The organism is Pseudomonas rhizozeae (assembly GCF_031583775.1).
Classification (GTDB): Bacteria; Pseudomonadota; Gammaproteobacteria; order Pseudomonadales; family Pseudomonadaceae; genus Aquipseudomonas.
The window spans coordinates 57,672-104,056 of sequence record NZ_JAVLSB010000036.1; the positions used below are offsets into that span (position 1 = coordinate 57,672).

44 protein-coding genes, 1 tRNA gene and 1 pseudogene (1 of these 46 only partly in view) are annotated in these 46,385 nt (G+C 56.6%); 19 read left to right on the forward strand and 27 right to left on the reverse strand.

All coding sequences use genetic code 11. From position 1 onward, the window contains the following. A protein-coding gene (locus RG836_RS11400; protein ID WP_310845497.1) for an EAL domain-containing protein crosses the window boundary here: on the forward strand, positions 1-3,363 show its 3' portion. It extends 381 nt beyond the left edge of the window; the window shows 3,363 of its 3,744 coding nt (coding positions 382-3,744); the start codon falls outside the window, past its left edge; the stop codon is at positions 3,361-3,363. A 15-nt stretch (positions 3,364-3,378) separates the two neighbouring features. After that, positions 3,379-3,455: transfer RNA gene (locus RG836_RS11405), tRNA-Ile, on the forward strand. 119 nt (positions 3,456-3,574) lie between these two features. On the opposite strand, the gene RG836_RS11410 is transcribed toward RG836_RS11405, so the two are convergent. Next, on the reverse strand, positions 3,575-4,633 hold the full coding sequence (locus RG836_RS11410) for a hypothetical protein (protein ID WP_310845498.1): 1,059 nt from the start codon (positions 4,631-4,633) through the stop codon (positions 3,575-3,577). Positions 4,634-4,891: 258 nt separating this feature from the next. Here RG836_RS11410 and RG836_RS27310 point away from each other — a divergent pair, with 258 nt between their 5' ends. The 3 genes from RG836_RS27310 to RG836_RS11415 all read left to right on the forward strand — a co-directional run bounded on the left by RG836_RS27310 (position 4,892) and on the right by RG836_RS11415 (position 7,334). After that, positions 4,892-5,095 carry a helix-turn-helix transcriptional regulator gene (locus tag RG836_RS27310; RefSeq protein WP_409078075.1) on the forward strand — a complete coding sequence of 68 codons (204 nt, stop codon included), beginning with the start codon at positions 4,892-4,894 and terminating at the stop codon, positions 5,093-5,095. A gap of 177 nt (positions 5,096-5,272) precedes the next feature. After that, complete coding sequence (locus RG836_RS27315) at positions 5,273-5,485, forward strand: helix-turn-helix transcriptional regulator (RefSeq protein ID WP_409078076.1); 213 nt, start codon at positions 5,273-5,275, stop codon at positions 5,483-5,485. Positions 5,486-5,495: 10 nt separating this feature from the next. Continuing rightward, positions 5,496-7,334: a replication endonuclease gene (locus RG836_RS11415; protein ID WP_310845500.1), complete on the forward strand. Its 1,839-nt coding sequence runs from the start codon at positions 5,496-5,498 to the stop codon at positions 7,332-7,334. 245 nt (positions 7,335-7,579) lie between these two features. On the opposite strand, the gene RG836_RS11420 is transcribed toward RG836_RS11415, so the two are convergent. The 8 genes from RG836_RS11420 to RG836_RS11455 form a co-directional block, all read right to left on the reverse strand. Beyond that, complete coding sequence (locus tag RG836_RS11420) at positions 7,580-8,125, reverse strand: hypothetical protein (RefSeq protein ID WP_310845502.1); 546 nt, start codon at positions 8,123-8,125, stop codon at positions 7,580-7,582. 163 nt (positions 8,126-8,288) lie between these two features. After that, a complete protein-coding gene (locus RG836_RS11425) occupies positions 8,289-8,495 on the reverse strand; it encodes a hypothetical protein (protein WP_310845504.1) in 207 nt (68 codons plus the stop codon). A 410-nt stretch (positions 8,496-8,905) separates the two neighbouring features. Then, on the reverse strand, positions 8,906-10,213 hold the full coding sequence (locus RG836_RS11430) for a hypothetical protein (RefSeq protein ID WP_310845505.1): 1,308 nt from the start codon (positions 10,211-10,213) through the stop codon (positions 8,906-8,908). A 267-nt stretch (positions 10,214-10,480) separates the two neighbouring features. Further along, the gene (locus RG836_RS11435; protein WP_310845506.1) at positions 10,481-11,032 is read right to left on the reverse strand and encodes an arsinothricin resistance N-acetyltransferase ArsN1 family B; all 552 of its coding nucleotides are present in this window, start codon (positions 11,030-11,032) and stop codon (positions 10,481-10,483) included. Between the two features lie 19 nt (positions 11,033-11,051). After that, a complete protein-coding gene (arsH, locus tag RG836_RS11440; protein WP_310845508.1) occupies positions 11,052-11,786 on the reverse strand; it encodes an arsenical resistance protein ArsH in 735 nt (244 codons plus the stop codon). Next, entirely contained in the window at positions 11,786-12,256 is a 471-nt protein-coding gene (locus RG836_RS11445) for an arsenate reductase ArsC (RefSeq protein WP_310845509.1), read from the reverse strand. The genes arsH and RG836_RS11445 overlap by 1 nt, the downstream gene beginning before the upstream one ends. Before the next feature lie 9 nt (positions 12,257-12,265). After that, on the reverse strand, positions 12,266-13,555 hold the full coding sequence (locus tag RG836_RS11450; RefSeq protein ID WP_310845511.1) for an arsenic transporter: 1,290 nt from the start codon (positions 13,553-13,555) through the stop codon (positions 12,266-12,268). 22 nt (positions 13,556-13,577) lie between these two features. Beyond that, entirely contained in the window at positions 13,578-13,928 is a 351-nt protein-coding gene (locus tag RG836_RS11455; RefSeq protein WP_310845513.1) for a metalloregulator ArsR/SmtB family transcription factor, read from the reverse strand. 583 nt (positions 13,929-14,511) lie between these two features. On the opposite strand from RG836_RS11455, the gene RG836_RS11460 reads away from it, so the two are divergent. Then, entirely contained in the window at positions 14,512-14,832 is a 321-nt protein-coding gene (locus RG836_RS11460; protein ID WP_310845514.1) for a hypothetical protein, read from the forward strand. A gap of 30 nt (positions 14,833-14,862) precedes the next feature. On the opposite strand, the gene RG836_RS11465 is transcribed toward RG836_RS11460, so the two are convergent. Both RG836_RS11465 and RG836_RS11470 read right to left on the reverse strand, forming a co-directional pair. After that, positions 14,863-15,774: a hypothetical protein gene (locus RG836_RS11465; RefSeq protein ID WP_310845515.1), complete on the reverse strand. Its 912-nt coding sequence runs from the start codon at positions 15,772-15,774 to the stop codon at positions 14,863-14,865. After that, complete coding sequence (locus tag RG836_RS11470; RefSeq protein WP_310845517.1) at positions 15,761-16,432, reverse strand: hypothetical protein; 672 nt, start codon at positions 16,430-16,432, stop codon at positions 15,761-15,763. The genes RG836_RS11465 and RG836_RS11470 overlap by 14 nt, the downstream gene beginning before the upstream one ends. A 244-nt stretch (positions 16,433-16,676) precedes the next feature. Here RG836_RS11470 and RG836_RS11475 point away from each other — a divergent pair, with 244 nt between their 5' ends. Further along, positions 16,677-16,922 (forward strand): helix-turn-helix domain-containing protein, encoded by a 246-nt coding sequence (locus RG836_RS11475; protein ID WP_310845553.1) that lies wholly within the window; start codon positions 16,677-16,679, stop codon positions 16,920-16,922. A 7-nt stretch (positions 16,923-16,929) separates the two neighbouring features. On the opposite strand, the gene RG836_RS11480 is transcribed toward RG836_RS11475, so the two are convergent. The 4 genes from RG836_RS11480 to RG836_RS11495 all read right to left on the reverse strand — a co-directional run bounded on the left by RG836_RS11480 (position 16,930) and on the right by RG836_RS11495 (position 20,136). Beyond that, the gene (locus RG836_RS11480; RefSeq protein WP_310845518.1) at positions 16,930-17,940 is read right to left on the reverse strand and encodes a hypothetical protein; all 1,011 of its coding nucleotides are present in this window, start codon (positions 17,938-17,940) and stop codon (positions 16,930-16,932) included. Then, a complete protein-coding gene (locus tag RG836_RS11485) occupies positions 17,930-19,312 on the reverse strand; it encodes a tyrosine-type recombinase/integrase (RefSeq protein WP_310845519.1) in 1,383 nt (460 codons plus the stop codon). Before RG836_RS11485 ends, RG836_RS11480 begins: the two co-directional genes overlap by 11 nt. A 253-nt stretch (positions 19,313-19,565) precedes the next feature. Further along, a complete protein-coding gene (locus RG836_RS11490; RefSeq protein WP_310845521.1) occupies positions 19,566-19,880 on the reverse strand; it encodes a type II toxin-antitoxin system YafQ family toxin in 315 nt (104 codons plus the stop codon). Further along, positions 19,846-20,136 carry a type II toxin-antitoxin system RelB/DinJ family antitoxin gene (locus RG836_RS11495; RefSeq protein WP_310845522.1) on the reverse strand — a complete coding sequence of 97 codons (291 nt, stop codon included), beginning with the start codon at positions 20,134-20,136 and terminating at the stop codon, positions 19,846-19,848. The genes RG836_RS11490 and RG836_RS11495 overlap by 35 nt, the downstream gene beginning before the upstream one ends. 542 nt (positions 20,137-20,678) lie before the next feature. Between RG836_RS11495 and RG836_RS11500 the strand changes: the two genes are divergently transcribed. The 11 genes from RG836_RS11500 (at position 20,679) to RG836_RS11550 (ending at position 32,312) form a co-directional block, all read left to right on the forward strand. Further along, positions 20,679-20,981, forward strand: coding sequence for a DUF3077 domain-containing protein (locus tag RG836_RS11500; protein ID WP_310845524.1), 303 nt, complete (start codon positions 20,679-20,681; stop codon positions 20,979-20,981). Between the two features lie 258 nt (positions 20,982-21,239). Continuing rightward, the gene (locus RG836_RS11505) at positions 21,240-21,701 is read left to right on the forward strand and encodes an Lrp/AsnC family transcriptional regulator (protein ID WP_310845526.1); all 462 of its coding nucleotides are present in this window, start codon (positions 21,240-21,242) and stop codon (positions 21,699-21,701) included. A gap of 335 nt (positions 21,702-22,036) precedes the next feature. After that, positions 22,037-23,719, forward strand: a complete 1,683-nt coding sequence (locus RG836_RS11510; protein WP_310845527.1) for a flavin monoamine oxidase family protein — start codon at positions 22,037-22,039, stop codon at positions 23,717-23,719. Between the two features lie 13 nt (positions 23,720-23,732). Further along, entirely contained in the window at positions 23,733-24,527 is a 795-nt protein-coding gene (locus tag RG836_RS11515; protein ID WP_310845528.1) for a carbon-nitrogen hydrolase family protein, read from the forward strand. Positions 24,528-24,574: 47 nt separating this feature from the next. Continuing rightward, complete coding sequence (pqqF, locus tag RG836_RS11520; protein ID WP_310845529.1) at positions 24,575-26,998, forward strand: pyrroloquinoline quinone biosynthesis protein PqqF; 2,424 nt, start codon at positions 24,575-24,577, stop codon at positions 26,996-26,998. A gap of 157 nt (positions 26,999-27,155) precedes the next feature. Further along, on the forward strand, positions 27,156-27,230 hold the full coding sequence (gene pqqA / locus RG836_RS11525; protein ID WP_009045898.1) for a pyrroloquinoline quinone precursor peptide PqqA: 75 nt from the start codon (positions 27,156-27,158) through the stop codon (positions 27,228-27,230). A 72-nt stretch (positions 27,231-27,302) separates the two neighbouring features. Further along, entirely contained in the window at positions 27,303-28,214 is a 912-nt protein-coding gene (gene pqqB / locus RG836_RS11530; RefSeq protein ID WP_310845531.1) for a pyrroloquinoline quinone biosynthesis protein PqqB, read from the forward strand. Positions 28,215-28,348: 134 nt separating this feature from the next. Beyond that, entirely contained in the window at positions 28,349-29,101 is a 753-nt protein-coding gene (pqqC, locus tag RG836_RS11535) for a pyrroloquinoline-quinone synthase PqqC (protein WP_310845532.1), read from the forward strand. Continuing rightward, positions 29,098-29,373, forward strand: a complete 276-nt coding sequence (pqqD, locus tag RG836_RS11540; RefSeq protein WP_310845533.1) for a pyrroloquinoline quinone biosynthesis peptide chaperone PqqD — start codon at positions 29,098-29,100, stop codon at positions 29,371-29,373. Before pqqC ends, pqqD begins: the two co-directional genes overlap by 4 nt. Continuing rightward, the gene (gene pqqE / locus RG836_RS11545; RefSeq protein WP_310845534.1) at positions 29,345-30,514 is read left to right on the forward strand and encodes a pyrroloquinoline quinone biosynthesis protein PqqE; all 1,170 of its coding nucleotides are present in this window, start codon (positions 29,345-29,347) and stop codon (positions 30,512-30,514) included. The genes pqqD and pqqE overlap by 29 nt, the downstream gene beginning before the upstream one ends. Next, positions 30,480-32,312, forward strand: coding sequence for a S9 family peptidase (locus RG836_RS11550; protein WP_310845535.1), 1,833 nt, complete (start codon positions 30,480-30,482; stop codon positions 32,310-32,312). Before pqqE ends, RG836_RS11550 begins: the two co-directional genes overlap by 35 nt. A gap of 26 nt (positions 32,313-32,338) precedes the next feature. Here the strand turns inward: RG836_RS11550 and RG836_RS11555 are convergent, their stop codons facing one another. The 6 genes and pseudogenes from RG836_RS11555 to RG836_RS11580 form a co-directional block, all read right to left on the reverse strand. After that, a complete protein-coding gene (locus tag RG836_RS11555; protein WP_011063854.1) occupies positions 32,339-32,497 on the reverse strand; it encodes a YqaE/Pmp3 family membrane protein in 159 nt (52 codons plus the stop codon). 83 nt (positions 32,498-32,580) lie between these two features. Next, positions 32,581-32,658: pseudogene (locus tag RG836_RS11560) on the reverse strand (helix-turn-helix domain-containing protein); the annotation flags it as partial. Between the two features lie 229 nt (positions 32,659-32,887). Beyond that, positions 32,888-34,666 (reverse strand): acyl-CoA dehydrogenase C-terminal domain-containing protein, encoded by a 1,779-nt coding sequence (locus RG836_RS11565; protein WP_310845536.1) that lies wholly within the window; start codon positions 34,664-34,666, stop codon positions 32,888-32,890. Between the two features lie 186 nt (positions 34,667-34,852). Beyond that, positions 34,853-36,649, reverse strand: coding sequence for an acyl-CoA dehydrogenase C-terminal domain-containing protein (locus tag RG836_RS11570; RefSeq protein ID WP_310845538.1), 1,797 nt, complete (start codon positions 36,647-36,649; stop codon positions 34,853-34,855). 90 nt (positions 36,650-36,739) lie between these two features. Further along, positions 36,740-38,032 carry a GGDEF domain-containing protein gene (locus RG836_RS11575; RefSeq protein WP_310845539.1) on the reverse strand — a complete coding sequence of 431 codons (1,293 nt, stop codon included), beginning with the start codon at positions 38,030-38,032 and terminating at the stop codon, positions 36,740-36,742. A gap of 227 nt (positions 38,033-38,259) precedes the next feature. Next, a complete protein-coding gene (locus tag RG836_RS11580; protein ID WP_310845540.1) occupies positions 38,260-40,065 on the reverse strand; it encodes a phenylacyl-CoA dehydrogenase in 1,806 nt (601 codons plus the stop codon). Between the two features lie 346 nt (positions 40,066-40,411). On the opposite strand from RG836_RS11580, the gene RG836_RS11585 reads away from it, so the two are divergent. Next, complete coding sequence (locus RG836_RS11585; RefSeq protein WP_310845542.1) at positions 40,412-41,683, forward strand: NHL repeat-containing protein; 1,272 nt, start codon at positions 40,412-40,414, stop codon at positions 41,681-41,683. Between the two features lie 56 nt (positions 41,684-41,739). On the opposite strand, the gene RG836_RS11590 is transcribed toward RG836_RS11585, so the two are convergent. The 6 genes from RG836_RS11590 to bioB form a co-directional block, all read right to left on the reverse strand. Continuing rightward, on the reverse strand, positions 41,740-42,036 hold the full coding sequence (locus RG836_RS11590; protein WP_310845543.1) for a pyrroloquinoline quinone biosynthesis protein PqqE: 297 nt from the start codon (positions 42,034-42,036) through the stop codon (positions 41,740-41,742). A 110-nt stretch (positions 42,037-42,146) separates the two neighbouring features. Continuing rightward, positions 42,147-42,827, reverse strand: a complete 681-nt coding sequence (bioD, locus tag RG836_RS11595) for a dethiobiotin synthase (RefSeq protein ID WP_310845544.1) — start codon at positions 42,825-42,827, stop codon at positions 42,147-42,149. Next, positions 42,824-43,636, reverse strand: coding sequence for a malonyl-ACP O-methyltransferase BioC (gene bioC / locus RG836_RS11600; RefSeq protein ID WP_310845545.1), 813 nt, complete (start codon positions 43,634-43,636; stop codon positions 42,824-42,826). The genes bioD and bioC overlap by 4 nt, the downstream gene beginning before the upstream one ends. Beyond that, positions 43,629-44,360: an alpha/beta fold hydrolase gene (locus RG836_RS11605; protein ID WP_310845546.1), complete on the reverse strand. Its 732-nt coding sequence runs from the start codon at positions 44,358-44,360 to the stop codon at positions 43,629-43,631. Before RG836_RS11605 ends, bioC begins: the two co-directional genes overlap by 8 nt. Then, positions 44,353-45,528: an 8-amino-7-oxononanoate synthase gene (bioF, locus tag RG836_RS11610; protein WP_310845548.1), complete on the reverse strand. Its 1,176-nt coding sequence runs from the start codon at positions 45,526-45,528 to the stop codon at positions 44,353-44,355. Before bioF ends, RG836_RS11605 begins: the two co-directional genes overlap by 8 nt. A gap of 148 nt (positions 45,529-45,676) precedes the next feature. Further along, positions 45,677-46,385 (reverse strand): biotin synthase BioB (bioB, locus tag RG836_RS11615; RefSeq protein ID WP_310845549.1); only part of this gene is annotated, 709 nt, incomplete at its 5' end.

A 46,385-nucleotide genomic window follows, 5' to 3' on the forward strand; every position in this document is an offset into this window, starting at 1 on the left:
GCGCATGTCGGCGGGACCCAGCCGCGCAAGCTGCAGGACCTGTACGGCTTGAAAATCGCCGTCGTGGAAAACTACGCGCCCCATGAACTGCTGCGCACCCATCACCCGGATCTGAACCTGGTGCCGATGCCCAACGTCAGCTCGGCGCTGCAGGGGTTGGCCACTGACGAAGTCGACGCAGTGGTCGGCGACCTCGCTTCCAGTGTCTGGAGCCTGCGCCAACTCAAACTTGAAGGCTTGTACGTCAGCGGTGAGACGCCCTATCGCTATCAACTGGCCATGGCCGTCCCACGGGACAACAAAATACTGGTGGGGATTCTCGACAAGGTCCTGGCCGACATGACGCCGGCCGAGATCAGTGAAATCCAGAGTAAATGGGTCGGCAACGTGCTGGACCACCGCACCTTCTGGTCGGATCTGCTGGTCTACGGCCTGCCCGGGCTGTTGCTGCTGGTGACGGTGCTGGCCGTGGTGATTCGCATCAACCGTCGCTTGAGTTCGGAAATCACCCGCCGGGTCGACCTGGAACAAGAACTGCGCAGCAGCGAATATCATTACCGTGGCCTGGTCGAGAGTCTGTCGGCCATCGCCTGGGAAGCGCGGATCAGCGACTTCACCTACAGCTACGTGTCGCCCCACGCCGAGGAACTGCTCGGCTATCCGCTGTCCCACTGGCTGATTCCAGGGTTCTGGCGCAACATCATCCACCCCGCCGACCTGACCCGCGCGCAGAACTTCTGCGATCACGAAGTGCTCGCCGGGCGCGACCACAGCCTCGATTACCGCGTCATCACTGCCGATGGCCGCTGCCTGTGGGTGCGCGACATCGTCAGCCTGATCGAACACGGGCATGATCCGATCATGCGTGGCTTGATGATCGACATCAGCGACGCCAAACGCACCGAGGAAGCCTTGCGCTTGTCGGAGCAAAAGTTCGCCTCGGTGTTCCAGCAATGCCCGGACATCCTGGTTATCGCGCGGCTGTCCGACGGCTGCTTGCTGGAAGTAAACGAAGCGTTCGAAGAACAGATCGGCCTGCGCGCCGAAGAAGTCATCGGCCTCACCGCCTCCTCGCTGAACATCTGGGGCATTCCTGGAGTCGGCCCGGGGCTATTGCAGCGTTTGCAGGCCGGGAGCATTCGCAACCTCGAGATGCCGTTCCGCCGCAGCAACGGCCAGTTGTTCACTGGTTTGATCTCCGCCGAACCTTTCGAACTCGACACTATGCCGGCGTTGGTCGTGGTGGTGCGCGACATCAGCCAGCTCAAGGAAACCCAGCAACAACTGCAAACCTCCGAAGAGAAGTTTGCCAAGGCCTTCCATGCCTCTCCGGACGGTTTGCTGCTGACCCGTCAACGGGATGGCTTGCTGATTGAAGTCAACGAGGGCTTCAGCCGCATCACCGGTTTCAACAGCGCCATGTCGCTGGATCGCTCAACCCTCGACCTCGGTATCTGGGTCGATCTCAACGAACGCAATCAACTGCTCGAGATGCTCAACCGCGACGGCTTCGTGCGTGATTTCAGTTGCCACATCCGCCGCAATGATGGACAGATCCGCCTCTGCGAAATGTCCAGCCGACCGCTGCCGATTGGCGACGAAGACTGCATGCTCACCATCGCCCGCGACATCACCGAACGGCATATGATGCAGGAGAAACTGCAACAGGCCGCAACGGTATTCGAGAGCACCGCCGAAGGCGTGTTGATCACTGATACCCGCCAGCACATCAGCGCCGTCAACCGCGCGTTCAGCGAAATCACCGGCTACAGCGAAACCGAAGCCTTGGGCCATACGCCGCGCCTGTTGGCTTCTGGCTTGCACGACAGCGCCTTCTACGCGGCGATGTGGCACCAACTGACCGCCGAAGGTCACTGGCAGGGCGAGATTTCCAATCGGCGCAAAAATGGCGAGCTTTACCCGAGCTGGCTGACCATCAGCGCCGTGCGCAACCGGGAAAAACTGGTTACGCACTTCGTCGCGGTGTTCGCTGACATTTCCAGCCTTAAGCACGCCCAGGCCAAACTCGATTACCAGGCCCACCACGACCCGCTCACCGGTTTGCCGAACCGCACGCTGTTCGAGAGCCGTTTGCAGGCCGCGCTGACCGCCCAGCACGAGCATGGCGGCCAAGGCGCGGTGCTGTTCCTCGACCTCGACCGCTTCAAGCACATCAACGACAGCCTCGGCCATCCGGTCGGCGACTTGTTGCTCAAGGGCATCGCCGTGCGTTTGAAAGAACAGCTGCGGGACATCGACACCGTGGCGCGCCTGGGCGGTGACGAGTTCATCATTCTGCTGCCCGGCCTGCAGCAGCCCAGCGACGCTGACCATATCGCCAGCAAACTGCTGAACTGCTTCGGCGCGCCATTCCAGGCCGGCGAACATGAGTTTTTTATCAGCGCCAGTATCGGCACTAGCCTGTACCCACGGGACGGCAACGACGTCGCCACCCTGGTGAAAAACGCCGACGCCGCGATGTACCGCTCCAAAGCCAAGGGCCGCAACCGGGTCGAGAGCTACACCCGCGACCTCACCGCCCAGGCCAGCGAACGTGTGGCGCTGGAACACGAACTGCGCCGGGCCATCGAGCGCAACGAACTGACGCTCTATTACCAACCGAAAATCAGCCTCGATGACCATCGCCTGGTGGGCGCCGAAGCCCTGATCCGCTGGCGCCACCCGACCTTCGGCGACGTGCCGCCCGAGCACTTCATTCCGCTGGCCGAAGAAAACGGCATGATCCTGCAAATCGGCGACTGGGTACTGGAGCAGGCCTGCCGCCAGATGTACGAATGGGGCCTGGTCTACGACAGCCTCGGCCCGCTCTCGGTCAACCTCGCCGGTGCCCAACTGCGCCAGCCCAACCTGCTCGGGCGCATCGAGCAACTGCTGACCGACAACCATTTGCCGCCGGGCTTCCTGCAACTGGAGATCACCGAAAACTTCATCATGAGCCAGGCCGAAGAAGCCCTGGCGGTGCTGCATCAACTCAAACGCCTGGGCGTGCAACTGGCCATCGACGACTTCGGCACCGGTTACTCGTCGCTCAGCTACCTCAAGCGCCTGCCGCTGGACATCCTCAAGATCGACCAGTCCTTCGTCCGCGGTCTGCCCGACGACCCCCACGACGCCGCCATTGTCCGCGCGATCATCGCCCTGGGCCGCAGCATGCAATTCACCGTCATCGCCGAGGGCGTGGAAACCCAGGCACAGCAGCAATTCCTCACCGCCGAAGGGTGCGAACAAATCCAGGGCTACATCGTCAGCCTGCCCCTGCCCGCCGACGAATTCGCCGCAACCTTCCTTCGCATCGCCGTTTCAGACTTTTCGGATAGCACAGCCGAGAAACCGTCGCTATAATCCGCGACCTACTGAGGGCCTATAGCTCAGTTGGTTAGAGCAGAGGACTCATAATCCTTTGGTCCACGGTTCAAATCCGTGTGGGCCCACCATATAAACCAAGCAATTCAGCCTTACCGGCTGTTGACACACAAAAAAACGGCACGCATTGCGTGCCGTTTTGCGTGCCACTTTCCAAACGCTGCATAACCTCACCTGGCCTCCGTACGCGCTAGACCTCATCTTCATCGCTACCGCCACTTGCCCTTACCGTAAGCTCATATTCTCGCATCTGGTAGGCCGCCTCCTCGCATCCGTTACACAGAGAACCAAATTTATTCTGGTCCTGATCAAGGAACGAATCACATTCTGAGCATTTCGCCGGATGACATTCGTACGTGCAGAGATGGCAGATGCCCTCAGATAGATCGAAAGTCGGATGCCAGCAATGCTCACATTCGATAATTACCTCTGCTTCATCGAAAGGGTTTTCCTTTAAATACCTTAGCTCTTCGGCCAACACCTCAGTGAAGGAATCGGTCTGCCCACAAGCCATGCAAGAGCAGCGAAATTCTGAATCGTCGAAGCGGAGCGACGATGCGGCGTCCTCCCTATACGGCTCCAGCAGCGCAGAGCCACAAGCGCGGCATAAGCACGTTTGAAAAAGCTCCATAGTGTGGTCCAGGACACCAAGAGCACTCCACCGGGATCGTGAGTCCGCCAAGTTCCTAGAGTAGAAATCATGATTTTGAAGCATCACATCCCAAGTCGCACCTAGAAGCTCATATGGGTTTTCCCTGATTTCAGTGGTGATGAAATCTCTTAGAAGCGGAAACAGGGCCACGAGGAATCTTTTTATTTCCTCGATGGGATGCTGAGCATGTAGATGCTCCAGGTCATTACGGCATCGTTGAAGCTCATTAAGTACGCCCCAATCGGTAACGACATTCAGATCTTTGAAAAGCTTCTGTATGTCCTTTACGTCGACGGTCCGCGATTCCTGCTGGAGCACAACATCAACGCCTCCGTCCTGACGAATACGCGCCTCAAACCCCTTGGTTTTGTAGATCAGCTTAGCGGCGTTCTCGGGTGACCCTGCCATCACTGCAATTTTGTACTTGAACAGCAGCAGCACCCCTGCAAAAAGGTTGCGGGCAGCGGAGACTACCCGAATCGACCTATCAGCAGATTCAATGCTCAGCTTGTAATCCTCGACGCCTAGACATATCGAATCCAGAGCGTTTTGCAAAAGCTTCGCGCTATCTAGCGCACTTTGATTCTTCCCAGCCATTACGCCCGCCTCTCACCCTGCACCACTCGATTTAGACAGCTTACGACTTTGTGTGCGACTCAGTAATCTGGATACGCCGCGATTGAAACGATCGTTTGAAAATAATAGTATTTATTTCATTTATCGCAACAGTACACAGGCCGTAGAAAACCTAGAAGAGGAAACTGAAACCGTCAAGAAAGCGGGTATTTATACGGTTGAACACCCCCATAAACACTGAGTATCCTTGACATACCAACTCACAACAAGGAACACAGCATGAACGAAAGCCTACTCACTTTACCGATGGTCGCGACTAAGGTTTGCCTGTCGAGAAAGTCCATTTATGACAGAATTCGCAACAATGAATTTCCCTGCCCTAGGAAACTAGGAAGAGCGAGTCGATGGGTCGAGAGCGAAATCAACGACTGGATTCGCAAGCTACCTATGGGCGGGCCTAGCCACCTGGCTGACACCATCTGATATGTGACTCAGTTCCCATGCCCCAAGCTTCCTTAATTCAGACAGGCAGGACTCGGGAATTGAATCACTCGTAGCAACACACTTTTCTCTTGGACTCACCCAGCAACAGCGCACTAAGCAGCGCTATCTCGATGAAGAAAGAAAGCTGAAACACAAATAATAATAAGAGCATACAAAATGTCCGACTATCTTTTAGATTTTGCAACACTATCAAAAAAAATCCGTCTATCTCGTTACACGATTTACATATTAATCAGTGATGATACGTTTCCTAAAGCACGGAAAATAGGGAAAGCAAGTCGCTGGATTAATTCAGAGATCGAAGAGTGGATGATAAGTCTACCTACGTCTTCGGTTGACGTGCCAAATTGTCCAAAAATAGAAAAGTGATTTTTGGTCGATGCTTTCCAACCAGCCTAAACCTTCAGCAGTCACAGATAACGTCATAACGTTATTTGATCCGTGCAACAAAAGAATGTTGCGCCGCTTGACTGCTGACCAGGTTAGCGGGCTGACGAAACATTTTATCTTCGAAATCCAAGCTAAGATAAAGCATATCCAACAGGATTGCCTTCCAGAATATCGCCAGTTATTTTCCGGTGATTTCAACCCCCAACTTCCGCTCGATTTCGAAAAGAAATTGAGGTTAATCGAGTGTGGAACCCACCCCTGCAAGCCAATAGATGAAATATTAAAAAAGGAAGCGGCTCGATATGATCAGGAACTGCGAATTTTATGCGAGATTGAACTCTCAATTTACCCGTACCTACGCGCCCCAGTTCAGAAGTGCGATCACATTATACAAATTAGCTATCTGACAGATTTTAGCTTTGTAAAGCGTAGATTCACAAAATGTGTGCACAACGCACGGCTAGAACATGAGGCAAAAACAAGATCGATCGGTGGCAAAACCGACATAGATTATTGCTCAAATGAAACTGTGACATTTATCCGTCGCAGAGACGAAAAAAACGCGGAATTCTTAAAGCGGAGAAGTGTTCTTGTTAAGGAAACCGGCCAGCTCATTAATTTATACGACCTGCATTTAAAGCAAGCAGAACGGAAATTCAATGAAAGCTACTTTATTATAAAGAATCTTGAAGCTATCGCGATTGAACGGGGCCTCATGCCCTACATGCTAACGCTCACTGCACCTGCCAATTACCATCCAAACCCAATGAACGGAAGGTCTAGTTTCGATCAGACGAGCAGCCTCGATAGTCAAAAATACTTAACTCGCACGTGGGCAAAGCTTCGGGCCTTATTAAATAAACGCGGAACGCCGTTCTCACTTGAAAAATGTTTCGGTGTGCGAACAGCAGAGCTTCATAAGGATGGATGCGTCCATTGGCACATCCTGATGTTCATAGATCCCACCACTCTAGACAGTTTTCAAAAGTGTCTAGACTTCTATTTCACATCACGACAGGCCGACGTCAAAGAAATCGATGGGGTGGCGGCTGCAACCTATGTACTGAAATATATAGGAAAGACAGTCGATGCCACTAAACTCGACCGCACCGACCTCTACGACGAGCAGGCTGATAAAATCAGGAAAGAGCAGGACCTATCAACCATAGCCGACGTTGAGCGAGTTCGCGCCGGTATTCGAGCTATGGGGATACGGCAAATGCAATATTACGGAATAGAAGGATCTCTAACGCTATTTCGAGCAATAAATAAAATAACTGACCCGACAGCAAATCTTCCCGCGAGTGTGCGCGCAGTCTTATCAGAGTGCCGCATGCATGATAGATCGGGCGGAAATACAAAAATCACGAACTTTCTAGCCTTTAAAAACTTCCTCTGCAATCACTTGGCGGATCTTGAATTGGTTCGCGAAGAAATTATAAATAAGCATGGAGCATCGACAAAACGAGTTATCGGGGTTCGCTTTCTTGAGAGCATGACCGATATATTGACCAACGATAAATATGAGGTCGTCACGAATATTGAAGACACCATTAAGCCCGTCGAAGCCAAGGCATCATTACATGATCAGCTAGATGAAAAACTAAAAGCAAAAACTGAAGTTACAGTTATTTCTATTTACCCAAGAAAAGCGGACCGCACTAACCTTAACAATTTTGCTCGCCCAACAGCGTCAGAGTTACTAAAACAAGCCAGATTTTTAAATCCTGATCGCTACACGGCCCCTTACTTAGCATGCAACGCACCACCTGAATGCACAAATCCGTTAACATACGCTAAAATCTGTAAGCTGCTGTCAATGCCATAAACATAGTCAATGTCATAAACACTAAAATCTGATTTGTGTATGCTTAGACGTGAACGATGTCAATGACATTGACATACCGACCTTCGGCCAAATGGCCCCAGGGGATGAGTGTAAATAGGTGGGTGTTTATAGTATTGACACTTCAAAGTACAAGAGTGCCTAAGTTCAACAGCGGGGATTCACCCCGCACCCCGACGCTGTTCGCTATCCCGCGACAAGAAGCCGTCACGCAATAGCAACCAGCCCTAATCAAGGACCCTTTCAATGTCAACTCCACGAATAACCGCGAAGGCATATTCTGGAGTGTTGCCATGCGCAATGTGGCAACGCTCAATGAAGTTTTGACATTCGATATAAAGCTCGCGTATCGAGCGTGAGACCCGTTGCTTGGCCCTATGAAAATCACTCAGGTTGTACTTCTGAGTATGTCCGACTCTGATACCGAGGCCAGCCATGAAGATCTCAACACTCCCAAAAGCATCGAACGTGAAGCTCCAAGCGTTTCTCAGGGTGATTTGATGATCCAGCTTTGGCCGTGTTAGCAAAAGCAGAGGCCTGACCTTATGGCACTCCCCGAAACAAATGCTCAGGTTGCGTTGGTATTCACTTTCCAGCTCTGCATAGTTACGAAGCACTGAAGCTTTCAGAGCATTCTCTTGAAAAGTCAGCGCTTCATTACTTACAGAAGAAAAATAGTCAAAAATCGGAAAGAAATGGCTATGCAACGCCAACATCTCTGAAGTTGCGTCGAACGCACACTGGTTGTAATTCGAGTACTTATCAGATTGCATTTTTTCGCCGCATTTAATTGAGGGGCGAACAATGAACTAACCAACCAAACTATAATAGTTGTATATTTCTATCTGCATGCTAAAACGTGATAGCTTAGAGCTATGTCAATCATATAATCCACCTACACTTTTTGTCATATCATGCTAATAGGATGACAACATTCTAGTTCTGCGCCCCATTTTCTGTCACCCCATCTATAAACAACCGTTTAGCAGCTATAACGCTGGCACTCGCATTACTGTTCAAAGCCGAGCGCAGTTCTAATAGTCGCAAATGTACTCCTCGCACTCCAAAAGCATCAATCAACTCCAGATAGAGCAGTTCTTGCCTATCGAAATCCTCCTCAACGTGTGCCAGATATTTGCTCATACTCTTTACTCAAGAAAATATATTCAACTTACATTATATACATGAAACTTAGCTGAATCGAGACCAGACCGGAATCACTGTCCGTATTTGCGTCGTCAAGAAGAGATAGCGTGCTAACTCGCTTTTGTGATCTAGTGACGGTGTGTCTAATCCTATGTGCATGCGTGAAGCGAAATGATTGATCGGTACGCGGGGTGGCACCCCCTAATAAAAGAAATCAAAACCCTAAGTGAAAGGTTTGGGGTACAGATCTATACCCAGCCAAAAGCGGGGTATTTACGCGCTTCTGCGCCAGTTTCAGCCCCACCGGAACTTCTGCGGCTTCTAGACAGGATAGAGGAGCAAAGCTCAGTTACATGCCAATTCTGTGGGAAAAGTGGAGCTGCCGAGCGCAGCTTCCAAGAATGGATTTATACCGTTTGCCCAAGCTCGACATTGGCAAACCGGGTTGATGGTGCCGTAGGAACGTCCTGCACTTTATGAGATTCCTCCAGCTTGGAAAGCTGCCTCAATATCTGGTCTGCCCTAGCTCTTTCGCCATCTCGCTCCCATGCTATATCTGAGAGCTGCTTATCGAAGCCGGCATACTGACGGTCGCGCTCTTTCAATTCCTTCATCTCGGCCCGTAGATGATTTCGCTCGCGCTCGGTGATTTTTAACTGCTGCACGACGTTATCGAGCTTGCGCTCCAAGGTCTTGTATTTTGCGCCGACTGATCGGCCTGCGGCCTTAATCCTGGCCAACAAACCCTTGGTTTCGGCCTGTTCAACCGTCAGCTTTTCGACCTCTTTTTTTAGGGCATCTCGCTCGCGCACTGAGGCCGCAAGGAAGCCGCTCACTTTGGACCAAATCGAGGACTTTTCAAATTCCTTAGTGCCGCGCTCAAGCCCTTCGCGGATCGCCTCAGCATGCGCTGTATCTGCCGCCTTCAGAGCCTTTTCATTGATAGCCCTGGCCTCGGCCAAAGCTTCAGCCTTGAGCGCCGTCACGTCAACTTGAGCGCTCTTTAGGTGATCCTGAGCGTGGTCCATTATCGCATTGGCCTGCTCCATTTTCGCCCCTACCGCTTCGGCCTGGAGCTGTTCCAGCTTCCATTCCTCCCGGGTCAGCCTGCGACGAGCAGGGCCAATTCTGGTCATCCCGTTGGGTGCCCCAACTGCATCGTAATAACTGTCCTGGAAAGAACGCATTGCGGCAATGTAGGCCTTATTCCGCTCGCCTTTCTTGACTCCCTTGCCTAGCTCGCTGGCCGCTCGCCTGCCATCGTGGATCGCATCGAAGCTCTCGCCAGGGCGAGGCACGATATAGAAATGGCAATGGGGGTGCGACTCATCCTTGTGTTCCAGCACCGCCTGCAACCGGTCGCCGTAGCGCCCCTGGAGCCAGTCGAGGGCGTCGCCCTTGATCTTCTCCCATGCGGCTGGATCGGTGCCGCCCGGCGCAGAGAAAACGCCTCCAAGCAGGCACAGGGCGTCCTTGCGGACCTTTCTGCCAAGCGCGTCAGTGGTGCCTGCCGCCCATGCTTCGCATGTGGCTTCAAGCTCCTCGATGGGCTTACCAAAGAGCAATGTAGGGACTTGGGGTTCATCAATGTGGGGAATTGCGTCGGGCTCTCGATTCGCCTCAGCAATAATCGACCGTACTGAATGACCGCCTGTTTTGCCGGTCTTGGGTGTCGATCTACTGAATGAGTCGACGTGCATGAACTGAAATGCCATGGTGATTTTCTCACTCTTTTTATTGGTTTTATGGCTTCCATTCTACAGCAAAAAACAAGGCAAAATCTGAGCCAAAGCATAAGCATAGTGACCGACTATGCTTATTACGACTTCGTCTCCATAAGCGCGGCTCCTCCCGAGGGGTAAAGCAGATCACAAGCATGGATTATATTCATATCCCACACATCCACAGCGCCAGATCAAGAGAAGAATCAGCGCGCATAATTGATCCTTTTGTAACTTAGGTTCGCCAAGAGCTGCTCTGGCCTAAATCTGCGGACTGATCTCACTGAACAGCACGGGCGGTTTTGGCGGATGCTTGCCATCCAGTGCAATTCTCCAATACCCAACGTCACGCCACGCGCCATGCTTGAATCCCACTTCTGGATACGTACCGATGTGAGCGAAGCCAAGGGCTTCGTGCAGCCCTACGCTGCCATCGTTGGGCAGGGCAATCCCGGCATAGGCTGCGTGAAACCCTTGCCCTTTCAAGGTAGGCAGCAACACGTCATACAGCGCCCGACCGACACCACTACGGTGCGCTTCTGGCGATATGTACACGGTAACGTCGACCGACCAGCGATAGGCCTCACGAGCCCGGTGCTGACTGGCATATGCATAGCCGATGACCTGGCCTTCTCGCTCCGCTACCAGATACGGGTAAGTCGGCAAAGTCGACCCAATTCGCTTGGCCATCTCTTCGACTGTAGGCGGCTCAAGCTCAAACGAAATCGCAGTGCGCTCAACCATCGGTGCGTAAATTGCCTGGATGGCTAGAGCGTCCGAAATCTGCGCAATCCTTACTGTCGTCTTGCTCATCCTCTATCCCCTTGGTGGCTCAAATCGATCTTTGATTGACTCGTTTCGAGAGTGCCTCAGCGCTTTCCTTACGCTCCGAGTAGCGGTCTACCAGATACGTTTCCCGGCCCCGAATCATCAGCGTGAACTTCATCAATTCCTCCATCACGTCCACCACACGGTCGTAGTAGGCAGATGGCTTCATACGCCCTGAGTCGTCGAACTCTAGGAAAGCCTTGGGTACTGACGACTGGTTTGGGATGGTGATCATCCGCATCCAGCGCCCGAGGATTCGCAGCTGGTTTACCGTGTTAAAGGACTGAGATCCACCGCAGACCTGCATGACGGCGAGAGTCTTGCCCTGACTAGGTCGGACAGCGCCCATCGTGAGAGGAATCCAGTCGATCTGGGCTTTGAATACAGCAGACATTGCACCGTGACGCTCTGGCGAACACCACACCTGTCCCTCTGACCACAGAACCAGATCCCGCAGCTCTTTAACCTTTGGATGGTCTTCCGGAGCGTCATCAGGGAGAGGCAGACCCGAGGGATCAAAGATGAAGGCCTCGGCTCCCATTAGAGTCAGGATGCGAGCGGCCTCTTGGGTCAGTAGCCTGCTGAAAGAGCGCTCACGGGTTGAGCCATACAGCAACAAGATGCGTGGCTTGTGCGTCGGTTGCTCGTTGCCTTGCAGGCGATCCAGTGTGGCGACGTCGATTAGCGACTGATCTAGGTTAGGTAGATCTAGACTGCTTTCCGAGGAAAATTCGTCCATTACAGTTCACCTATTCGATCTAGTTCGCGCTTCAATTCCTGCGGTGTGAGCGCCGAATGATCCAGACTGAAGAATGCGTCGAAACGCTTTTTAATCTGGACGACGGTTGCGTCAAATGCGGCCTGGATTTCGCTATCTGTTCCTTCAACATCGGAAGGATCGGCAAGCCCCCAGTGGCTTTTGACAGCAGGCCCGAAATAGACAGGGCAGGGTTCGCCTCCAGCCTTATCACACACGGTGATCACCACATCCGGTGGTGAGTCCGAAAAAACCTCTGAGCCTTTGCTGTAGAGATGTGTGGTATCGATGCCTAGCGCTTGCAGCGTGCTCACGGCGCGGGGATTCAGCCGCCCGCTTGGGAAGCTGCCCGAACTGACGGCATTAAAACCGCTCGGGGCCAAGTGGTTGAACAACCCCTCCGAGAGAACGCTCCGGCAGCTATTTGCCGTACACATAAATAGTATTTTCATGGGTTTCTCCTAGACAGGGATGCTCAGCCGCAACGCCAGTGCCACCAGCGTTACCAGCAAGATAGGAAGGGTGAGGATGCTGCCGACTTTGAAGTAGTAGCCCCAGGTGATGCGGATGTTTTTCTGCGCCAGCACATGCAGCCACAGCAACGTGGCCAGACTTCCGATGGGCGTAATCTTGGGGCCGAGATCGCAACCGATGACGTTGGCATAAATCATGGCCTCACGTACCAGTCCCGTAGCGTCGCTGCCCTGAATGGACAAAGCGCCGATAAGCACACTCGGCATGTTGTTCATGATCGAGGACAAAAGCGCAGCGGTGATACCGGTGCCCAAGGTAGCGGCCCATAGGCCATGCTCGGCAAATATGTTCAACAGCGCCGAGAGCGAGTCGGTTAGGCCCGCATTACGCAGGCCATATACCACCAGATACATCCCCAGCGAAAACACGACAATCTGCCAGGGCGCGTGCTTGATGACCTTTCTCGTAGAGATGATGTGGCCTTTACCTGCGATGACCAGCAGGATCACTGCACACGCAGCAGCAACGGCGCTGACGGGAATGCCTAATGGTTCCAGTGCGAAAAGGCCAACCAGCAGCAGACCAAGCACCCACCAGCCAGCAATGAACGTCGCCCGGTCACGAATCACCGTTTCGGGGATCTCAAGTTGATCCGCGTCGTACTGGGCGGGAATGTCCTTGCGATAGAACATCCAGAGCATGAACAGCGTCGCGGCGACCGCCACCAGGTTTACCGGCCACATCACTGAGGCGTACTCACCAAAACCCACGGCAAAAAAGTCTGCCGAAACGATGTTCACCAGATTGGACACGACCATTGGCAGACTGGCGGTATCAGCGATAAAGCCTGCGGCCATCACGAATGCTAGGGTGGATGCCGGGCTGAAACGAAGCGCCGTCAACATCGCGATAACGATGGGGGTGAGGATCAATGCTGCACCATCGTTTGCGAACAGTGCCGAGACAGCTGCACCGAGTAGGATCATGAGTGCAAAAAGCCGTCCGCCTTTCCCACCACCCCAGTGGGCCACATGAAGCGCTGCCCATTTGAAGAATCCCGCTTCATCAAGTAGCAAGCTGATGATGATCACTGCAATGAAGGTCGCAGTAGCGTTCCAGACGATGTGCCATACAACCGGCACATCCCCTAGGCTCACCACGCCCGTCAGCAGTGCCAGAACGGCACCCGCGGCTGCGCTCCAGCCGACGCCTAATCCCCTTGGTTGCCAGATAACGAGCACGAGCGTAACTACGAAAATCGACGCAGCAATCAGCATGGGTATGTTCCAGATCAGGAGGTCAGCAGCAGGAGGTTTGGCGTACGGGCCTGTCTTCCATGGAAGCCAGCCGTCCTTGATGGTCGTTAACCCAGGACTGGTGGGCCTGCGTAGTGACGTTCAGAACATCCAGTGCCCACTGTTCAAGCTCGGGATGCAGCCGGTAGTAAATCCACTGACCCTGCCTGCGATCCGCAAGTAGCCCACAGGCACGCAGCTGGGCCAAGTGCCTTGAAACCTTCGACTGATTGTCCTCCAGTGCCCAAATCAGCTCGCACACGCACAGCTCACCCTCAGCCGAAAGCATGAGCATGATCCGAGCGCGAGTTTCGTCTCCAAGGCATTTGAAGAATGTGTGTGGTGCAAGGCTCATACACAATCGTCCTGCATATGTGGAAAATCGGATATACAGATGTAAGCACATTCGGCCCGCTTGCACAAATGCCTGTGACGGGAATTTACAATCCGGGGATCAATGCTTTCAGGCAGGCGTCGAGGCAGTGACAAGGCGGAATTAGCGTTCCACCCGCCCGTGAGCGGAGGCTTGATGTCCAAATGAACGTTCGCTGAACGCGATTCCGTAATTGCAGGATATCTGGACAGGTCGAATGCAATTGAGTGGTCAGCAGCGATGGAGTTGGGTGGTCAGATACAGTGATTTTCCAGCCTAGATAAAATATTGAGCATCACACTCTTTAAACTAGAAATACAATTGAGCCGGAATGTTATTATCAATTAAAGAAAAGAAAAAACTAAAGGAGTTAAAATATGAGCACTCCCAACTCATACAACCTAGAAAAGCCAGATACTATTGACGAATCGCTTATACTCCTCAATGAGGACTCAAAGCATCCACTTTACACTTATATGTTTTTAATAGGGACGCCAATATTATTGCTTGAATATAATTTCGCACTGAATAAATTTAACATTTTTCTAGAATGGGCGCGCCACCTATGAGAGCCACCCCAATACCAAAAGAGATTCATATCGCAGAAACTGAAAAGATTTTGCAGATGGAAATCATTAAGCACAAAAAATACACAGAGCTTTATTCACTTCTTAAATTAGAGCAATCAAACAGAGCTAAGATTCGTCTTTTAATGACAGAACTGGCGCTATGTATACCGCCCGATTATAGCTACAGCCCGATGACCCCTTCAGAACGATTAAATATTGACATTAATAAGAAAACAAAAAATAAGAAAAGTGATGACGACGAAGGAGCAACACCGATCCAACGTGCGAGATTTGGCCGTTCTAACTATTCAAAGTGAATGCCCTCGTGAGAGGGGCATTCACTTGTGTCAGAATTTTTTGGAGTAAAGTATTACGCCTTTATCTATGACATTCACCCTTTGTGGATCAATCATCAGATACCGCTTATCCCTCAAGACCCCACCAATCCTCTCTCGCTCCACTGACGAAACATAACCAAAGATCTCGAACTGGGCGCTCCCACGGGCGTCTTCAAGCTTCTTGGCAACTTCTTCCTGATCAATTTTCAGATTAAGCTTCGAGCCGTTAACGACGCCAACTAGAAAATTTGTCGTACTGGGTTGTAGATAGCATCGCGGCTTTTGCGCCTTGGCGTAAGTATTAGGGTTGCTCATTTCAGCTTTTGTGTAATCGAGCTTTTCGGAAAAAACACAACTATTGCTCACGAAGCTATGCGACTCAAAGTCGTATGTCTTGAAATCCGCATCAACAACCATTTTCACGCGGATATTTCCGTCAATCTTCTGAGCCTGAGCCTTGACGAGGGTTGATATCTTTTCTGCCAGCTCACGTTTTTTAAATGCATCCTGGCTCGCCGCGAATTCTGTCTCATACTGAGATAGCTCTGGCAAATCAGACTCCACCAGAAGCGCGCCGCTCAACGACTGAGCAATTTCATCTGGATTTTCCTCCCAATCTCGCTTAGCTGTATAAATTTGAATAGCGCTGAGTTTAGACTGAATATTCAGATAGCTTGCTTCATCAGCAAGACTAGGGGCGGAAAACTCTGTCCGAAGTGGTTTATTCGATTCCTCAAATTCTTTCTGAGCTTTCATCCCCTCTTCCGTCATGCCTTGCGCATTGACAGCTTTGCCAGACGTGGTGTTTGAATTACTTGCCACTGCATCGGTGCTTTCGTTACCGCATGCAGAAAGCAGCGCGCCACCTATGAGTACCAATGAAACGGCCGTCAAACCCTTACTAAAATTAGGCACCTGCATTCCCTTCCTGAGCGTTAATCTGTTTCCAAGTGGAGTTAATTTCAATTACCGCACGATTGTAATAAGTTTTCTCAATGTTAACTTTATACATTTGAAAAACTAAAAACCCGAACACGAGCAAAACCGCCGTGCTGATTAACGTATCCAGGAGATAATTCAAATCGCCATGTGCTGATTGATACGGAAACCAGATGTAGATGCTCATAAATAGCAAAAAAGCCCCAAAAAATCGGTTACCCGTAAACTTTTTATATCGACCCATCAAATTCATACCGAAGATTAGCGAGCCAGCACCTAAAATTATTCCTGCAATATAACCAATATAAGGCACTGAGCAGCAGACTCCCAGAAAGACAGCCCAAAGAGCAGCCTTAGCGAAATTATGCATTGCTTTTTGCGAAACTGGATCTTCTACAGGAATCTGGTTACTTCTTTTAAAAGCGATAATCTCTCCGTTGAAAAATGCCAGACCTATTTTTGCTCCTGGGCGAATAGGTACAGCCGAGTTTAGAAGAGTTATATTTTCGACCTGACCATTTGATAGATCTTTCAGCCAAACATTCTTCGTATGGCTAGTATTAATCTCATCAGCACTGCCGTGAACGTAACTGGCTTCATCATTGCTCAATACTTGGTAAACGCCGGACTTGAAACGCATCACTCACCCTCTCTCATGCAATCTAGTCTCCACAATGGTGCGGCCTCTGAGTACGCCATATCTCTCGGCTCTCATTCGTAAATCTCCCTTCTCACTGCCCCACTGATGCGACGTAGCCTCAAGTGATACAGGCCTGAACGCCCCCGCCATAAATCGAAAGGGCCAGAGGCAAACACCCTCAATGACACACCAATGGGTCGTAAATGCCGTGGTCATAAAGCCATCATCGCCGCACATTGCGCCGATGGCAAGAATTTCGTTTTTATCAGATGCTAACGGTGACCTTCGCAGGATCGGCTCGGCGATTCGCGAGCGGCGGAAGGCTATCGGGTTGAGTCAGGAAGCTCTGGCAGATGCCGCTGGAATCGACAGAGCACACGCAGGGAAGATTGAGAGAGGGGAGAGAAATGTCACGATTCTTAATATCCTAAGAATCGCCAGCGCTTTAGGATGTCGCCCTTCTGATCTGCTCATGGATTCTGGGCTGTAGGGACACCCTATGGCGCTTCGCTTTCAGCCTCGTCGGTCTCGGGGACATATGGCTGAAAATAGTACATCCCCTTGGCTTGAAGTTCCGAGCCAACAAACGCCGGAATCCCTATTCCCTTAAGAATGTCATCTGCCCCAGAAAGGTAATCATTCCATTCATTGTTAAAATGCCTAACTGTTTTTGAGAACTCATAAGCTGTTGCATGAGGCTTCTCGGAGAATGGGTTAGCGCACAAAATACAGAACGCTTCACTTAAATGCCAATGACCAGTTATTTTATGTTTTGAAGCGGGATCTTTATGTCGATGGTATAGATTAGTCAAAACAACCATATCCACTCTATCATAAGCAGCACGATCAGCGTATGAATCGTTGGTAAAGAGCCCTTGAACACCAAACAGATAAGAATGCCATTTCTGCATATCCATAGCATCATCACATGCGACAACAAGAACATTTAACTCATTATCGGGGGTTACTGCTGCAAATTTACTATGTGCCGAAACAAGGAACGTCTTAAGATTATTATCCATATGACGCTGCTCGGACAAGACATGCCCATCAGATGAAAAAAGTTCTTGAAGCTGCTCTACCAACTGCGCATAGTCATCGAGACGACCCATTGCTCCTATTTTGAAACCGCGAGCTTTATCTACCAACTCTTTTTTAACAAAATCTGCGCATTTGACTTCTATATTATATTTAAACCCATCTATACGCACAGAACAGTCTACGTCTTTCGGAGGATTCACTTTCTCCTCATATATGAATTCATCTGAATAAAAACGCGCATAATGGGCGCAAACTGTTAGCTCCACAGCCGACTGAATGTATGCCTGCTCGCTTACAGGACTCGTTTCAAGGCTTAGCTTTTTAGTACACAAGTCGTTCCTTTGAGAGTCGCTTAGAAATGGAGTCAAGACACTGAGAGCCTCGTTCAGCCCCATCGCGTAATCCTCAGTAGCAATGAACTCATTCCCCAACTTAAACTTTAATACTTCACCACTATCACTTTTCATTAGGTTCCCCTTCTTTCACACTATCCAGGATGCGCACCAGCGCAAGCTCTAATGCATCAACAGTTTTTCGATTCTTGGGAACGGCCTTCTGGGGATCGTTACGATAATGATCAGCCACTAGGCCTGACAGACCGTGGCCTTGAAGCAAATCACTATCTTCGTTGCTAATGCACTCTGCCTGCATGATCTGCGCCACTGTTCGCCTAAAATCCCCAGGTGTAAATTTCGGAACTCTTTTTCCATTTACTATTGAGTGATCGGACTCAAACCACAGAGCCACAGCATGAGCGAATGTGGAAGACGAGATCTTCGCTTTTCCGTTGGTGGAAAATGGCAGCGTGCAATTTGGGCCATTGAAGCTCCGGACGCCCTCAAGGATTGCTATTGCCCTGCCAGTCAGCGGTAGAACAGCGAGCCTCGGTTTTGAGTTCCTGCCCTTTTTGTCGATAATAGAAAAGGTTTTCTCCTCAGGATTATAGCTACTCCACTCCCGCCTAACGACCTGGTCGATTCGTTGCCCGCCAGTGGCGATGGCAAATTTCATTGCCGCAGCGACAACAGGTCCAACTCCTTCGGTGATTGCTATGGTGTGCCAGAAAAGCTTTAGCTCCTCATCTGAAAGTGCTCTATCCTTTGGTTTTTTTGCCGTTGGCACCGGCACTGATGAGACCGGATTAGACCTTAAGCCATAAGTCTTATCTGACCGTTTACCAACAGCATATTCACACTTCAAACCGTACGCAAAAGCGGCGTGTAACGCCGAGCGAATTTTCTCAGTTTGCCGTTTTGCGCCCCTATTCCACACTCTGTTCAATATTTCCTGAATATGTCCAGGCTCAACATCACGCGCCTTCATAGTCATGATTTCGGGAAATGACTCTAAAAAATCACCCCTGAGATAATTTTCAAAATCTCGAATTTGATCTGGCATCACCTTACCGGTGCGATCTTCAATATAGTCTCTAAATAGCTCAGTGAAGGTGCTGCGGGCCGACTCAGCAGCTAGCAGCCTTTCAGCTTCACGCTTGGTTAGGTCAGCTCGCTCAGCCTGAAGAGCAAAATACGCCTCGATATCTCCATGATCTCTGGCTATCTCACCAAGCTCCCGAGCTTTCGCCCGGACTTCTGAGAGGGTCAATCCTCCTCCACGCTCTGACGAGCGATAAGCCCCGATCTTACGTTTTCTCCTCGATCCACCACGCGGAGTGTAGCGAAGATAAACCTCAATAACGCCGCTCTCACGTCGCTCAAAATAAATCGTGCCAGGCAGCCCTTGCAGCTTTTCGCTGAGGGTCCCGGTACTCATCTGCTTAACCTGAATGTCTTTGAGAAAGCCCGCCTTGACAGCGCTCTTCTTGGTACTGGTAGTCATCATTCGCGTGCCATTCTGCGTGCCATTTACGTGGGTGATGACACCCTACATCGACACACGCAGGAATACAAACCGTACGTATAGAATCCGTATAAACTAGCAAATTCAACGCGTTAAGCCATTTTTTTTGTCATCGGCACACAACGGCACACACTTACAAAGGGGACTCATAATCCTTTGGTCCACGGTTCAAGTCCGTGTGGGCCCACCAAATAAAAAAGCCGCGCTGATGCGCGGCTTTTTCGTTTCTGGGTTAATCAAACAGTTCAGCATGGCTGCCCAAATCGACAAAAGTCACCAGATCAACTCGCGAATGCTCGTAGATCATCAAAAAGTCACCACCAATGTGACACTCCCTGAAGCCATTCCAATTACCCGTCAGCGCGTGATCGCGATACCGCGCGGGAAGTGGCTCACCGAGAAACAGCATTACCATGACCGAGCGTACCTCGTTCATATCGCGACGCCCCGCCCGTTTGTATCGCTCCCAAGACTTCTTGAAATCCGGTGTTTGCGCGCACTGTTTTGGTAGATCAGCGCGTTTTTGATTCTTCTCCGGTTCCGCCATCGCCGTCCCTTAACATTTCGTCGATCGAGTCAAACTGGCGACGAATCTGACGCGCTTGCTTCATGGCCCGAGCGGTTTTTTTCGAAGGGACTCGCACCTCAAAAGGTAGCCCTTGCGTAGTCACGACTTGACGGAGGAACAGACGCATCGCATCACTCAGGCTCAGCCCGCAGGCATTTAAGATCTCGGTTGCACGAGCCTTCAATTCCTCATCAATGCGACAACGCACGTCAGTGGTTTTCAATACTGTTGCCATAGAATCACCCTCGAATACGTAGCTACATTGTGTCTACACACCTCATTATTGACGGGTAGAGGTTTGCTTCGCAACAACTCGCATGGAGGGTCACGAATCAGATTTTTTTGCGGCGGAGTCCTGCGAAAGGAACTCACGTCCCCTTGTCCACCGTGGTGTACCAGCCATTAGGTTATAGATCCCCCACAAAACGAGTTATCGGATGACGTCCGCCACGCTTGTAGGCAAACTCCGAGAATTGCGTAGTGCCTGCATTTTGGGCACTTTGCCGCCTTGTTGGCCTTCTCTTTGACGGGATACTCTCCGGTCGTCGCTGCCCATCAGCGACCGGGCTTGGAAACCCGTTGAAATCAAGGTGCGACAGCATTCATTGCGATTGCAGAGGCATTTATTCGCCTGCAATTCAAAGTTATGGCGGCTGTGCGTGGGAGACTTTCGGGTCTGCCGGTTTCCTTGATTCTCCGGTTTTCCAACCTGCGTACAGCCGCCACCCATTCGCTTGGAAACGAAAGTGGCGGCTCATTAAATCAAGGAGCTACGTGATGCATAACGCAACCGAACAAACCGAAGCAAAAACCATCGGTTTCACCCCATTTATCTACTGCTCGAACCAGCCACTGTTCAGGGTCAATGCCGGCGTGCCTATCAGCCAGGCGCTCGCGCAGGCGTCTGACCTGCTGTTCCTCGCCAAAGCGTTCGCCGAGCATGCCGCTTTCACCAAGGACACCGACCGCCATGCCTGGGCCGCGCATTACTTCACGGAGATGAGCAAAGCCGTGGTGGACGACGTGGTGAAGGTACTGGCGCGCTGGCCAGCGATGCAGACAATGGCAGGCGAGGATTAACGGCTGGCCCTGATCAATGGCCAAACGCGTGATCCCGACGCGCAAGCACACAACCTGATCAACACTTGCTGGGCATGGGAAAAACTCGCCAACGCGGCGGATATCGACAAAGCAGCCGCCGTGCAAGCCTGACCTCAGCGCTAACCAACGAGGCCTGCATGTGCAGGCCTTTTTTATGCACCACGCAGGCCGCTGAGCAGCGCTCCGAACGACGCTGTAACATGCCCGACACTTGACGCCTGTTGCCGGAGAGCACCGTTGCCTGACATTCGCCCGCCCGCCCTCGATGAAATCGACCGCCAGTTGATCGCGGCCCTGCAGATCAATGCCCGCGAAAGCGTAGCCATGCTCGCCCGGCAATTGGGCATCGCCCGCACCACCGTCACGTCGCGGCTGGCGCGTCTGGAGAAGGCTAAAGTCATCACCGGTTACGGCGTGCGCCTGGGCCAGCGAGTGGTGGATGGCGGGTTGCAGGCCTATGTCGGCATCACCGTGCAACCGCGCTCGGGCAAGGATGTGCTGCGACGGTTGAGCGCGATGGCGCAGGTTCAGCAGTTGTGTGCAGTGAGCGGTGAGTTTGACTATGTGGCATGGTTGCGCACGGATTCGCCGGAGCAACTGGATCAGTTGCTGGATCAGATTGGCAGCGTGGATGGCGTGGAGAAGACCACGACGTCGATTATCCTCAGCAGCAAGATTGATCGAGGGCAGCCGGTTTAGCGGGCTGACTTGACAGTTGTGGTGCAAGATCCGGCCTCTTCGCGAGCAGGGTCGCTCCCACAAGATTTGTGGTTCAGTCCCGTATCGTGTCGGCAACACGGCCCCCTGTGGGAGCGGGCTTGCCCGCGATGGCCGCAACCCGGTACCCCGTCATTCACAAAGCTAAGCCGCCCCGCATCGTCACTTTGAGCAATCGATTGGTCATATTGCTCGCCATACAACCATAACGACGACACATTGCGTCTTATTAACGTGTTCCGCTCTCTCTAGAATGGCTGCCATCTTTTCCTATACTCAGACGCTCACCCGGCGTCGGGTCGCCAGTAAGGTCAGTCATGAACCAGCACAATCGCCATCCTGCAGACGGTCAAAAACCGATCACCATTTTTGGCCCGGACTTTCCTTTCGCCTTCGACGACTGGATCGAACACCCGGCCGGGCTGGGCAGTATCCCGGCGCACCATCATGGCGCTGAAGTGGCGATTGTCGGCGCGGGGATCGCTGGCCTGGTGGCGGCGTATGAATTGATGAAGCTGGGGCTCAAACCGGTGGTCTACGAGGCCTCGAAAATGGGCGGCCGTTTGCGCTCGCAGGCCTTCAACGGCGCGCAAGGCATTGTCGCCGAGCTGGGCGGGATGCGTTTCCCGGTGTCGTCCACGGCGTTTTATCACTACGTCGACAAGCTCGGGCTGGAGACCAAACCCTTTCCTAACCCGCTGACCCCCGCCTCCGGCAGCACGGTCATCGACCTCGAAGGCAAAACCCACTACGCCCAGTCGATTGCCGACCTGCCGGCGCTGTTTCAGGAAGTGGCCGACGCTTGGGCCGATGCGCTCGAAGCCGGCTCGCAGTTCGCCGACATCCAGCAGGCCATCCGCGACCGCGACGTGCCGCGCCTCAAGCAACTGTGGAACACCCTGGTGCCGCTGTGGGATGATCGCACCTTCTACGATTTTGTCGCCACCTCCAAAGCCTTCGCCAAATTGTCGTTCCATCACCGCGAAGTGTTCGGTCAGGTCGGTTTCGGCACCGGCGGCTGGGACTCGGACTTCCCCAACTCGATGCTGGAAATCTTCCGCGTGGTGATGACCAATTGCGACGATCACCAGCACCTGGTAGTCGGTGGTGTCGAGCAAGTGCCGTTGGGCATCTGGCGTCATGTGCCGGAGCGCTGCGTGCATTGGCCCGAAGGCACCAGCCTGAGTTCGCTGCACAGCGGCGCGCCGCGCTCCGGGGTGAAGAAGATTGCCCATGCGCCGGACGGGCGTTTCGCCGTCACCGACAACTACGGCGACACCCGCGAATACGCCGCCGTGCTGACGACTTGCCAGAGCTGGCTGCTGACCACCTCGATCGAATGCGACGAAACCCTGTTCTCGCAAAAGATGTGGATGGCCCTCGACCGCACGCGCTACATGCAGTCGTCGAAAACCTTCGTCATGGTCGACCGCCCGTTCTGGAAGGACAAAGACCCGGAAACCGGGCGCGACGTGATGAGCATGACCCTCACCGATCGCCTGACCCGTGGCACCTACCTGTTCGACAACGGCGACGACAAACCGGGGGTGATTTGCCTGTCGTACTCGTGGATGAGCGACGCGCTGAAAATGCTCCCGCACCCGGTGGAAAAACGCGTGAAACTGGCGCTCGATTCGCTGAAAAAGATCTACCCGAAAGTCGACATCGCCGCGCGGATCATCGGCGACCCGATCACCGTGTCCTGGGAATCCGACCCGTACTTCCTCGGCGCTTTCAAAGGCGCACTGCCCGGCCATTACCGCTACAACCAGCGGATGTATGCGCACTTTATGCAGGACGATATGCCGGCGGAACAACGGGGGATTTTCATCGCCGGCGACGACGTTTCCTGGACCCCGGCCTGGGTTGAAGGCGCGGTGCAGACCTCGCTCAACGCGGTGTGGGGGATCATGAAACACTTCGGCGGTGAAACTCACGCCGAGAACCCGGGTCCAGGAGATGTGTTCAACGAGATCGGCCCGATCGCCCTGCCCGAGTAAAAAGGAGCCTGCCATGCGCGTCGCCCTGTACCAATGCCCACCATTGCCGCTGGACGTCGCCGGCAATTTGCAGCGCCTGCACCAACTGGCGCTGGAAGCCAAGGGCGCGGACCTGATGGTGGTGCCGGAAATGTTCCTCACGGGCTACAACATCGGCGTGGACGCGGTCAGCGTGCTAGCCGAGGTCTACAACGGTGAGTCGGCGCAACAGATCGCGCGCATCGCCAAGACCATCGGAATCGCCATCGCCTACGGGTATCCCGAACGTGCCGAGGATGGGCAGATCTACAACGCGGTGCAGTTGATCGACGCCCACGGCGAACGGCTGTGCAATTACCGTAAAAGCCATTTGTACGGCGACCTCGACCACTCGATGTTCAGCGCTGGCCAGGCTGAGTTGCCGGTGGTCGAGCTCAACGGCTGGAAGCTTGGGCTCCTGATCTGCTACGACCTGGAATTCCCGGAGAACGCCCGACGCCTGGCGTTGGCCGGTGCCGAGTTGATCCTGGTGCCGACGGCAAACATGGTGCCGTTCGAATTCGTCGCAGACGTCACCGTGCGCGCCCGGGCCTTCGAGAATCAGTGTTACGTGGCCTACGCCAACTATTGCGGGCACGAAGGCGAGATTCAGTATTGCGGGCAGAGCAGCCTTGCCGGGCCGGACGGCAATCGTCTGGCCCAGGCCGGGCTGGATGAGGCGTTGATCGTCGGCGAACTGGATCGACAACTGATGCTCGACTCACGGGCCGCCAATCGCTATTTGCTCGACCGCCGCCCGGAGTTGTACGACACGCTGCACAAGCGCTGATCCCGGGTTTTCGCTAGCATGAGCGCTTCTCTGCACCGGAAGTGCTCATGCCCGCGCTGAACCATCCTCACCCGCACACCGAAACCCTGGCCAACGGCCTGCGGATTTCACTTCGTCACGCCCCCAGTTTAAAGCGTTGCGCCGCATTCTTGCGCGTCGCCGCCGGTAGCCATGACGTGCCGCTGGCCTGGCCGGGCCTGGCGCACTTTCTGGAACATTTGCTGTTCCTCGGCACCGAACGCTTCCCGGCGGATCAGGCCCTGATGGCATACGTTCAGGCCCAGGGCGGGCAGGTCAACGCCTCGACTCGCGAACGCCACACTGATTTTTTCTTCGAACTGCCGCCAGCGTCTTTCAACGCCGGGCTTGAGCGTCTGTCAGACATGCTCGCCCACCCACGTATGAATCAGCACGATCAGCAGCGAGAAATTGAAGTGCTGCACGCGGAATTCATTGCCTGGTCCCAAGACGCTGCGGCTCAGCAGGCGCAGGCACTGTTCGACGGGTTGTCGAGCGCCCATCCGTTGCGCGGTTTTCATGCTGGCAATCGCGAGACCTTGCCAGTTGCAAATGCAGCGTTTCAGCAAGCTTTGGCGGATTTCCACCAGCGCTTTTATCAAGCCGGGCACATGACCCTGTACCTCGTCGGGCCGCAAGCGCTGGAAGAACTGCACGCCTTGGCGAAATCGTTCGCCGACGTGCTGCGTGTTGGGCAACCGCAGCCTCAGGCCGCGACGGTTCGTTTGATGGCGCACGGCAGCCGCTATCGACAGGTTCATCCGCAACGGCTCGATCTCCTGCACGCACTTGAAGATTTGTCAGACCATTCGGCGCAGGCCTTGGGTTTTCTCTGCCACTGGCTCAACAACGGCAAACCCGGCGGCCTGAGTGATCGATTACGTGAGCTGAATCTCGCGGACACTTTGAAAGCATCGGTGCTCTACCAATTCGCTGGCCAGGCGCTGCTGCATATCGCCATCCAACGCAAGAGTGACGAGCAGGACGAGGCGATCGCCCAACACGTGGCTGACTGGTTGAGTTTCTTCAGCACCCAGGCGCCCTGGTCAGGGCTGCGCGAGGAGTACGCGGCGCTGCGGCAGCGCCGGCAACAGGTCAGCGGCGCGCTGCAACTGGTTCGTGGCGATGCTGACTACGCCTGCGAGCCCCTGACCGAGCAAGCCGTGCTCGCACTGCAGCAGATACTCGGGCAACTCGGTGCCGCCGATCAGTTCAGCGCGGCCTGGCAATTGCCGGCGCCTAACCCCTTCTTGCAACCCGCCAACGCTGAACCCAGCGCCGGTTTGATCCGCGGCCAGACCAGCGCCCACCGCGGCTTGCGCACCTTTGCCCAGGACCGCACCCGCGGCCGCCGCGAACGCTCGCCAATGCAGTTCAGCCGGGCGCTGCCGGAGTCCGGCGAACAAGGCGCGGTGTATCTGCGCTGGCAACTGACACGACCCGAGGCGCGGTTGCATGGCCGTCTCGACCACACGCTGAGCGATATCCGCGATGACGCGCGGCAGGCCGGTGTGGAGATCCGCTTCAGCGAGTACGGATCGCAATGGCTGTTGAAGCTAGTAGGTCTGCAACAGCCGCTGCCCGTGATACTTGAGCAGGTACTGCAACGCTTGGGCACCTCGATCGCAAGCGCAGTTGAGCCGCCCGCGACGCCGGCCTTGATCCCGATTCGTCAATTGCTGAACGCGCTGCCGGCAGCCTGCATGGGCCCCGAGGGATCGCTCACGGATGCAGCATTTGCCTGGGACAGCGCGCACTGGGACGGCTTGGCCATCGGCTTGAGCCCCGGCACGCACACCGCCCTCACCCGCGCTCTGAGCCGTGCGCCTGGCATCCCGGGCGGCGAATTCCCACCGGTACCGACGATCAATGGCCAGCGGCTCTGGCACCACCTGCCGAGTGATTCCAGCGACCAGGCGCTGTTGCTGTTTTGCCCGGCGCCGAGCCTGGACCTGGTCGACGAAGCCGCTTGGCGCCTGCTCGCCTCGCTCTGCCAGACACCGTTTTACCAGCGCCTGCGGGTGGAATTGCAATTGGGTTACGCGGTATTCAGCGGCGTGCGTCAGTATCACGGGCAGACCGGGCTGCTGTTCGGCGTGCAATCGCCAAGCGCGGATACCACGGCGCTGATGGCGCATGTCGAAGATTTTCTGCTGCAGTTGCCAGCCGTGCTGCTAACCATTGACGCGCGGACGTTCGATCAGCAGCGCCACGCGCTGGCGGAGCACATGCAATTGAGTGAACAACCGCTGCCTGAAGCCGCCGAACGATTGTGGCAGGGCAAATGGGCGGGCCATTCGTCGGATGAGCTGGTGAGGCTGCCCGCCGCGATTGAGGCGCTGGACGCTTATGCCGTTCAGCGCGCCGCCCGGCAATTGCTCGAAGGCACAGGTGGCTGGCGCTGCCTGGCCAGTGGCGCCTGCCCCGGCGCGCCTTGGCGGGCGCAAGAATGATCGTTACCGGTATTGCAATGAGCTTTCTTCAAGATGAGCGCTCGACCGCGCTGACTAATTTAGTAACATAGCCAGCTAAGCATCTGAACCATCTCCCCTGCGGAGTGGACTATATGTATAGATCTCAACCGTCCCACCCACCTGAAGGAGTGTTCCCATGTCCTGGTCCAAACCCGCTTACACCGACCTGCGTATCGGCTTTGAAGTCACCATGTACTTCGCCAGCCGTTAATGCTGCAACGCGGTTCAGCGCCTCGGTTTGCCGGGGCGTTTTTATTTTCGGTTTTGAAATGATGGAGCGGTCATGTTCGTCCAGATTCTAGGTTCCGCCGCCGGCGGGGGTTTCCCGCAGTGGAACTGCAACTGCGTGAACTGCGCCGGTTTTCGCGACGGCAGCCTGCGGGCCACGGCTCGCACTCAATCGTCCATCGCGATTTCCGACGATGGCGTGAACTGGGTGCTGTGCAATGCCTCGCCGGACATCCGCGCGCAACTGCAGGGCTTCGCTCCGATGCAACCAGGCCGCGCACTGCGGGACACCGGCATCAGCGCGATCATCCTGATGGACAGCCAGATCGACCACACCACCGGCCTGCTCAGCCTGCGCGAAGGTTGCCCGCATCAGGTGTGGTGCACCGACATGGTCCACGAAGACCTCAGCACCGGGTTCCCGCTGTTCACCATGCTCACCCACTGGAACGGCGGCCTGGACTGGAACCGCATCCAGCTCGACCAAAGCTTCACCGTCCCGGCCTGCCCGAACCTGCGCTTCACCCCGCTGCCGTTGCGCAGCGCCGCGCCGCCCTATTCGCCGCATCGCTTCGACCCGCACCCGGGCGACAACATTGGCCTGATCGTCGAAGACCTGCACACCGGCGGCAAACTGTTTTACGCGCCGGGGTTGGGCGAGGTCGACGAGCCGCTGCTGCAGATCATGGCCAGCAGCGATTGCCTGCTGGTGGACGGCACGCTGTGGGAAGACGATGAAATGCAGCGCCGTGGCGTCGGCACCCGCACCGGCCGCGAGATGGGCCACCTGGCACAAAATGGGCCTGGCGGCATGCTCGAAGTGCTGGAACAACTGCCGCAGCCGCGTAAAGTGCTGATCCACATTAACAACACCAATCCGATCCTCGACGAAGACTCGGCCGAGCGAGCGGAACTGGTGCGGCGTAATGTGGAAGTGGCGTATGACGGGATGAGTATTGTGTTGTAACTGATGGCCCCATCGCTGGCGAGCCAGCTCCCACACGTTTTGTGAACAACGCAAAACCCTGTGGGAGCTGGCTTGCCAGCGATGACGTCCGCACAGACACCCAGTTTCCCAACGGTTGTTCCCCGGAGAATGCAATGACCGACCAACCAATGTCCCCAACCGAATTCGAAGCCGCCTTGCGCGCCAAGGGCGCCTATTACCACATCCACCACCCGTACCACGTGGCGATGTATGAAGGCCGGGCGACCCGCGAGCAGATACAGGGCTGGGTCGCCAACCGTTTTTACTACCAGGTGAATATCCCGCTCAAGGACGCCGCGATTCTAGCCAACTGCCCGGACCGCGAAATCCGTCGCGAGTGGATTCAACGCCTGCTCGACCACGACGGCGCGCCCGGCGAAGACGGCGGCATCGAAGCCTGGCTGCGCCTGGGGCAAGCGGTCGGGCTCGATCCCGATCAATTGCGCTCGCAAGAACTGGTGCTGCCGGGCGTGCGCTTTGCGGTCGACGCCTACGTCAATTTCGCCCGCTGCGCCAATTGGCAGGAAGCCGCCAGCAGCTCGCTGACCGAGCTGTTCGCCCCGCAGATTCACCAATCGCGCCTCGACAGCTGGCCCCAGCACTACCCGTGGATCGACCCGGCCGGCTACGAGTATTTCCGCACCCGCCTGGGCCAGGCGCGACGTGATGTCGAACATGGCTTGACGATCACCCTGCAGCATTACACCAGCGCCGAAGGCCAGCAGCGCATGCTGGAAATTCTTCAGTTCAAACTGGACATCCTTTGGAGCATGCTCGACGCCATGAGCATGGCTTACGAATTGAATCGCCCGCCGTACCACAGCGTCACCGATCAGCGGGTCTGGCATAAAGGAATCGCCTTATGAGTTTTGATCGCAGCAAGACGCCGACCTGGCGTCCGGGTTATCGCTTCCAGTACGAACCGGCGCAAAACGGCCATGTGCTGCTGTACCCCGAAGGCATGATCAAGCTCAATGAGAGCGCCGCGCTGATCGGTGGCTTGATTGACGGCGAACGGGATGTCGCGGCGATCATTGCCGAACTCGATGCCCAGTTCCCCGGCGTGCCGGAACTGGCTGACGACATCGAGCAATTCATGGAGGTTGCCCGTGCAGAGCACTGGATCGAACTTGGCTGAACGGCCGTTGATACCGGCCAAACCGGAGATCGGCCTGCCGCTTTGGTTGCTGGCCGAGTTGACCTATCGCTGCCCGCTGCAATGTCCGTATTGCTCCAACCCGTTGGACTTTGCCGAGCAAGGCAAGGAATTGACCACCGAGCAGTGGATCAAGGTATTTCGCGAAGCTCGGGAAATGGGCGCGGCGCAATTGGGCTTTTCCGGCGGCGAACCACTGGTGCGCCAGGACCTGGCCGAGCTGATCGGCGAGGCGCGCAAATTGGGTTTTTACACCAACCTGATCACCTCCGGCATCGGCCTCACCGAGCAGAAAATCAGCGACTTCAAGAAGGCCGGGCTGGACCATATCCAGATCAGTTTCCAGGCCAGTGATGAGCAGGTGAACAACCTCTTGGCCGGGTCGAAAAAGGCCTTCGCGCAGAAGCTGGAAATGGCTCGCGCGGTCAAGGCCCATGGCTATCCGATGGTGCTGAATTTCGTCACCCATCGGCACAACATCGACAAGATCGACCGCATCATCGAGCTGTGCATCGCTCTCGAAGCGGATTTCGTCGAACTCGCGACCTGCCAGTTCTACGGTTGGGCGCAGCTCAATCGGGTCGGCCTGTTGCCGACCCAGGAACAACTGGTGCGCGCCGAGCGCATCACCAATGAATACCGCGCCAAACTGGAAGCCGAAGGGCATCCGTGCAAGTTGATTTTCGTCACACCGGATTATTACGAAGAACGCCCGAAAGCCTGCATGAATGGCTGGGGCAGTATCTTCCTGACCGTCACACCGGACGGAACCGCGCTGCCGTGTCACGGCGCCCGACAGATGCCGGTACAGTTTCCCAACGTGCGCGACCACAGCATGCAGCACATCTGGTACGACTCGTTCGGCTTCAATCGGTTTCGCGGCTATGACTGGATGCCTGAGCCGTGCCGCTCCTGCGACGAGAAGGAAAAGGACTTCGGCGGTTGCCGCTGCCAGGCGTTCATGCTGACCGGCGATGCCAGCAACGCCGACCCGGTGTGCAGCAAGTCCGAACACCACGGCATGATTTTGCAGGCTCGCGAAGACGCCGAGCACGCCACCCAAACCATCGAAGAATTGGCCTTCCGCAATGAACGAAACTCACGCCTCATCGCCAAGGGCTGAACCCTTGAGCGCCGCCCAGGCCGTCGCCGCGGGTGTCGATTTCAGCGAGCTGCAACTGGGCCCGCGCGGCCTGTTCTGGAACGAATACCGGCCCGCCGATGGCGCTTGCCGCCTCTGGCGCTGGCAGGACGGCCAGGCACATTGCCTGACTCCGGACGGCTTCAGCGCGCGCAGCCGCGTCTACGAATACGGCGGCGGTTCGTTCTGTTTGAGTGACGACGGCGTGGTGTTCGTCAATGAGGCGGACCAGCAGGTGTACCGCCAGGCGTTGGAGGGCGCCGCCCCGGTGGCGCTGACCCAGGGCGACTGCCGGTATGGCGATCTGCAATTCGCTGCTGGGCAGATATTCGCGGTGGAAGAGAACGGCGATCGGCATCGCTTGGTGTCCATCGGACTGCTGGACGGCCAACGCCAGTTACTCGCTGAAGGGGCGGATTTTTATTCGGCGCCCACCCTGAGCCCGGACGGCTCGCAACTGGCCTGGGTCGAGTGGAGTCGTCCGCATCAACCCTGGACCGTCACGCGCCTGATGCTCGCCGCGCGCAACCCGGACGGCAGCCTGCCGCGAGCACAATGCGTGGCCGGCGATAGGTCGGAAGAATCGCTGCAACAACCGCGCTTCGATGTCGCCGGGAACCTGTATTGCCTGACCGATCGCGCGGGTTTCTGGCAACCCTGGCTGTTCGCTGAGAACAGTGCACGACCTTTGCCGAGCGCGGCGGCGGATCATGCCCCGGCGCCTTGGCAACTCGGCGGCTGTACTTGGCTGCCATTGGGCGATGACGCTTACCTGTCGAGTTGGACCGACGGCGGTTTCGGCCAGTTGGCGCTGCACGGCGCCGACGGCGCGTCGGAAAACTTCACCGGCGACTACAGCCGTTTCCGAAATCTGGCGCTGGACGCTTCACGCATCTATGCGATCGCCGCCTCGCCCGTGAGCCCGTCCGCAGTGATCGCTATCGACCGCGCCACACACCAGGTCAGCGTGCTGGCCGGTGGTGCAGCGCCGCTGCCCGCTGACGCCATCAGCCACCCGCAAACCCTGCGCTACCCCAGCGGCGATGGCGAAGCCCACGGCTTTTTCTATCCCGCCACCAACGGCGCGAGCCAACCGCCGCTGGTCGTGTTTATCCATGGCGGGCCCACGTCCGCGTGTTACCCGGTGCTCGACCCGCGCATCCAGTATTGGGCTCAGCGCGGTTTTGCTGTCGCCGACCTCAATTATCGCGGCAGCACCGGTTATGGCCGCGCGTATCGCCAGGCGCTTCATCTGAGCTGGGGCAAGGTCGATGTCGAAGACGCCTGCGCGGTGGTCGGCTATTTGGCTGACCAGGGTCTGATAGACGGCGACAACGCCTTCATCCGCGGGGGCAGTGCCGGTGGCTACACCACGTTGTGTGCCTTGGCGTTCGAGGACGCCTTCCGCGCCGGTGGCAGCCTCTACGGAGTCAGCGACCCGATTGCCTTGGCCCGTGACACGCACAAATTCGAAGGCGATTACCTTGACTGGCTGATCGGCGATCCTGATCAGGACGCCGAACGCTACGCCGCGCGCACGCCGTTGCTGCACGCCAAACAAATCAGCGTACCGATGATTTTCTTTCAAGGTGAACTCGACGCCGTGGTGGTGCCGCAACAAACCCGCGACATGGTGGCAGCGTTGCAGACCCAAGGCATCACAGTAGAAGCGCATTACTACCCGGACGAGCGCCATGGCTTCCGCAAGGCAAGCAATCAGGCGCATGCGCTGGAACAGGAATGGTTGTTTTATCGAAAGGTCATGGAGCCAGTGGACTGACGCGCGTCAGTCCACGTTTTCAGCACTCAGCGCTTGGCGATGATGTACACCGCATGAACGATCCCGGGAATGTAGCCACATAGAGTCAGCAAGATGTTCAGCCAGAACGCACCGCCGAAACCGACCTGCAGAAATACCCCGAGCGGCGGCAACAGAATGGCGAAAATGATACGAATTAAATCCATTGGGCAACTCCTGATGGGCATTGGGCTCGTTTGAGCCTTACAGCTAATCGACCCGTAGTGGCCTTCAGGGTTCAGCACAATTTTCAGGCCAGTATTTCAAGCACGTATTTCTGGACGATTGTCAGCAACTTCAACGCCATACCGCTGGCATGCTTATCGCCCAAAACTTTTCTTCGGGCAAAAGAAAACCCCGCCGAAGCGGGGCTTTGCAGACTGTTTCCCTGACATCCGTTTCACTCCACCGTCCTGGCAGAATCCTACGTGTCCATGTTTTGCTTTTGCGCTTCCTGCGCGACGTCCTTGAGTTGAAGATTAGCCCTGGATCCAATACGGCGATAGGGGAAAACAGCAGCACGTGATGTAAGCATTTGCTTACATCACGTCAGTTTTTTAGAACTGCGCCGCGTCCAGCAGGAACAGCGATTCACTGCCAGCCCGAACCGAAGCGCTCAGCGAGTGAATGCGCGGCAACAGGCGGGCGAAGTAAAACCGCGCGGTGCCGACTTTGCTGGCGTAGAAATCTTCCTGCGCCTCTTTGCCGACGGCGGCTTTGGCCATCAACGCCCACATGTAGGCGTAGGCCACATAACCGAAGGCTTGCAGGTATTCGACGGAGGCCGCGCCAATTTCATTCGGGTTGTTTTTCGCCCGGTCGAGCAGCCATTCAGTCAGCTCGTCCAGGGTGGTCAGTGCGTCGTTCAGCGGCTTGGTGAACTCGGCAAGGTCAGCGCTGGCCGTGGCGGTGAAGTGGCGAATTTCATCGGCGAACAAGCGGTAGAACACCCCGCCGCTGCCGACAATCTTGCGCCCGACCAGGTCGAGCGCCTGGATGCCATTGGTGCCTTCGTAGATCTGGGTGATGCGCACGTCGCGCACCAGCTGCTCCTGGCCCCACTCGCGGATGTAGCCATGGCCGCCGAAAATCTGCTGGCCATGCACCGTGGTTTCCAGGCCCAGATCGGTCAGGAACGCCTTGGCTACCGGGGTCAGCAAGGCCACCAAGTCTTCCGCGCGTTTGCGCGTGGTGGCGTCTTCGCTGAACTTGGCGGTGTCGAGTTGCATCGCCACGTAGGTAGAGAACGCACGGCCGCCTTCGTTGCAAGCTTTCATGGTCAGCAGCATGCGACGCACGTCCGGGTGGACGATGATCGGGTCAGCGACTTTGTCTTTGTTTTGCGCACCGGTCGGCGAACGGCTTTGCAAGCGATCACGCGCGTATTCGACGGCGTTCTGATAAGAGCGTTCGCCGGTGGCCAGGCCTTGGATACCGACGCCCAGGCGCTCGTAGTTCATCATGGTGAACATCGCCGCCAGGCCCTTGTTCGGCTCACCCACCAAGTAACCTACCGCGTCGTCGAAGTTCATCACGCAGGTCGCGGACGCCTGGATGCCCATCTTGTGTTCGATCGAACCGCAATTGGCCGGGTTGCGTGCGCCCAGGCTGCCGTCGGCATTGACCATGAACTTCGGCACCAGGAACAGCGAAATGCCCTTCGGCCCCGCCGGTGCGTCTGGCAGTTTGGCCAGCACCAGGTGAATGATGTTTTCGGTCAGGTCGTGTTCACCGCCGGTGATGAAAATCTTGGTGCCGCTGACCTTATAGGAACCGTCGGCCTGCGGCTCCGCCTTGGTGCGGATGATGCCCAGGTCGGTACCGGCGTGTGGCTCGGTGAGGCACATCGAACCGGCCCAGACGCCCGCGTACATATTGGGCAAGTAGGCGGCTTTCAACTCTTCGCTGGCGTGCGCGTTGATCGACAGGCACGCGCCGGCGGTCAACATCGGGTACAGGCCGAAGGACAGGCTGGCGGAGTTGACCATTTCTTCGACTTGCGCCGAAACAGCCTTGGGCATGCCCATGCCGCCGTAGGTCGGATCGCCGCCGACGCCGACCCATCCGCCTTCGGCGTAAGTCTGATAAGCCTGTGGGAAACCGGCCGGCGTGGTGACGGCGCCGTCCGCCCAGTGGCAACCTTCTTCGTCGGCCGCGCGGCTCAGGGGCGCAACACTCTTGCTGGTGACTTTGCCGGCTTCTTCGAGAATGGCTTCGACGGTTTCAGCGTCGACGGTGTCGGCCAGTGCGGGTAACTCGGCCCAGAGTTTGGCCACCTCGAACACTTCATTGAGGACGAAGCGCATATCGCGCAGCGGCGCTTTGTAGTCAGCCATGGCAAACCTCGCAAGATCGATACAGGTGATTCGTAGGAAGAGTGTTTTTGTAGGTCCGAGTGTAACCCAACAACTTTTAAGACACATAGAGTCAGGTTGTGACGATATGAATGCAATCAGTCACATGCTTGTATCAGATGCTAGAAGCCCGCTGGCGGGCGGGCTTTTATGGATGAACGGTCGCGGTTAGAGCGCAAACAACTCCGCCGGTAATTTCATCAGGCAATCGCTGCCCGCCTCGATGGCTGACCGGTGAGCCGCGGTCCGTGGCAGCAGGCGCTTGAAATAGAACTCGCAGGTCGCCAGTTTGCCCCGCAGGTAATCCGCTTCGCCACTTCCTGAATCAAGTTGCGCCTGCGCCACCAGCGCCATGCGCAGCCACAGGTACGCGAGGATGATGTAGCCGCTGTACATCAGGTAATCAACCGAGGCGGCGCCCACTTCGTCGGGATTTTTCATCGCCGCCATGCCGACCTTGGTCGTCACTTCGCCCCACTGGCGGTTCAAGTCATTGAGTTGCGTCACATAGGCGGCCAGTTGCGGATGCCCGGCGTTTGCCTCGCAGAACTTGTGGACGATTTTGGTGAACCCGCGCAGCAACTTACCCTGGCTGCCGAGCACTTTGCGCCCGAGCAAGTCCAGGGCCTGGATGCCATTGGTGCCTTCGTAGATCGGCGCAATGCGGCAGTCCCGCGCCAACTGCTCCATGCCCCATTCGCGAATGTAGCCATGCCCGCCGAACACCTGCATGCCGTGGTTGGTCACTTCCAGGCCGGTATCGGTCATGAAGGCTTTGCAGATCGGCGTGAGGAACGCCAGCAGGTCTTCGGCGTCCTGGCGCGCCGTGGCATCGCTGCTCAGGTGCGCAGTATCGAGCAGCTGCGCAGTGAAATAGGTCAGCGCGCGGTTGCCTTCGTTGAACGCCTTCATGGTCAGCAGCATGCGCCGCACGTCTGGATGGACAATGATCGGATCGGCCGCTTTGTCGGGCGCCTTGGGCCCGGTGAGCGAGCGCATTTGCAGACGATCGTTGGCGTACTTGATTGCGCCCTGGAAACTCGCCTCGCCCAGACACAGGCCCTGCATGCCGGTGCCCAGGCGCGCGTGGTTCATCATGGTGAACATGCAATTCAGGCCTTTGTTCGGCTCGCCGATCAGGAAACCCGTGGCTCCGTCGAAATTGAGCACGCAGGTGGCCGAAGCCTTGATCCCCATTTTGTGCTCGATGGAACCGCAGGCCAGGGCATTGCGCTCGCCCGCTTCGCCAGAAGCGTCCGGTAGGAATTTGGGCACGATGAACAGCGAAATGCCCTTGGTGCCCGAAGGCGCATCCGGCAGTTTCGCCAACACCAGGTGCACGATGTTGTCGCTCATGTCGTGTTCACCGGCGGAAATGAAAATCTTGCTGCCAGTGATCGCGTAGCTGCCGTCGGCCTGAGGCACGGCGCGAGTCTTGATGATGCCCAGGTCGGTGCCGCAATGCGCTTCGGTCAGGCACATGGTGCCGGTCCATTGGCCGGCGGTGAGTTTGTTCAAGTAGGTTTGCTTTTGCTGTTCGGTGCCGTGCGCGTGGATCGCCGACATGGCGCCATGGGTCAGGCCGGGATACATGCCCCAGGAGGTATTGCTGGAGCCAACCATTTCGCTGATGACCAGCCCCAGTGAACTCGGCAGCCCTTGACCGCCGTAAGTGGGATCCGCCGCCAGCCCGTTCCAGCCGCCTTCAACGTATTGTGCGAAGGCGTCCTTGAAACCTGTAGGCGTTGTCACCACGCCGTTGTCGAAATGGCAGCCCTCTTCGTCACCGCTGCGATTCAGCGGCGCGAGAACGTTCTCACAGAACCGGGCGCCTTCTTCGAGGATTGCGTTGACCATGTCCGGGCTGGCGTCGGATGCACCGAGGGCGGCGTAACTGTGATGAAAGTCGAACACATGGTCGATCAGGAAGCGCATGTCGCGCAGGGGAGCTTTGTACTCGGGCATGGTGGTTTCTCCGGCGGCAGATCAAACCAACCTACTGCCGCGCACTCCGCCCGACAATGAATGTGCGGACGCTGAATGCGCCGTCATCACTCAACCGGCGGCGGCGTCCATGCGCACCGCGCCCCGGCGGTTGGTCTGCCCAAACGCCATCACACAGTTACGCCCGGCACCCTTGGCGCTGTACAACGCTTCGTCGGCGGATTTCAGGACCTTCTCGGGCGTGCGCTGCTCCAGCCGCTCGGCCACACCAATGCTGACGGTGACCGACACACTGGAGGCGCCCGACCCGGCGCGGCGCTGACGGCCCTGTGAATCATCCTGCGGGCGGCTGTCCTGGTTGCGCAACTGGATGTTGTAGCTGGCGATGGATTCGCGGATGACTTCCAGATGCGGCAGGCACTCTTCGAGGGTTTTTCCTGCAAACACCAAGGCGAATTCCTCACCACCGTAGCGATACGCCCGACCGCCACCGCCGATCTTCGACAGTTTACTGGCCACCAGACGCAGCACTTGGTCACCGACGTCATGGCCATGGGTGTCGTTGAATTTCTTGAAGTGATCGACGTCACTCATCGCCAGCACATAGTTGCGACCCAAGCGTTGCATGCGCTCGTTGAGCGCGCGGCGGCCGGGCAGACCGGTCAGCTCGTCGCGAAACGCCATCTGATACGCCTCATGGGCAACTGCGGCGGCGATCATCAACATTACCTGGCTGCACATGATGTTGAGGGTGAACGGCAGGATGAAGGTTTTCGGCAACATCCAGAACAACCCGAGCAGCCCGACCAACTGCGCCGCATGCAGCGGCCGCGGGTTGCGCCAGTATTGCCAGGCTAGCAGGGCGAACACCGCGATAAACACCGGATACGACAGTTGAATCAGGCTCATCCAAGCGCCGTGCAAGGCCGGCCAGCGGATTTCCGAGAGCCACATCAGCAAGGCTTGTGGGTAACTTTGCTCCAGCCCCAGCGCGACGCTGCCGACCGCCAGCAATACGGCGAAGCGCGCGACCATGTCCTGAAACAAATGCGTGCGCTCTTGCCAGGCGGCGAATACGCCGAACAACAGCGGCAACAGTAGGCAACACAAATGAAACACCACTGCCGCGTCGTCACGAACTTTGCCGTTGTCGCGGTAGTAATCGGTCTGGGTGTCGAGCAGGAAGTAAGCGATGTACACCGTGACCATCAGAAACAGCTCACGTTGACGCCGATACACCGCGCAATAGGAACCGCCGAGCAGCAACACCAGAGTTGGCAGTACGTTGAACAGGGAAGTGAAGAAGACGTTGAGATCTTTGACATAGGCGGCCGCCAGCCCCGCCAGTAAAAGCACCAGTGACGGTAGGAAATGACTGAAACGTACTGCGGAGGAACGGGACAAGGGTAAAGCTCCGACCGGCGAAAGATGGCACTGTGCCTTCAATGCGAACAGTTAAGCACAAGCGGTGTGATGCATGTCACATCGCCATCTTCTTTAACGGCCGGTATCGGGGTTTTCTTAGCAGGCTTACGAGAATATTTACTCGGCGGCCGCCACAGGCGTGGTCGACAGGCACAAAAAAACCGCTGCTCCTTGCAGAGCAGCGGTTCCGGGATAGCGCGCGGGACTTAGTAGCCCAGTGCGAAGTCCTCTTCTTTCATGTCCATCAGGTTATTGGCGCCCGACAGCATGGTCGCGACGTGCGTACGGGTACGTGGCAGGATGCGCTGGAAGTAGAAGCGCGCGGTCTGCAACTTGGCGGTGTAGAACGCCTCTTCGGTGGTGCCGGCAGCCAGTTTTTCAGCCGCCAGGCGCGCCATGTCAGCCCAGAAGTAGGCCAGGCAGGCGTACCCGGAATACATCAGGTAATCCACCGACGCCGCGCCGACTTCTTCGCGGTCTTTCATGGCGGCCATGCCAACCTTCATGGTCAGTTCGCCCCACTCTTTGTTCAGCGCGGCCAACGGCTCGACGAATTCTTTGACGGCTTCGTTGCCCTCGTTGCTCTGGCAGAACTTGTGGACGATCTTGGTGAAGCCTTTGAGGGCTTCGCCTTGAGTCATCAGCACTTTACGACCCAGCAGGTCGAGCGCCTGAATGCCGGTGGTGCCTTCGTACAGCATCGAAATGCGGCTGTCGCGAACGTTCTGCTCCATGCCCCACTCGGCGATGAAGCCGTGGCCGCCGTAGATCTGCACGCCGTGGTTGGCCGATTCGAAACCGACTTCAGTCATGAAGGCCTTGGCGATTGGCGTCATGAACGCCAGCAGCGCGTCGGCTTTTTTCTTCTCTTCTTCGTCCACGCCGTATTTGACGATGTCGACCTGTTTGGCGGTGAAGTACACCATCGCGCGGTTGCCTTCGGCGAAGGCCTTCATGGTCAACAGCATGCGGCGCACGTCTGGGTGCACAATGATCGGGTCAGCGGCTTTGTCCGGCGCTTTCGGGCCGGTCAGCGAGCGCATTTGCAGGCGATCGCGAGCGTATTTCAGGCCACCCTGGAAACCGATCTCGGCGTGGGCCAGGCCTTGCAGCGCGGTGCCCAGGCGAGCGGTGTTCATAAAGGTGAACATGCAGTTCAGGCCTTTGTTCGCCGGGCCGATCAAGTAACCAGTGGCCGCGTCAAAGTTCATCACGCAAGTGGCGTTGCCGTGGATGCCCATTTTGTGTTCCAGGGAACCACAGGTCACAGCGTTGCGCGCGCCGATCGAGCCATCAGCGTTCGGCAGGAACTTCGGCACGATGAACAGCGAAATACCTTTGGTACCGGCCGGTGCGTCCGGCAGGCGCGCCAGCACGATGTGGACGATGTTGTCGGCCATGTCGTGTTCGCCGGCCGAGATGAAGATCTTGGTGCCGGAGACTTTGTAGGAACCGTCGGCCTGAGGTTCGGCCTTGGTGCGCAGCATGCCCAGGTCGGTGCCGCAGTGGGGTTCGGTCAGGCACATGGTGCCAGTCCATTCTCCGGAGACCAGTTTGGTCAGGTAAGCCTCTTGCTGCTCTGGCGTACCATGCTCGGAAATGGTGTTCATCGCGCCATGCGACAGGCCCGGGTACATGCCCCACGACCAGTTGGCTTCGCCGACCATTTCGCTGACCGCCAGGCCCAGGGACTCCGGCAGGCCTTGGCCGCCGTGCTCGACGTCGTGCGCCAGGCTCGGCCAGCCGCCTTCAACGAATTGTTTGTAGGCTTCTTTGAAACCGGTCGGGGTTTTAACGCCGGACTCGCTCCAGGTGCAGCCTTCGGTGTCGCCCACGCGGTTCAGCGGTGCCAGCACCTGCTCACAAAACTTGGCGCCTTCCTCGAGAATGGCGCTGACCATGTCTGGAGTAGCATCCGCGCAAGCCGGAAGGCTCTGATAATGCGCTTCGTAGCCGAGCAGTTCGTCACGAACGAAGCGAATATCACGCAAGGGGGCCTTGTAGTCAGGCATAGCGATAAACCTCTGCTGATGTAACCGGGAATGAACGACCGCATGGATTTGCTGTGGCGGTCAAACAGTTGTTTGAAACATACGTTTACGCCTAAATCTTGTCAAGCATCGCGCTAATACCATTCGTCACGGCTCGCCATCTTGCTCAACGACGAAATGGCGCGAAAGCTCCGTTCAAATAATGAAATCAGCGAAATTTCGGCGACGATAAGAGTGGAAAGTTATAAAAAACTGTCATTTATAACAGTTTCCTTCCTCAGCCATTACGCCTCCAATGTATCGGACGGCAGCTTCAATTCACTTGCCTGAAGCATCGAATCGAACACAAGGACTCGAGGAAAATTTCATGCACACTTCAATGAATGCTCAACTGCGCCAGAATGGCGACATCGACACAAGCTTTGGCACCGATGGTTATCTTCGTCCGACGGGTGACCTGGGCAGGATTCTGACGATAGCGTTGTCGAAAAATGACGCGATCACTCACGCGACTGAGCTTAATGGACAGATGTCGCTCGACCGCGCGCTGATCGATGGAACAAAGGATGCGGGGTTCAACGCACAAAGGTGGAATTTCGAAGAGGGTGACACCTCCCGCCCCAATCGCTTGTTATTACAAAAGCTCGCCGGTAACGAACAAGACGAAAGGATCGTTATCGTTGGTGAGTCCTTGGTCGAGTATGAGCCAAGTTTCTATCGCTATCGACCAGCCGTTATGCGCTTACTTCCAAACGGCAGCCCTGACTTGGTGTTCGGTCGCAGAATCCTGCCGCAACCGGACGATGCCCGTCCTGAATTCGGTGTCTCAACTCCCACCAGCGACGGTTGCTTGCAGCAAGATGGCAAACTTCTGATCGTGGCCAATTACGATACCGGTAGCCTGGCCATACACCACAGCAGGCTGTATCGCCTCACTGAAACGGGCGAGCTGGATAATCAATTTGGCCAGGGAGGTTTCGTTGAAATCCGGCTGCAGGGAAAACCATCGCGTGTAGGTTCCGTGCAGGTTCAGAGCAATGGCAACATTGTCGTTGCGGGAAGACACGAATTCGGTATTGCCACACTTGCCCGCTACCTGCCTTCTGGAGAACTCGACGGCTCCTTCGGGGACTGCGGCTTCATTGACATCCGCATCCAATCGGCAGCCGAAAAAACGCAACCTCCAACGCACTTGGTCAATAACCCATCCCGGCTTCTCGTAATGGCTGATGACCGAATTGTTTTCACGGCCCATAGGCGCGTCTCCGAGAAAGACCAGGGCTTGCTCATGCGCCTGACCGCAGACGGTCAACCAGACTCGAGTTTCAATGGCGGCAATCTGGTTTGCATGGACCGCGACTCGATGCACGTTGAATTGGCAACGGTCGCGGTACAAGCAGACGGCAAAATCGTCGTCGCAGGGAGGGGAGTCAATCGCGATCTGCCCTCAAATCAAATCTACGGCCATAAGTGGCGCTTTCTCGAAAACGGCAGTCTCGACCCGACATTCAACAGCGAATCAGTCAGGGGCGAGTTTGCTGACATCGCCATCCAGACTAACGGACGCATTCTTCTCGCTGGCAGCAGCGGCTTCGCCTGGTCATCAAGGTTTCCGCAAATCACAGCGTTTACGGGCTAGTGAAAAAACCAGAAAAAATGCGCTCAAATGAGCGCATTTTTATTCGATACGAAGCTTCAGGCAAAGGTATCAATCAACGTCCCCAGCACTTCATCGGACGCTTTGGCGACTTTCGCGCCCAGTTCCACCTGGAATTTGCCTTGGGACAGTTCCACCACATTGCTGGCGAGGTCCGATTGCTGGCTGCGGTCGACGGCGCGCAGGCGATTCACTTGCACTTCGGAGGATTGGCTGGTGACCGAACGTTCGATGGTGCTGCTGGCGATCTGGCTGGCGGCTTGGTCGACGCGGTTTTGCCCCGTCTGAATGGTGCTCAGACCGGCATAAAAAGCGGTGTTTCCTGAGATTTCCATGGGCACACTCGTCCTGATAAGGGAGCAACAGCCGCCATTGAACCAGAGGTGCGGCCAAAATACCCGACAAAAACACTAATGGCACAGTGCCTTGTCATAGGCAAAACCCCTCAGTCCAGCAGATCCAGTTGCAGAAATTCCGCCACCGATTCGGCACTGACCAGCTTCAGTTTCGGCACGCGCCCCAGGCACGGCGCGGGCAAGCGCTCGGCCAGGGTCGCCAGATTCTCCTCAAGCCGCGAGGTCTTGGCGTCGATGATATTCGCCACCCAACCCGCCAATTGGAGGCCGTCCCGGGCAATGGCCTCGGCGGTGAGCAACGCATGGTTGATGCAGCCCAGGCGCACACCGACCACCAGAATCACCGGCAATTTCAACGCTTTGGCCAAGTCCGACAGATTGTCTTGATCGGCCAGCGGCACCCGCCAACCACCCGCGCCTTCGATCAGGGTGAAATCCGCCCGTTGCTCAAGGATTTGCCGCATCGGCGCCAGTAACGATTGCACGGTCAGCGCCACGCCGGCCTCACGCGCCGCCAGGTGCGGCGCGATCGCCGGCTCGAAGGCCACCGGATTGACCTGGTTGTAGGTCAACGGCAGCGAGCACTCGGCCAACAGCGCCAGGGCGTCGGAATTGCGCAAGCCTTTGGGAGTCACCTCGCAGCCGGACGCCACCGGTTTGCCCGCTGCCGTGCTTAACCCGGCCACGCGCGCCGCGTGCAGCAGCCCCGCCGCCACCGTGGTTTTACCGACGTCGGTGTCCGTGCCGGTGATGAAGTAGGCTGCGCTCATAACGGTTTCTCCAACACGGCGTAAACCACCTGATAAGTCGCCGGCAATCCTTGCGGCTGACGAAACTGCTCATAGGCCTCGACCAGCCCGAGAATCCGTGCCCGCCCGGTCAAACCACCGGGACGCCCGGGATTCAGGTTGTGCGCACCCAAGGCTTTCAACTCATGCGTCAGGCTGCGTACATCAGGGTAGTGCAACACGTGAGCGCTGCTCTGCAACGACTGCACATTCAATCCGCTCGCCGCGCACAACGCTTGATAGCCACTGAACTCACGGAAGCGATTGACGTGCACCAGGCCATCGACCTGGCGCCAACTGTCACGCAGTTCATACAGCGTGCCTACACACAGGCTAGCAAACGCAAAAATACCGCCCGGTTTCAGCACCCGGCACGCCTCGCTCAACACCGCCGTGAAGTCGGCGCACCACTGCACCGCCAGGCTGGAAAACACCAGGTCACAACTGTCATCGCGCAACGGCAACTGCTCGGCGTCGCCGGCGATAAAGTGCGTGGCGCCACCCAATGGCCGCGCGTGCTGCAGCATGCCCTCGGCGATGTCCAACGCCAGCCCTTCAGCCTGGGGAAACCGCTCAGCGAGTGCTCGAGTGAAATAGCCCGTGCCGCTGCCCATGTCCAGCCAACGGTTGGCCTGCAGGTCGCTCGATAAACGCCGCAACAACTCGGCGCCGACATCGCGCTGCAACGCCGCGACGCTGTCGTAGCTGGTCGCCGCGCGGGAGAACGACGCCGCCACCTGACGTTTGTCGGGCAAGCCGCCGGGCGGGGCTGGAAGGGATAGGTCAGTCATCACCACTCTCATGCAGAAACGCCTGGATCGCCCCCGCCACACCGTGGGGATCGTCCAGCAGAAAACCATGGCCGGCCTGTTCGATCAGGCCAATTTCAATATCGGGTAGCAGGGCCAGCAGATCACCGGCGGCTTCGGCCGGGACCAGTCCGTCGAGGCCGGCGAACAGGTGCAATTGCGGCCCGCGATACGCCTGCAACGCCGGACGCGTATCGAGCTGTGCCAGCAGTTGCAGCCCATCCACTAACACCGGCTCCGTGGTCTGCGGCGCGCCGGCCCGCAGCCGCCGCGATAATCCGCGTGGGTCCTCGCAACCTTGGGCACACAGCAGGGAAAAGCGCTTCAACGTCGCCCGTGGATCGGCCTGGCAACCGGCGAGAAACGCGGCGAACGTGTCGTCGGCCATCGCACTGGGCCACTGTTCGCGGGCGACGAAGCATGGATTACTGGCCAGAGTCAGCAAGCCGCAACAACGGTCGCCTCGCCGCGCTGCCAATTCAGAAGCGAGCATCCCGCCCAGTGACCAGCCGCCGAGCCAGGCGTCCTGAGGCAAAATTGAATCGAGTTCATCGAGCCATTCACCGAGGTCGCTAGACTCAAGCGCCGGCAACGGCTCAATGTCGATTTGCAGGTATTCATCCAGACCATGCAACGCTGCGGCCAGCGGTTGCAGCGGCGAAACGCCCAGCCCCCAGCCGGGCAGCAGGATTAGACGGTTACGCATCGGGCTCCGCTCCCAGTCGGGCAAAACAATCGGCCAGTCCTTCTAACAATAGCTGCACCTGCGTTTCGCTGTGCGCAGCCGTGAGGGTTACGCGCAAGCGCGCGCTGCCGGCGGGCACGGTCGGCGGGCGGATCGCGGTGACCATCAAGCCGCGTTCGCGCAGCATCTGCGACAGGCGCATCGCGCGCCCGGCATCGCCAATCAGGATCGGCTGGATCGGCGTAAAACTGTCCATGAGTTGCAGGCCGATCTGTTCGGCGCCCCGGCGGAATTGACGGATCAGCAGGTTAAGGTGCTCGCGCCGCCAATGCTCGTTGCGCAGTAACTCCAGGCTTTTCAGGGTCGCGCAAGCCAGCGCCGGCGGCTGACTGGTGGTGTAGATGTACGGACGGGCGAACTGGATCAAGGTTTCGATCAGCTCTTCGCTTCCGGCGACAAACGCGCCCGCCGTGCCGAACGCCTTGCCCAGTGTTCCCACCAGCACCGGTACATCGCCCGGGCACAGGCCGAAATGCTCGACGATGCCGCCGCCCGTGGCGCCCAGCGGCCCGAAGCCGTGAGCGTCGTCCACCATCAACCATGCGCCTTTGGCCTTGGCTTGCCGCGCGAGCGCTGGCAGGTCAGCAAGGTCGCCATCCATGCTGAACACCCCATCGGTGACCACCAGGGTATTGCCGGTGGCTTTTTCCAGGCGCGAGGCCAGGCTGGTGGCGTCGTTGTGCAGGTAACGATTGAAACGCGCGCCGGACAACAAACCGGCGTCGAGTAAGGACGCGTGGTTGAGCCGGTCTTCCAGCACCGTATCGCCCTGCCCGACCAACGCAGTGACCGCGCCGAGATTGGCCATGTATCCAGTGCTGAACAGCAGCGCTCGCGGCCGACCAGTCAGGTCCGCCAAGGCTTCCTCCAAGGCGTGATGCGGGCCGCTGTGGCCGATCACCAGATGCGACGCGCCGCCGCCAACTCCCCAGCGGGAGGCACCGGCACGCCAGGCTTCGATCACTTGCGGATGATTGGCCAGGCCCAGGTAATCGTTGTTACAGAAGGCCAGCAAGCGCTGGCCGTCGACCACCACTTCCGGGCCCTGTGGGCTGTCCAGCAGCGGTCGTTGGCGGTAAAGGTTTTCGGCACGGCGGGCAGCAAGGCGTGCGGCGAGATCGAAAGACATGCAGGCCTCGATTATCAAATGTCACGTGAACGCCGTGGGAGTGAGCCTGCTTGCGAAGAGCCGGTCGCGTTCAACATAAATGTCGGCTGTCAGACCGCGTTCGCGAGCAGGCTCGCTCCCACAGGGTTTTGCATTGCATCAAGGAAGGTCAAAGCGCCGCGTTATAAAACTGTTCGCTACTCTTCTGTTCCACCAAGGCCTGCTCGATGGCAGCCTGGTGTACTTCATCGGCGTGCTCTTCGCGGGCTTCCGGCAGGATGCCCAGGCGCGAGAACAACTGCATGTCCTTGTCGGCCTGCGGATTGGCGGTGGTCAGCAGTTTGTCGCCGTAGAAGATCGAGTTGGCACCGGCGAAGAACGCCAAGGCCTGCATCTGCTCGTTCATGGCTTCGCGGCCGGCCGACAGGCGCACGTGGGATTGCGGCATCAGAATGCGCGCCACCGCCAGCATGCGGATGAAGTCGAACGGATCAATGTCTTCGGCGTTTTCCAGCGGCGTGCCGGCAACTTTCACCAGCATGTTGATCGGCACCGATTCCGGATGCTCCGGCAGATTGGCCAACTGGATCAGCAGATTGGCGCGATCATCCAGCGATTCGCCCATGCCAAGAATGCCGCCGGAGCAGATTTTCATCCCCGACTCACGCACATAGGCCAGGGTTTGCAGGCGCTCGCTGTAGGTGCGGGTGGTGATGATGCTGCCGTAGAACTCCGGCGAGGTGTCGAGGTTGTGGTTGTAGTAGTCGAGACCAGCCTGGGCCAACGCTTCAGTCTGTTCCTGGTCGAGTCGGCCGAGGGTCATGCAGGTTTCCAGGCCCATGGCTTTCACGCCCTGAACCATCTGCAGCACGTAGGGC

Excerpts from the sequence above, each read along its gene's own strand:
- RG836_RS11410 (WP_310845498.1), bottom strand. The coding sequence starts at position 4,633 with ATGGCTGGGAAGAATCAAAGTGCGCTAGATAGCGCGAAGCTTTTGCAA.
- RG836_RS27310 (WP_409078075.1), top strand. The coding sequence starts at position 4,892 with ATGAACGAAAGCCTACTCACTTTACCGATGGTCGCGACTAAGGTTTGC.
- RG836_RS27315 (WP_409078076.1), top strand. The coding sequence starts at position 5,273 with ATGTCCGACTATCTTTTAGATTTTGCAACACTATCAAAAAAAATCCGT.
- RG836_RS11415 (WP_310845500.1), top strand. The coding sequence starts at position 5,496 with ATGCTTTCCAACCAGCCTAAACCTTCAGCAGTCACAGATAACGTCATA.
- RG836_RS11420 (WP_310845502.1), bottom strand. The coding sequence starts at position 8,125 with ATGCAATCTGATAAGTACTCGAATTACAACCAGTGTGCGTTCGACGCA.
- RG836_RS11425 (WP_310845504.1), bottom strand. The coding sequence starts at position 8,495 with ATGAGCAAATATCTGGCACACGTTGAGGAGGATTTCGATAGGCAAGAA.
- RG836_RS11430 (WP_310845505.1), bottom strand. The coding sequence starts at position 10,213 with ATGGCATTTCAGTTCATGCACGTCGACTCATTCAGTAGATCGACACCC.
- RG836_RS11435 (WP_310845506.1), bottom strand. The coding sequence starts at position 11,032 with ATGAGCAAGACGACAGTAAGGATTGCGCAGATTTCGGACGCTCTAGCC.
- arsH (WP_310845508.1), bottom strand. The coding sequence starts at position 11,786 with ATGGACGAATTTTCCTCGGAAAGCAGTCTAGATCTACCTAACCTAGAT.
- RG836_RS11445 (WP_310845509.1), bottom strand. The coding sequence starts at position 12,256 with ATGAAAATACTATTTATGTGTACGGCAAATAGCTGCCGGAGCGTTCTC.
- RG836_RS11450 (WP_310845511.1), bottom strand. The coding sequence starts at position 13,555 with ATGCTGATTGCTGCGTCGATTTTCGTAGTTACGCTCGTGCTCGTTATC.
- RG836_RS11455 (WP_310845513.1), bottom strand. The coding sequence starts at position 13,928 with ATGAGCCTTGCACCACACACATTCTTCAAATGCCTTGGAGACGAAACT.
- RG836_RS11460 (WP_310845514.1), top strand. The coding sequence starts at position 14,512 with ATGAGAGCCACCCCAATACCAAAAGAGATTCATATCGCAGAAACTGAA.
- RG836_RS11465 (WP_310845515.1), bottom strand. The coding sequence starts at position 15,774 with ATGCAGGTGCCTAATTTTAGTAAGGGTTTGACGGCCGTTTCATTGGTA.
- RG836_RS11470 (WP_310845517.1), bottom strand. The coding sequence starts at position 16,432 with ATGCGTTTCAAGTCCGGCGTTTACCAAGTATTGAGCAATGATGAAGCC.
- RG836_RS11475 (WP_310845553.1), top strand. The coding sequence starts at position 16,677 with ATGGCAAGAATTTCGTTTTTATCAGATGCTAACGGTGACCTTCGCAGG.
- RG836_RS11480 (WP_310845518.1), bottom strand. The coding sequence starts at position 17,940 with ATGAAAAGTGATAGTGGTGAAGTATTAAAGTTTAAGTTGGGGAATGAG.
- RG836_RS11485 (WP_310845519.1), bottom strand. The coding sequence starts at position 19,312 with ATGACTACCAGTACCAAGAAGAGCGCTGTCAAGGCGGGCTTTCTCAAA.
- RG836_RS11490 (WP_310845521.1), bottom strand. The coding sequence starts at position 19,880 with ATGGCGGAACCGGAGAAGAATCAAAAACGCGCTGATCTACCAAAACAG.
- RG836_RS11495 (WP_310845522.1), bottom strand. The coding sequence starts at position 20,136 with ATGGCAACAGTATTGAAAACCACTGACGTGCGTTGTCGCATTGATGAG.
- RG836_RS11500 (WP_310845524.1), top strand. The coding sequence starts at position 20,679 with ATGCATAACGCAACCGAACAAACCGAAGCAAAAACCATCGGTTTCACC.
- RG836_RS11510 (WP_310845527.1), top strand. The coding sequence starts at position 22,037 with ATGAACCAGCACAATCGCCATCCTGCAGACGGTCAAAAACCGATCACC.
- RG836_RS11515 (WP_310845528.1), top strand. The coding sequence starts at position 23,733 with ATGCGCGTCGCCCTGTACCAATGCCCACCATTGCCGCTGGACGTCGCC.
- pqqF (WP_310845529.1), top strand. The coding sequence starts at position 24,575 with ATGCCCGCGCTGAACCATCCTCACCCGCACACCGAAACCCTGGCCAAC.
- pqqB (WP_310845531.1), top strand. The coding sequence starts at position 27,303 with ATGTTCGTCCAGATTCTAGGTTCCGCCGCCGGCGGGGGTTTCCCGCAG.
- pqqC (WP_310845532.1), top strand. The coding sequence starts at position 28,349 with ATGACCGACCAACCAATGTCCCCAACCGAATTCGAAGCCGCCTTGCGC.
- pqqD (WP_310845533.1), top strand. The coding sequence starts at position 29,098 with ATGAGTTTTGATCGCAGCAAGACGCCGACCTGGCGTCCGGGTTATCGC.
- RG836_RS11550 (WP_310845535.1), top strand. The coding sequence starts at position 30,480 with ATGAACGAAACTCACGCCTCATCGCCAAGGGCTGAACCCTTGAGCGCC.
- RG836_RS11555 (WP_011063854.1), bottom strand. The coding sequence starts at position 32,497 with ATGGATTTAATTCGTATCATTTTCGCCATTCTGTTGCCGCCGCTCGGG.
- RG836_RS11565 (WP_310845536.1), bottom strand. The coding sequence starts at position 34,666 with ATGGCTGACTACAAAGCGCCGCTGCGCGATATGCGCTTCGTCCTCAAT.
- RG836_RS11570 (WP_310845538.1), bottom strand. The coding sequence starts at position 36,649 with ATGCCCGAGTACAAAGCTCCCCTGCGCGACATGCGCTTCCTGATCGAC.
- RG836_RS11580 (WP_310845540.1), bottom strand. The coding sequence starts at position 40,065 with ATGCCTGACTACAAGGCCCCCTTGCGTGATATTCGCTTCGTTCGTGAC.
- RG836_RS11585 (WP_310845542.1), top strand. The coding sequence starts at position 40,412 with ATGCACACTTCAATGAATGCTCAACTGCGCCAGAATGGCGACATCGAC.
- RG836_RS11590 (WP_310845543.1), bottom strand. The coding sequence starts at position 42,036 with ATGGAAATCTCAGGAAACACCGCTTTTTATGCCGGTCTGAGCACCATT.
- bioD (WP_310845544.1), bottom strand. The coding sequence starts at position 42,827 with ATGAGCGCAGCCTACTTCATCACCGGCACGGACACCGACGTCGGTAAA.
- bioC (WP_310845545.1), bottom strand. The coding sequence starts at position 43,636 with ATGACTGACCTATCCCTTCCAGCCCCGCCCGGCGGCTTGCCCGACAAA.
- RG836_RS11605 (WP_310845546.1), bottom strand. The coding sequence starts at position 44,360 with ATGCGTAACCGTCTAATCCTGCTGCCCGGCTGGGGGCTGGGCGTTTCG.
- bioF (WP_310845548.1), bottom strand. The coding sequence starts at position 45,528 with ATGTCTTTCGATCTCGCCGCACGCCTTGCTGCCCGCCGTGCCGAAAAC.